This is a genomic window from Sphingobium phenoxybenzoativorans, from assembly GCF_001757355.1.
Taxonomy (GTDB): Bacteria; Pseudomonadota; Alphaproteobacteria; order Sphingomonadales; family Sphingomonadaceae; genus Sphingobium; species Sphingobium phenoxybenzoativorans.
On sequence record NZ_MINO01000010.1, the window covers coordinates 57672 to 115342 of the forward strand.

Annotated in this window: 50 protein-coding genes, 2 tRNA genes and 1 other annotated feature (2 of these 53 cut by a window edge); of the genes, 29 read left to right on the forward strand and 23 right to left on the reverse strand. The window is 61.1% G+C overall.

Annotation, left to right across the window (positions count from 1 at the left end):
* Positions 1-1555, reverse strand: partial view of an AMP-binding protein gene (locus BHQ40_RS07740; protein ID WP_070154544.1) — the 5' portion only. The gene continues 101 nt to the left of window position 1, outside the view; only the first 1555 of its 1656 coding nucleotides appear in the window; its start codon is at positions 1553-1555; its stop codon lies off the left edge, out of view.
* 286 nt (positions 1556-1841) lie between these two features.
* On the opposite strand from BHQ40_RS07740, the gene BHQ40_RS07745 reads away from it, so the two are divergent.
* The 9 genes from BHQ40_RS07745 (at position 1842) to BHQ40_RS07780 (ending at position 11796) form a co-directional block, all read left to right on the forward strand.
* The gene (locus BHQ40_RS07745; protein WP_070154546.1) at positions 1842-2996 is read left to right on the forward strand and encodes a thiolase family protein; all 1155 of its coding nucleotides are present in this window, start codon (positions 1842-1844) and stop codon (positions 2994-2996) included.
* 2 nt (positions 2997-2998) lie between these two features.
* Entirely contained in the window at positions 2999-3379 is a 381-nt protein-coding gene (locus BHQ40_RS07750; RefSeq protein ID WP_070154548.1) for a Zn-ribbon domain-containing OB-fold protein, read from the forward strand.
* Between the two features lie 363 nt (positions 3380-3742).
* Complete coding sequence (locus tag BHQ40_RS07755; RefSeq protein ID WP_171905796.1) at positions 3743-6514, forward strand: ATP-binding protein; 2772 nt, start codon at positions 3743-3745, stop codon at positions 6512-6514.
* A gap of 160 nt (positions 6515-6674) precedes the next feature.
* Positions 6675-6911, forward strand: a complete 237-nt coding sequence (locus BHQ40_RS25620) for a hypothetical protein (protein WP_139139223.1) — start codon at positions 6675-6677, stop codon at positions 6909-6911.
* Positions 6908-7738: an SDR family NAD(P)-dependent oxidoreductase gene (locus BHQ40_RS07760; protein ID WP_070154552.1), complete on the forward strand. Its 831-nt coding sequence runs from the start codon at positions 6908-6910 to the stop codon at positions 7736-7738. Before BHQ40_RS25620 ends, BHQ40_RS07760 begins: the two co-directional genes overlap by 4 nt.
* A gap of 89 nt (positions 7739-7827) precedes the next feature.
* On the forward strand, positions 7828-10089 hold the full coding sequence (locus BHQ40_RS07765; protein ID WP_171905797.1) for a TonB-dependent receptor: 2262 nt from the start codon (positions 7828-7830) through the stop codon (positions 10087-10089).
* Between the two features lie 59 nt (positions 10090-10148).
* The gene (locus BHQ40_RS07770) at positions 10149-10586 is read left to right on the forward strand and encodes a nuclear transport factor 2 family protein (protein WP_070154560.1); all 438 of its coding nucleotides are present in this window, start codon (positions 10149-10151) and stop codon (positions 10584-10586) included.
* Positions 10587-10615: 29 nt separating this feature from the next.
* Positions 10616-10960, forward strand: coding sequence for a hypothetical protein (locus BHQ40_RS07775; RefSeq protein WP_139139224.1), 345 nt, complete (start codon positions 10616-10618; stop codon positions 10958-10960).
* A gap of 134 nt (positions 10961-11094) precedes the next feature.
* On the forward strand, positions 11095-11796 hold the full coding sequence (locus BHQ40_RS07780; protein WP_070154564.1) for a glutathione binding-like protein: 702 nt from the start codon (positions 11095-11097) through the stop codon (positions 11794-11796).
* A gap of 89 nt (positions 11797-11885) precedes the next feature.
* Here the strand turns inward: BHQ40_RS07780 and BHQ40_RS07785 are convergent, their stop codons facing one another.
* Positions 11886-13232, reverse strand: a complete 1347-nt coding sequence (locus tag BHQ40_RS07785; RefSeq protein ID WP_070154566.1) for an MFS transporter — start codon at positions 13230-13232, stop codon at positions 11886-11888.
* A gap of 435 nt (positions 13233-13667) precedes the next feature.
* On the opposite strand from BHQ40_RS07785, the gene BHQ40_RS07790 reads away from it, so the two are divergent.
* The gene (locus BHQ40_RS07790; protein ID WP_070154568.1) at positions 13668-14354 is read left to right on the forward strand and encodes a TetR/AcrR family transcriptional regulator; all 687 of its coding nucleotides are present in this window, start codon (positions 13668-13670) and stop codon (positions 14352-14354) included.
* Positions 14355-14875: 521 nt separating this feature from the next.
* Positions 14876-17308: a TonB-dependent receptor gene (locus BHQ40_RS07795; RefSeq protein WP_070154570.1), complete on the forward strand. Its 2433-nt coding sequence runs from the start codon at positions 14876-14878 to the stop codon at positions 17306-17308.
* Between the two features lie 133 nt (positions 17309-17441).
* Here BHQ40_RS07795 and BHQ40_RS07800 read toward each other — a convergent pair whose 3' ends face one another.
* Positions 17442-17819 (reverse strand): winged helix-turn-helix transcriptional regulator, encoded by a 378-nt coding sequence (locus BHQ40_RS07800; RefSeq protein ID WP_216094862.1) that lies wholly within the window; start codon positions 17817-17819, stop codon positions 17442-17444.
* Positions 17820-17914: 95 nt separating this feature from the next.
* Between BHQ40_RS07800 and BHQ40_RS07805 the strand changes: the two genes are divergently transcribed.
* Entirely contained in the window at positions 17915-18478 is a 564-nt protein-coding gene (locus BHQ40_RS07805; protein ID WP_070154574.1) for an FMN-dependent NADH-azoreductase, read from the forward strand.
* Positions 18479-18642: 164 nt separating this feature from the next.
* On the opposite strand, the gene BHQ40_RS07810 is transcribed toward BHQ40_RS07805, so the two are convergent.
* The 12 genes from BHQ40_RS07810 to BHQ40_RS07865 form a co-directional block, all read right to left on the reverse strand.
* Positions 18643-18719 (reverse strand) — tRNA-Pro (locus BHQ40_RS07810).
* Between the two features lie 330 nt (positions 18720-19049).
* Positions 19050-20006: a hemolysin family protein gene (locus BHQ40_RS07815; protein WP_070154643.1), complete on the reverse strand. Its 957-nt coding sequence runs from the start codon at positions 20004-20006 to the stop codon at positions 19050-19052.
* A 5-nt stretch (positions 20007-20011) separates the two neighbouring features.
* Positions 20012-20527, reverse strand: coding sequence for an rRNA maturation RNase YbeY (gene ybeY / locus BHQ40_RS07820; protein ID WP_070154576.1), 516 nt, complete (start codon positions 20525-20527; stop codon positions 20012-20014).
* Positions 20520-21515, reverse strand: coding sequence for a PhoH family protein (locus BHQ40_RS07825; protein ID WP_070154578.1), 996 nt, complete (start codon positions 21513-21515; stop codon positions 20520-20522). Before BHQ40_RS07825 ends, ybeY begins: the two co-directional genes overlap by 8 nt.
* Before the next feature lie 109 nt (positions 21516-21624).
* Entirely contained in the window at positions 21625-22974 is a 1350-nt protein-coding gene (gene miaB / locus BHQ40_RS07830; RefSeq protein ID WP_070154580.1) for a tRNA (N6-isopentenyl adenosine(37)-C2)-methylthiotransferase MiaB, read from the reverse strand.
* A gap of 8 nt (positions 22975-22982) precedes the next feature.
* Complete coding sequence (locus BHQ40_RS07835) at positions 22983-23615, reverse strand: lysophospholipid acyltransferase family protein (RefSeq protein ID WP_253183289.1); 633 nt, start codon at positions 23613-23615, stop codon at positions 22983-22985.
* Between the two features lie 118 nt (positions 23616-23733).
* Positions 23734-24156: a Fur family transcriptional regulator gene (locus tag BHQ40_RS07840; RefSeq protein WP_070154647.1), complete on the reverse strand. Its 423-nt coding sequence runs from the start codon at positions 24154-24156 to the stop codon at positions 23734-23736.
* 114 nt (positions 24157-24270) lie between these two features.
* Positions 24271-24693, reverse strand: coding sequence for a Ros/MucR family transcriptional regulator (locus tag BHQ40_RS07845; protein WP_070154582.1), 423 nt, complete (start codon positions 24691-24693; stop codon positions 24271-24273).
* A gap of 119 nt (positions 24694-24812) precedes the next feature.
* Complete coding sequence (gene rimI / locus BHQ40_RS07850; protein WP_070154584.1) at positions 24813-25283, reverse strand: ribosomal protein S18-alanine N-acetyltransferase; 471 nt, start codon at positions 25281-25283, stop codon at positions 24813-24815.
* Positions 25283-25912: a tRNA (adenosine(37)-N6)-threonylcarbamoyltransferase complex dimerization subunit type 1 TsaB gene (gene tsaB, locus BHQ40_RS07855; RefSeq protein WP_070154586.1), complete on the reverse strand. Its 630-nt coding sequence runs from the start codon at positions 25910-25912 to the stop codon at positions 25283-25285. The genes rimI and tsaB overlap by 1 nt, the downstream gene beginning before the upstream one ends.
* A 31-nt stretch (positions 25913-25943) precedes the next feature.
* Entirely contained in the window at positions 25944-26537 is a 594-nt protein-coding gene (locus tag BHQ40_RS07860; protein WP_070154588.1) for a malonic semialdehyde reductase, read from the reverse strand.
* A 70-nt stretch (positions 26538-26607) separates the two neighbouring features.
* On the reverse strand, positions 26608-27177 hold the full coding sequence (locus BHQ40_RS07865; protein ID WP_070154590.1) for a NifU family protein: 570 nt from the start codon (positions 27175-27177) through the stop codon (positions 26608-26610).
* Positions 27178-27317: 140 nt separating this feature from the next.
* Here BHQ40_RS07865 and BHQ40_RS07870 point away from each other — a divergent pair, with 140 nt between their 5' ends.
* From BHQ40_RS07870 to BHQ40_RS07880, 3 genes are all read left to right on the forward strand, one after another.
* Positions 27318-27788, forward strand: coding sequence for a pyridoxamine 5'-phosphate oxidase family protein (locus BHQ40_RS07870; RefSeq protein ID WP_070154592.1), 471 nt, complete (start codon positions 27318-27320; stop codon positions 27786-27788).
* Positions 27789-28317: 529 nt separating this feature from the next.
* Positions 28318-29652: a DEAD/DEAH box helicase gene (locus BHQ40_RS07875; protein WP_070154594.1), complete on the forward strand. Its 1335-nt coding sequence runs from the start codon at positions 28318-28320 to the stop codon at positions 29650-29652.
* Between the two features lie 129 nt (positions 29653-29781).
* Positions 29782-32676 carry a M16 family metallopeptidase gene (locus BHQ40_RS07880; protein ID WP_070154596.1) on the forward strand — a complete coding sequence of 965 codons (2895 nt, stop codon included), beginning with the start codon at positions 29782-29784 and terminating at the stop codon, positions 32674-32676.
* 294 nt (positions 32677-32970) lie between these two features.
* Here BHQ40_RS07880 and hslU read toward each other — a convergent pair whose 3' ends face one another.
* Together hslU and hslV are read right to left on the reverse strand one after the other, a co-directional pair.
* Positions 32971-34272, reverse strand: coding sequence for an ATP-dependent protease ATPase subunit HslU (gene hslU, locus BHQ40_RS07885; RefSeq protein ID WP_070154598.1), 1302 nt, complete (start codon positions 34270-34272; stop codon positions 32971-32973).
* Between the two features lie 94 nt (positions 34273-34366).
* Complete coding sequence (gene hslV, locus BHQ40_RS07890) at positions 34367-34909, reverse strand: ATP-dependent protease subunit HslV (protein WP_139139226.1); 543 nt, start codon at positions 34907-34909, stop codon at positions 34367-34369.
* 231 nt (positions 34910-35140) lie between these two features.
* Here hslV and BHQ40_RS07895 point away from each other — a divergent pair, with 231 nt between their 5' ends.
* Positions 35141-35335 carry a hypothetical protein gene (locus tag BHQ40_RS07895; protein ID WP_070154652.1) on the forward strand — a complete coding sequence of 65 codons (195 nt, stop codon included), beginning with the start codon at positions 35141-35143 and terminating at the stop codon, positions 35333-35335.
* A gap of 33 nt (positions 35336-35368) precedes the next feature.
* Here BHQ40_RS07895 and BHQ40_RS07900 read toward each other — a convergent pair whose 3' ends face one another.
* Positions 35369-35497 carry an entericidin A/B family lipoprotein gene (locus BHQ40_RS07900; protein ID WP_070154600.1) on the reverse strand — a complete coding sequence of 43 codons (129 nt, stop codon included), beginning with the start codon at positions 35495-35497 and terminating at the stop codon, positions 35369-35371.
* Between the two features lie 147 nt (positions 35498-35644).
* Here BHQ40_RS07900 and BHQ40_RS07905 point away from each other — a divergent pair.
* Positions 35645-35719, forward strand: a tRNA-Val gene (locus tag BHQ40_RS07905).
* Positions 35720-35900: 181 nt separating this feature from the next.
* Positions 35901-36926: an aspartate-semialdehyde dehydrogenase gene (locus BHQ40_RS07910; RefSeq protein WP_070154602.1), complete on the forward strand. Its 1026-nt coding sequence runs from the start codon at positions 35901-35903 to the stop codon at positions 36924-36926.
* Between the two features lie 65 nt (positions 36927-36991).
* Here BHQ40_RS07910 and BHQ40_RS07915 read toward each other — a convergent pair whose 3' ends face one another.
* Genes BHQ40_RS07915 through BHQ40_RS07925 form a run of 3 tightly spaced genes read right to left on the reverse strand, consistent with a single transcriptional unit; the run spans position 36992 to position 40057 of the window.
* On the reverse strand, positions 36992-38533 hold the full coding sequence (locus BHQ40_RS07915; protein ID WP_070154604.1) for an MDR family MFS transporter: 1542 nt from the start codon (positions 38531-38533) through the stop codon (positions 36992-36994).
* 2 nt (positions 38534-38535) lie between these two features.
* Positions 38536-39612 (reverse strand): HlyD family secretion protein, encoded by a 1077-nt coding sequence (locus BHQ40_RS07920; protein ID WP_070154606.1) that lies wholly within the window; start codon positions 39610-39612, stop codon positions 38536-38538.
* Entirely contained in the window at positions 39605-40057 is a 453-nt protein-coding gene (locus tag BHQ40_RS07925) for a MarR family winged helix-turn-helix transcriptional regulator (protein ID WP_070154654.1), read from the reverse strand. Before BHQ40_RS07925 ends, BHQ40_RS07920 begins: the two co-directional genes overlap by 8 nt.
* Before the next feature lie 177 nt (positions 40058-40234).
* Between BHQ40_RS07925 and BHQ40_RS07930 the strand changes: the two genes are divergently transcribed.
* The 3 genes from BHQ40_RS07930 to BHQ40_RS07940 all read left to right on the forward strand — a co-directional run bounded on the left by BHQ40_RS07930 (position 40235) and on the right by BHQ40_RS07940 (position 44081).
* Positions 40235-41005 (forward strand): alpha/beta fold hydrolase, encoded by a 771-nt coding sequence (locus BHQ40_RS07930; protein WP_354320977.1) that lies wholly within the window; start codon positions 40235-40237, stop codon positions 41003-41005.
* Between the two features lie 61 nt (positions 41006-41066).
* Positions 41067-42896, forward strand: a complete 1830-nt coding sequence (locus BHQ40_RS07935; protein WP_070154608.1) for a M2 family metallopeptidase — start codon at positions 41067-41069, stop codon at positions 42894-42896.
* Positions 42897-42923: 27 nt separating this feature from the next.
* On the forward strand, positions 42924-44081 hold the full coding sequence (locus BHQ40_RS07940) for a GGDEF domain-containing protein (RefSeq protein WP_070154610.1): 1158 nt from the start codon (positions 42924-42926) through the stop codon (positions 44079-44081).
* Positions 44082-44095: 14 nt separating this feature from the next.
* On the opposite strand, the gene BHQ40_RS07945 is transcribed toward BHQ40_RS07940, so the two are convergent.
* Positions 44096-45544, reverse strand: coding sequence for an AMP nucleosidase (locus BHQ40_RS07945; protein ID WP_070154612.1), 1449 nt, complete (start codon positions 45542-45544; stop codon positions 44096-44098).
* 186 nt (positions 45545-45730) lie between these two features.
* Positions 45731-45783: a sequence feature (sul1 is cis-regulatory element that is thought to sense ions involved in sulfur or methionine metabolism; They are found in Alphaproteobacteria), on the forward strand.
* A gap of 119 nt (positions 45784-45902) precedes the next feature.
* On the opposite strand from BHQ40_RS07945, the gene BHQ40_RS07950 reads away from it, so the two are divergent.
* Positions 45903-47429: an oligosaccharide flippase family protein gene (locus BHQ40_RS07950; RefSeq protein ID WP_139139227.1), complete on the forward strand. Its 1527-nt coding sequence runs from the start codon at positions 45903-45905 to the stop codon at positions 47427-47429.
* An 87-nt stretch (positions 47430-47516) separates the two neighbouring features.
* Here BHQ40_RS07950 and BHQ40_RS07955 read toward each other — a convergent pair whose 3' ends face one another.
* Positions 47517-47996, reverse strand: coding sequence for a peroxiredoxin (locus BHQ40_RS07955; RefSeq protein ID WP_070154616.1), 480 nt, complete (start codon positions 47994-47996; stop codon positions 47517-47519).
* 164 nt (positions 47997-48160) lie between these two features.
* Here BHQ40_RS07955 and BHQ40_RS07960 point away from each other — a divergent pair, with 164 nt between their 5' ends.
* The 7 genes from BHQ40_RS07960 to addB all read left to right on the forward strand — a co-directional run.
* Entirely contained in the window at positions 48161-48721 is a 561-nt protein-coding gene (locus tag BHQ40_RS07960; RefSeq protein ID WP_070154618.1) for a YqgE/AlgH family protein, read from the forward strand.
* A gap of 147 nt (positions 48722-48868) precedes the next feature.
* Positions 48869-50293: an adenosylhomocysteinase gene (gene ahcY / locus BHQ40_RS07965; protein ID WP_070154625.1), complete on the forward strand. Its 1425-nt coding sequence runs from the start codon at positions 48869-48871 to the stop codon at positions 50291-50293.
* A 131-nt stretch (positions 50294-50424) separates the two neighbouring features.
* On the forward strand, positions 50425-52773 hold the full coding sequence (locus tag BHQ40_RS07970) for a PAS domain-containing sensor histidine kinase (protein ID WP_070154627.1): 2349 nt from the start codon (positions 50425-50427) through the stop codon (positions 52771-52773).
* A complete protein-coding gene (tsaE, locus tag BHQ40_RS07975) occupies positions 52766-53221 on the forward strand; it encodes a tRNA (adenosine(37)-N6)-threonylcarbamoyltransferase complex ATPase subunit type 1 TsaE (RefSeq protein WP_083276769.1) in 456 nt (151 codons plus the stop codon). The genes BHQ40_RS07970 and tsaE overlap by 8 nt, the downstream gene beginning before the upstream one ends.
* Complete coding sequence (locus tag BHQ40_RS07980) at positions 53218-54207, forward strand: aminoglycoside phosphotransferase family protein (protein WP_070154661.1); 990 nt, start codon at positions 53218-53220, stop codon at positions 54205-54207. The genes tsaE and BHQ40_RS07980 overlap by 4 nt, the downstream gene beginning before the upstream one ends.
* Positions 54204-54923 (forward strand): nucleotidyltransferase family protein, encoded by a 720-nt coding sequence (locus BHQ40_RS07985; protein ID WP_070154629.1) that lies wholly within the window; start codon positions 54204-54206, stop codon positions 54921-54923. The genes BHQ40_RS07980 and BHQ40_RS07985 overlap by 4 nt, the downstream gene beginning before the upstream one ends.
* Positions 54924-54940: 17 nt before the next feature.
* A protein-coding gene (gene addB / locus BHQ40_RS07990) for a double-strand break repair protein AddB (RefSeq protein WP_070154631.1) crosses the window boundary here: on the forward strand, positions 54941-57671 show its 5' portion. It continues 245 nt past the right edge of the window; 2731 of the gene's 2976 nt are visible here — the first part of the coding sequence; its start codon is at positions 54941-54943; its stop codon lies off the right edge, out of view.

The window sequence follows — 57671 nt, forward strand, 5'->3', positions numbered from 1 at the left end:
AGATCTGCCCCTTCTGAACCTTCTGCGTGCCGGTCACCGGCACTTTGTCGATAAAGGCGATCCACGCAGGCAATTTATAATAAGCCAGTTTGGCGCGCGCGCGGTCCTGAATTTCCATCGCCTTGTCCGCGGATGCCTCTACCCCCTTGGCGAGAACGACGCACGCTATGACTTCCTCATTATGGAGTTCATCGGGCACGGACATGACGGCCACGCTGGCGACTTCCGGGTTGTCGATCAGGGCATCCTCTATCTCGGCGGAAGCGATATTTTCTCCGCTCCGCCGGATGATATTCTTCCGTCTTTCAACGAAAAACAGCATCCCGTCGTCGCGTTGGGTAACGATATCGCCGGTGTGGAACCATCCATTTCTCCACGCTTTTTCTGTCTCCTCCGGCTGTTTCAGATAGCCTGAGAAAAAGCCGTGGCGGGGATCTGGGCCTTGTGAGCGGATGAGCAGTTCGCCTGGTGTCGAGAAGGGGAGAGGCTGATCATTATCATCAGCGATCATCACCTCGAGAGGCGCCCTGGGCCGCCCGAAAGCGTGTGCGCCCGGTTCCACGGGCTCGCGGCTATTTTGTATTGCGCGAGATGTTTCCGTCATGCCCCAGGCTTCGATAAGCGGGAAGCCGAAGCGTTTCTCGAACGCCTTTTTGATCGATCCGTCGACCCCAGCGCCCTGCGCGAACTTTATCTTGTGATGCTTTTCGATGTCCGATTCCGGAGCTTTCATCAGCAATGCAGGAATGATGCCCATATAGTGGAAGCAGGTCGCGCCGGTTTCGACGATATCGGACCACCAGTTCGACAGGCGGAAACGGTCCTGAATCACAAGGCAGGAATGCATCCGCACCATGGTATTGAGGGTGTAGATCGACAAGTTCATATGGAAGGAGGGCAGGGGGATATAGAGCCGCTCTTTCCCTTTTTCCCATGCAAGCAGGCCGCCCGCCGTGGAATAATTTTCTCCAGACGCCAGGCATGAAATATTGGATATGATGCACCCCTTGGGCCGCCCGGTGGTGCCGGAGGTGTAGATGATCATCGCCTCCCGTTCGCCGATGGTGGGGGATGAAGCGGCGGCCGCTCGCGCTGGCTTGGGTAGCGTTTCCGGCAATCGCTCCGCATCGACAAGAGGCACTGGAGGGTTCAGCGCGGCTGTGACCTGTTGCAAGTCGTCGAGGCGCGGATTGGCGCCAATGACCAGCGAGCATTCCGCAAACTCTATCCCGAATGCGAATTCATGGTTCAGATAGTCGGGGTTGAGCGGAACAGCCGTGCAGCCAATCTTGTTCAGGGCCATCAGATGGAAAAAATGCTCCGGCCGGTTGCCGGCAACCAGCGCAACCCTGTGACCCGGACCATAGCCCGCCGCCTCATAGCGCTGAGCCAACGCATCGATTATGCGCAGCGCTTCGCCATAAAATATCTCTCCACCCGCAGCCATATAACCGCGGCTGTCGGACATTGGATAACACAGGAAAGCATGATCAGGGGATTGTGTCGCGGTATCCCGAAACTGGTCGTAAACGGACGACGCCATCTGTCTCTCCATATATGTTGCGCAGCGTGCCGGCTGGTCTGATGGATCAATAGCGCAGGGATAATTTATTGTCCATTAGATCAATAAAAATCACCTCTGCCAGATATTTTATGACCCAAATCCCGAAAATTCGGCGATATGCCGACACTATTCCGCGTCTCTCACGGATGCCCTCCGGTCGTTTCTCATCTATTATTGACTAATACTGATATAATGATCAAGATTGAAAATGCCCGTTTTAACGGGCCTGTACCCGCAACCCAGTGACGCGCCTTGGTGCGCAGGAATCCCGGAACTCATGTCCCAAGCCTACATTGTCGGCGCCTTCGAACATCCGACCCGGTTGGCGGTCGAGCAATCGGTCGCTCAACTCCATGCCGAGGTCGCCATAGGAGCGCTTGAGGATGCCGGGCTTTCGCGACATGATGTCGACGGCTATTTATGCGCAGGCGATGCGCCCGGCATCGGCCCTCTCTCCATCGTGGAATATCTCGGACTGGATGTCCGCTACGCCGATTCCACCGACATCGGAGGATCTGCGCCGATTGCCCATGTTGCGCATGCTGCGCAGGCGATTGCTGCGGGTCGATGCAATGTCGCGCTGATAACCCTGGCCGGACGCCCGCGTGCTGCGATGGAGCGGGCAGGGCTGGTTACTGAATATACCGATTATCCCGAAAGCCTGTTTGAGCTGCCTTACCGGCCGATACTGGCGGCATCTTACGCCATGTGCGCAAAGCGGCACATGCATGAGTTTGGCACCACCAGCGAGCAGCTCGCGTGGGTGAAGGTGGCCGCATCCCAGCACGCGCAGCACAATCCGAACGCTTTGTTGCGTAAGGTCGTGACCGTCGATGACGTGCTTGGGTCGCCAATGATCGCCGATCCGTTGCATCGCCTGGATTGCTGCGTGACCACCGATGGCGGCGGGGCCATCATCGTCGCGCGGGAAGAAATCGCACGCAGCCTTTGCCGTCCTTTGGTTCGTTTGCGGGGGGCGGGCGAATCCATAAAATATCAGCTTGGGTCGGGCTTTGACCTGACCACGACCGCTGGCAAGAAATCCGGCGCGCAGGCGTTTGCGCAGGCGGGCGTATCACCTGCCGATATCAAATATCTGTCGACCTATGACAGCTTCACCATCACCGTCCTTTTGGCGCTGGAAGATTTGGGATTCTGCGCCAAGGGCGAGGGGGGACGGTTTGTCGAGGATGGACAATTAATCTCCGGTATCGGTCGCCTTCCCGTCAACACGGACGGTGGCGGCTTATGCAACAACCATCCCGCCCATCGCGGCGGCGTGACAAAGATTATTGAAGCTGTCCGCCAATTGCGGGGTGAAGCGCATCCTGCGGTGCAGGTGAAGAATTGCGATCTTGCCGTTGCGCATGGGACCGGCGGGATGCTGGACCGTAGGCATGGCTGCGCGACAGCCATTTTTGAAAGACTTTGACGATGATCACCGCAGCAACCGACACCTCGCCCGAAGCAGCCGCGTTTCAGCAGGCCGCCAATGAATCGCGCCTGCTGTTTGGACAGTGTTCAGTCTGCGACAAGCCTCATTATTATCCGCGCCGCATTTGCCCCTTCTGTTCGTCCGCTGAGGTGGAGTGGCTGCAGGCCAGTGGGCGCGGACATATCTATTCATACAGCGTGGTTCGCAAGGCCACGCCCCCTTATGCCACCGCCTATGTCACTCTAACGGAAGGGGTGACCATGCTGACCAATCTGCTGACGCCGGATTTTGACCGGTTGCAGATAGGCGATGAGGTCGAGCTGCTTTTCGTCAAAGGGGACGACGATCAGCAATCCGCGTTCTTTCGTCCGATCGCCTGACCGCCGATTGCCAGCCCGGTACGGTGTAACTAGGATGAATCCATAATGGAGAAAATTTGAAGGCGTGAAAGTCCGTCCAGTTACGGATCGCGTGATAGGCGGATAGGCAATTTGACAATCTGACGTAGGCGTCCGGAAGCGGGTGTCGGAAGAAGGACGAGAAAACTTAATCGCCGCCCGTTATTCGTGGTGCGAGGTGGCTGTGGATACAATCGGTGGGTCTGCCTGGCGGGCGGGCTTCGAGATGTATCTGCGAAACTATCCCTGAGGGCTGCTGCCCTTGGAGGAATCGCGAGGGTGAGGCTTGTGGATCAACTCACACGAAGTTCGGTTTCCTTTGGGCCGTTTTGCCTGCACGGCGACGTGCGGCTGCTGGAAAGGGACGGGCAGCCAATCAATATCGGAAGCCGTGCTCTGGAATTGTTGATTGCGCTCGTCGAACGCGGTGGCGAGGTCGTTTCAAAGCGCACGCTGATGGCGCGGGTATGGGACGGATTGACGGTCGATGAAGGCAGTCTGCGGTTCCAGATCGCCACCTTACGCAGGGCGCTGGGGGATGGCGTGGATGGCGCCAGATATATCAGCAATGTGCCAGGCCGCGGATATTGTTTTGTTGCGCCGCTCGCCATCGATGAACCTGCGAATATTCAACCTGTAGCGCCAAGGCTGCAACGGCAGCAATTTCTGCGATCCTCCGTAAATGTGATCGGGCGCGAGGAGATTGTCGACACGATTACTGAAAACCTCCTCGCCTACCGCTTTGTTACTATTCATGGCGCCGGTGGGATCGGCAAGACGACCGTCGCCACCAGCATCGCAAGCGCACAGGCGGAAGCTTTCGACAATAATGTCGTCTTCCTCGACCTTTCGCCGATCAAGGACCCGTCTCTGGTTGTCAGCGCGCTGGCTTCGGCGCTCGGCCTGCTGGTGGATTCGAGCGATCCGACACCAGCCGTCTTGGCGATGCTGAAGGATATGCGCGCATTGATCGTGCTCGACAGTTGCGAACATGTGGTCGAGCGGGCGGCGGCTCTCGGTGAAAGCATCTATAGGGAAGCGCCAGCGGTTGCGATTATCGCGACCAGCCGGGAACCCCTCCGCGCGATTGGTGAGCGGGTTATCCGGCTCGCGCCGCTGGATCTGCCGCCCAGAGACGAAACTGTGCCCGCATCGGCATTGATGCAATTTCCCGCAGCGCGGCTTTTTGTGGAGCGGGCCGCCGCCGCGGGGCTTGGCGCTGAACTGAACGATTGCGACGCCGCAGTCATCGCAGAGATGTGTCATGCTCTGGACGGCATGCCGCTGGCGATAGAGATTGCCGCCAGCCGCGCCGGCCAGCACGGCCTTGCCGAAACCGCCCAGCTTCTTGACGGACGTTTCCGGCTTCGGTGGCGTGGACGCCGGAGCGCCATGCCGCGCCATCAAACGCTGTATGAAACGCTGGACTGGAGTTTCGAACTTCTCTCCTCATGCGAAAAGGCGGCGCTCCAGCAGCTTTCGGTATTTCCGGGCTTCTTCACCCTGGAGGCCGTTCAATCAATGATGGCGGACAGCAAGCGTGAAGCGGATGTGATCGACGAGTTGCTTGAAAATATTGTCGCCAAATCAATGATCTCCGTTGATCTGGGGGATGAGACAGCGCGTTATCGTTTGCTCGACACAACGCGCGCCTATGCGCATGCAAAGTTGGCGGAAAGTGGCGGGGCGCGGGAGATTGCGCACCGCCACGCGCGATTTGTGGCGGATAAACTCTCCACAATCGATATTGCGAGCATCGCCCTGAAAGGCGTGACGCGGGAGGCGACCGACCTGCTCGGCGATCTTCGCGTCGCGTTGCCCTGGACCTTCTCGGAGCAGGGCGACCGCTCTCTGGGCCTGCGGCTTGCAGCGCAATGCGGACCATTTCTCATTCCCTTCTCGCTTTTCGACGAGGCCGGCCGCTGGATTGAGCATGCCATGTCCATGCTGGACGAGGCGGAGCGCGGCAGCGCGCTCGAAATGGATCTTGAGGCTGCTCACGGCGCGGTTCTCATCATGACGCAAACCAATGGCGAAAGGGCGCAAGCGGCTCTGGAGCGCGCTTTGGTTATTGCAGAGCGGCTTGGCGATTCCCGCGTCGAGTATCGGCTGATTTATTGCATGCAGTTGCTCCGGCTTAACGCGGGAGAATTCAACTATCTTCTGCCAATGGCGCGACGGCTGGAGATATTGGCCGATAAGATCGGAGAGCCGCATTGCGCGACCAGCGCATTGCAGATGGTTGCCTGTTCGCACGGCCTGATGGGCGATCAGCCCTTGGCGCAGCAGCTTTTCGAACAGGTGATCAAGGAACGCTTGGTCTCTGATCCTGTCAGCCCGGCGGATTATGCCTTCGTGGGCGATCCGTGGATCGGATTTTCGCTGACCCTGTGGATACGGGGTTATCCTGATCAGGCCGTTCGCGCCGCCAAGCTGATCAGCACGGATTCGCCGTCCGTTCTTTTCTCCTGCATGGGCCTGTCCTCCGCTGCCGTCGTATTTCGGGAGATCGGGGATAATGTCTCCGCAGATTTTCTTGGGGCGAAGCTGCGGGAAAAGGCGCGCCGCTATTCCATGGCGCCCTATCAGGCCGTTGCAATGGGATTTGCCGGTCAATCCCTTGTCGAGCAGGGCAAGTTCGCCGAAGCGATCGACCGGCTGCAGGAGGCCTTGCTGCTGCTGCGCGCGCGTGAATATGGCGTTTATGGCGCAATATTCGCACGCTCTCTTGTGAAGGCGCTTGGCGCGACCGGAAGGTCGAGTGAGGCGCGGTGCGCAGTGGATGCTCGCATAAAACAGATTAATTCAATCGGCGGCGCCTATGACCTGCCGGAATGGCTCCGCATCCGCGGCGTGCTGGAGGCGGTATCCGGCGAAACCAGGATGGCCGAGGACAGTCTGCACGCGTCGATCGATCTTGCCAGGCGGCAGGGGGCGCTTTCGTGGGAATTGCGATCGGAGATAAGCCTCGCCCGGCTCATGCTTGATCAGGGACGGGGCGAGTCGGTAAGGGCCAGGCTGGAGGCGGTGCTGAACCGCTTTGAAGAGGGCTTTGCGACTGGTGATCTGATTTCGGCCAGTAGTCTGCTTGAACAATTGGGGCACACGATTGGATAGAATCTCGCGCAGCAATATGGCGCGATGCCCGAAAAATCGTCGAAAATAGCTCCACCGCTAATGCGATCTAACAACCTCTAACAACCTTAAACTCGCGTTTCGCGCGAGTCTGTTGGCATCTTCCTCTCGTCGCTCAGCCCTATGGCCAGAGCGGCGCAGAATGGCCGCAAAGGTCATCTGCCAAGCAGGAGAGAAGATCCAGGCGATGCAAAACCTTGCGCTGATTACCGGCCTTGGATGCCCCACCATTCATTTGCACTGGCATGGCAGCGCTGAAACGGGCGGCTGTGCGCACGGGAATTTCGCTTCGGCAGCGAGCGAAGCCGTGACGCCGTCCTCGCGCCAGTCAGCAACTTCTGAACCGCATTCCACTTGCAAAAGGAACTTCATCATATGACTCGCACTTGGCTCATCACGGGCGCTGCCTCAGGACTTGGCCGGGAAATCGCGCGAGCGGCGCTTGCTGCCGGAGACAAGGCCATATTGGCTGATCGCAATCCGTCCGGAGCCGCTGAGGTCGTCGCCGCTTATCCTGATCGCGCTTCGGCGGTGCAGCTTGATGTTACAGATGCAGCCCAGATTCGTGGCGTCGTTGGCGACCTTCTCTCACAGCATGGCGCGATTGACGTGCTGGTGAATGCGGCTGGCCGCGGTCATATTGGTTCGGTCGAAGATACGCCGGAAAAGGATCTGCGCTCCCTCATGGAGCTGATTTTCTACGGCCCCGTGGCGCTGATCCAGGCTGTGCTGCCCAAAATGCGCGAGCGCGGCAGTGGCGCGATCGTCAACATCAGCAGTCAGGCTGGGCAGATGTCCGTGCCGGGCATGTCGGCCTACTCGGCTGGCAAATTCGCTTTGGAAGGGCTTTCGATTGCGCTGGCGGAGGAAGTGCGGCCGCTGGGCATCAAGGTGATGGTGCCGCAGCCTGGCGCCATGCGCACCAATTTTGCGGGGCCTGCAATCACCCAATCGCCGTTCGGTCCCGCTTACAACCCAACGGTCGGCGGGTTGATCGAGCATGTCGAGGAAGTCGCCGGGAACGAAAAGGGCGACCCGGCCAAGATAGCGCGGGCGATCGTAGCGGTGCTGGATGCGGACGACACCCCGTTCCGGTTGCCGTTCACGTCGGGCGCATTCGATGCGCTCGTGGCATCGGCGGAGCAGACTTTACAAGAACGCAAGCGGTGGGAAGCCGTGAGCCGTGGGGTTGAGTTCGACACATGAATGCAGGCGCGCACCCTGTCGGAGATGGTCCGTCCGGGTGCGCGCAGAGCAGGCAATCATATAAGAAAATGAAGGGATGGAGAGATATTATGTCGGTACAGTTTTTCCGGAAATCTTTGATTTCAGCGTCCGGCGTTATGGCGCTGGCTACGGCTTTTGGCGGCGTGGCTCAGGCGCAAACTTCAGAAACGCCGGCCGCAGCGGCAGATGATGCATCTGGCGGGGGTCAGATTCAGGATATTATCGTCACTGCGGAACGGCGTGAGGCGAGCGTGCAGCGTACGCCAATCGCCATTTCCGCTGTTGGTGGCGAAGCCCTCCGCTCCAAGCAGATTGTGGACATTGAAAGCCTTTCGACCCAGGTGCCCAACGTCACCTTCGGGCGTAACAACGGCACGACCAAAGTCTTTATTCGCGGCATTGGCCTCGATGCGATTTCGCAAGGTCAGGATTCCCGCGTCGCGATTTATACCGACGGCATTATCAGCGCCCGTTCGCAGGCGGCCCTGCTGGGTTTCTATGACGTGGAGCGGATTGAAGTGCTCGCGGGGCCGCAGGGCACGCTCTATGGGCGCAATGCAACGGCCGGCGCGATCAACATCATCACAACCGATCCCGGCGACCGCCTGGATGGCTATGGCACGCTTACGGTCGGCAATTATGGATTGATCAGGACGGAAGGCGCTGTCGGTGGCCCCCTGTCCGACACGGTTTCGGCCAGGCTGGCTTTCCAGACGAGCGACCGCAATGGCTATGGTGAGAATATCTCCACCGGACAGGATGTTGACGATGAGCGGACGCGCGGCGTTCGCGCCAAGGTCAAGATTGAGCCTTCGTCCTCGCTGAAGATCATCCTTGAAGCCGATTACTACAAGCTGGATGATCATAGCGGCAGCTTCCACTATCTTGCCCAGCAACCGGGTTTCACGCCTCCCAGCATCATCAGGGGCTTTGTAAAGCCCGATAATGTCCGGGATGTTGCGGGAACGGACCCGCGGCAAAAGATGGAAAGCTATGGCGGCTCGGCAACCGTCTCGCTTGATCTTGGCGGCACCCAGCTTACTTCGCTGACCGGTTATCGCCGCTTCAAGCAGTTCCTGGCGGCTCCGCTTGACGGCACCACTGGCGGTTATGTCTCGACCAACCAGAGGGAATGGGCCAAGCAGTTCACGCAGGAATTGCGTCTCGCCCGCAGCATCGGACCGGTCGATATCCTGCTCGGCGCTTATTATTTCCATGAAAAGAATTTCGGGGGCAGCGACGTACAACTGTCGCCGGCATTGTTCGGAGGGCCGGTGACCCCGATGCTCCAGGGCGCCTTGAACGCCGGCACGCAGGTAACCAATGCCTATGCGGCCTTCTCGCAGGTAACGGTGAATATCACTGACCGGCTCGGTATCGACCTCGGCCTTCGCTACAGCAAGGAGAAGCGGAGCCTGGCGGAATATTCGCAGTTTGACATTGCCAATGTCTTTAACCCGGCGATGTTGTTCATCCCGAACCCGGCCCTTGCGACCTTCCAGAGCCAGAAGGCATCGTGGAACTCCACCGATCCGAAGGCCACCATCCATTATCAGTTCGCGGATACCGTCTTTGGGTATGCGACCTACTCGCAGGGGTTCAAGAGCGGTGGTTTCAACTTCGGTTATCTGCAAACCGCATTCGCTCCCGAAAAGATCAAGGACTATGAAGTCGGTCTGAAGGCGGATCTGTTTGACCGGAAGCTGAGGGCGAATATCGCGGGCTTCTGGTATGACTACACCAATCTGCAGGTGACTGTCGTCGAAGGGATCAGGACTGTCACCCGGAATGCAGCCGGCGCCAGAATCTACGGCCTTGAGGGGCAATTCACCGCACTTCCGGTCGATGATCTGCAGCTCAAGCTCAATCTTTCCTGGCTACATTCGGAATATACCAAATATATCTCGCCAGATCCTTCGCTGCCGGGCCAGGGACCCATCACCCTGCCGGATGGCACGCAAGCATTCGACCTGCGTGGCAATCAGCTCGCTTACTCTCCCAAATATAAGATTGATGGAGAGATCGGCTATACCATTCACACTGGGGCAGGTGATTTCACTCCGCGGGCGAATGTCATCTGGGTTGACCGCATTTACTTCTCTCAGTTCAACCACCCATTCGTCAGCCAGCCTTCGCGCACCGAGGTAAACCTTTTCCTCGACTATAATTCGGGCGACAGCGGCTGGTCGGGCGGTCTCTTCGTTCGCAATCTGACGAACAAGACCTATGGGGTCGCAGCCACGGCAGCGTCGGATTTCATCGGCGGTCAGGTGGTTGGCCAGTTGGGCGCTCCGCGCACCTATGGCCTGTCCGTGACGAAGCGTTTTTAGGCCATCCATGATCAATACCGGATCGGGGGCCATCTCCCGATCCGGCACAGGAGCCAAGCATGGATCAACAAACTCTTTTTGACGACAGTGAAGCATGGCGGATCGAAGGGGAATGCGTGAAGCTGATTAATCGCTTTGCGCATTTCATCGATAATCGCCGCTATGATGAACTGCTGGGGTTGATGACCAGCGACTGCATTATTGAATGGCCCGGCAACAAAATGCGCGGCGCCGAATTGGTTGAAATGCTGAAAGAGTCACCCGAAGATGTGGTCTCGATGCATGTCATCACGGTGCCGCTTTTCGGTTCAGTCACCCGCGATGAGGCCGACTGCATATCCTATCTGACCTTTTATCAGGCGCCCATGTCGGAAGATGGCGTGGGAATTCTGGCGGGTGCGGCGGTGCTGGCCGAATATCATGATAAGTTCAGGCGTTCCGAGGCCGGTTGGCGGATATCGGGGCGCGTCGTGAAGCCCAAAATGGCGCGTGCGTAGAATTTTGAGTAAACTGTGGAGAAGTGAAAATGGCTAAATTTATGGTGCTGGCTTTCACGAACCCGATCGAGGGTAAAGAAGACGAATATAACGACTATTATGATAATGTCGCAATGCCGGTATATGAGGGCGTGCCCAACACGAAGGTATTGGGACGATACAAGGCGCTGGATATGAAATCCTATGAGTTCGCCATGGAAAACCAGTGGAAATACGTTTCCCTGTACGAGATTGAGGCGGACAATATCGACGACCATTTCAAGGAAGTCTGGGAATATATCGAAATGGCGAAGGCCGAGGGCCGTTACCAGTTTAACGAGTTCATCGACAAGTCGACGGTGTTCGAGCCGGTGTTCGTGAAGATGGTTGATTAACGCTCAACCTCGGTAAATTCGTGCAATGAACGGCCGGACCGTGCTCCGGCCATTCGCCCTGTCTCGCATAGCGGGATGGAGCGCCGCAGCCAGGCGGATGCGAAACAGGCCCGCAGATCGAAGGAATAGATAGCATGATCAAGCTTTATGGGATGAGCAGTCCGAATGTCGTGAAGGTTATCATCATGCTTGAGGAAATCTCAGCGGATTGGTCGATGAACCGCGTCCGCCTGCTCGATGGGGAACAGTTCACGGATGAGTTTCTTGCGCTCAACCTGAATTCGAAGGTTCCGGTGATTGTCGATGATGAAGTGCCAGGGGACCCTCTGGCCGTCATGGAATCCGGGGCCATTCTTATCCACCTTGCGGAAACCCGGAAGGCTTTCCTGCCAATCGATCCGACGGCCCGCTCTTTGGTCATCCAGTGGCTGATGCTGCAGATGAGCACGATTGGGCCGATGTTTGGCCAATATATCCATTTCCTGCGATTTGCGCCTGCGGGAAGCGACTATGGGCTGGCGCGCTACCGGGCGGAAATGCGGCGGCTGTGCAAGGTCGTGGATCAGCGGTTGAATCAGGCCGAATATCTTGGCGGCAAGGAATATTCGATTGCCGATATGGCGACTTATCCGTGGATAAAGCTGATCTACGGCGATCTTGTTGAACGGGAGATTGCGCCAGCCGTTGAGGGCTGGCTGAAGCGCATCGGTGAACGGCCCGCCGTAATGCGTGCGGAGGCGTTCAGCGCGGAAATCAAGAAGCAGGATGTCAAGGCTACAGAGGCGGCGACGCCGGCGCAGTTCGACCGGATATTCAACCGTCAAAGCGCTGCTTGACCCGCCACAGCCCTGGGGTCGCACCCTTAGGCTTGAGAAGGGGCGCTGGTTACGGCCAGCGCCCCTTTTTTTGGGTTTTTAGTCCGCTATCATGTCGCGGTTTGATACTCCGCCTTCTTGTCCCTGGAAGTCAGCGACCATAGGCCGAAAATCGCAAAGAGGGCGATCAGCGCTGGCGCGGATAAGCCAACAAATATCAGCGACACCTTCAGGTTGGATGCCAGCAAAACGCCGCCGAGAAGCGAGATGGCCATCCCTCCCAATCGACCGATAGCGGTCGCCGCGCCTATGCCGGTCGAACGGATCTCGGCCGAATAATAGCGGCCCGTTATGACGACCAGGCTGAATTGCCCGCCAAATATTCCCCAGCCGACGAAAAACATGGCGATCAGCAGGAGCGGTCCATCCTTAAGGGCGATCTGGCCAAGAAAGAGCAGCCCCAGCGCCGCAATGACATAGCATGAACTTAATGCCGCCGCCGGGCTGAACCGGGTTTGGGCTTTGGAGGTTATCAGGCTGCCGGCCAAACCTCCGATCGTGAAAACCGAAAGCGCGCGCGTGGCGGCCGAAATATCCATTCCTTCCTTGGACAATGCGGTCGGAAGCCAGCCGGAGAAGAAATAGTTCATGCACATCGTCAGGAAGGTGATCACCCAGATCAGGAGCGTCGTTGTGCGATGTTTCTCGGACACCAGGCTCGTGAATTTCTCGATGATGCCCTCTTTCCTGATATCCGCGGCTGGTTGCGTTGACGCAGCGTCCAAAAGTTGCTGATCGGCGTCTGGAAACGCTTTCCCCATAATCTCATGGGCCTTGGCTCTGTGCCGTTCAAAGCGGATCAGATATTGTGGAGATTCAGGTAGCAATGCCAGGCAGCCAATCGCAACGATGGCGCTGATGAATGCGCTGAAATAGAATATGCTCGGCCAGCCATAGGTGGCCCCAAGAGAACCCGAAATGAATCCGCTTATGCTTAGCCCCACGGGCATGGAGCATGCGATTATGACCGCGCCCAACGCCTTGTGCCGTGTCGGCAGATATTCCAGTCCCAAGGCGATCAGGTTGGGATATAGGCCGCCCACGCCGATGCCGCAGACAAGGCGGGTAAGCGCCAGCATCTCGATACTGGTGGCAAGGCCGCCGGCACAGGTGGCCAATGCGGTGAGCAGGAGATTGAAGATTATCGCAGGCCGGCGGCCCCATCGATCGCCAAGAGGGGCGAGGAAGATATTGCCCAATATGGCGCCCAGACCGGCCGCCGTGAAAATGATGCCGATAAGGGCATTTGATACATCCCACGCGCGGCCTATGAACGGAGCAGCGAAAGCCGCTGCAGCGTAATCAAAGCCCTCGACAATCCCGGCCAGGCAGCAAATCGCAACAACCATAAGGGAATAGCGGCTGAGTTGGCCGCCGGTTTGCGAAGTCGGATTCATTATTCTCTCCCCGGATTATCTTTACTGAAGCCGCTCCCCGATCTTGTGCCGGCCAGATAGCTCCATGGCGTCTGCAATATTATCAAGGAAAAACGGCGGCTATTCCCTCGCGCTTTGTCTTATCCCCGCCGAACTCAGCGTAGCGCAATTGTTCACTAGATCAATATCAATCAGCGGTCGGAAGCGCAGGTCGTTCAATGATTCACGGCCGAATTAGATAGAGGGGTGCCGTGAAAAGAGGCAGGTTGCCAGAAATCGGTTCAGTTGACTGAATGATCTATAAATCCTAACGGATTTGCTTCTGGTTCGTTTGAAATTAGGCGCGCCGTCCCGATTACACCGCTTCAACGATAAGCAGATTGCATGACATATTAATGGTTTCGGCCAAAATAAATGGCTAATGCGGATATTGAGCGACTGACACGCGGAAGACAAATGAACGGCGAAACTTCACCTGCACCGGCAAAAAAGCCCCGGAGTCCCAAAAAAACCGACGCATCAGCGGGGCCGCGGACCAAACGCCGGCGGCGGCCGGAAGAAGTCAAGGAGCGTATATTAAGCGCGGCCCTTACGGCATTCGCCACCTATGGCTTCGAGGGCGCTTCTGTCAGGAGCATTGCCAAGGACGCCCACGCATCGCTCCCGCTGGTGCTCTACCATTTCCGCTCGAAGGAAGATTTGTGGCGGACGGTAATGGAGGGCGTGTATGAGGAAATCGATACAGGGCAAAAGCGCCACCCCAATTATGATAGCTTGTCCGCCAGCGAACGGCTCCGTTTGCTGATCGAGGATATTGTCCGTTTCTTTGCGAATTCACCGTCGTTGCACCGTCTGATGACCCTGGAAGGGCATCAGATCACTGACCGGCTGCTGTGGATGTGTGAGCGCCATACGCGGAAAAGCTTCCGCGATATGACGACGTTGATTGTCGAAGCGCAGAGGGAGGGCAAGGTCCGTATGGTTGACCCGGCCCGTTTGCGGTTTGCAATTAACGCAATGTCCGCGGTGCCGTTTGCCGTTTCGGCGGAATATCAAATCCTCACCAATAAAAGCCCGTTCAGCGCCGAGGAGATTGAGGGCACGATTTCCCTGATAAATCAGTTCGTGTTTCTCGACGACTGAAGCTGGCCGTTTTCCCTTTGGCATGATCGCGTTGCGGCGCATCTGCTAGCGGGACGGAAAGCTCTCGTTTTGCCTCACGCGTCATTTGGGGCGTAAGCGCCGCGTTGCCATTCGACAGCCGCCATTGGCGTCAAATGGCTTATCAAATGATCAGAATTTTTGCGCTCCCCGCGCAAAATATTTTTGCGTCGCCTGAATCTCATGACGATTTTGGCTTGCTACGGGAAGGTGATTCCGTATATGCAACGAATTGCTGATCAAATGATCAGTTTTCTGACCGTCGAAATAGGCGGCAGTCGAAAGAGGAGATGATCTGAAAAAGGCCCGGGCACGCCGTCCGGTTCATGGCTGAATCTCGCCATTTTTATCCTTACAGCCGAACATGCTCCAGCCAATTGCGCTGTAGCCCTATTTCGTCACGGCAAGAGGCGCCATGCAGCTTCATTCGGTGCGTGTTTGGGTGATGAGATCGATCCTCGAAAATAATAATTCACTGAAACAATTGGTGAGGGAGGGGTGAAATGAAAAATCTCGGTAAAGTTCGCATCTCGATGTTCGCGATGGCCGTTGCAACTGCTCCGATGATGGTCGCGCCGAGTGCAGTAATAGCGCAAACGGCTGAATCTGCGTCCGAATCTCCGCCGGCCGACGATGCGGGCATGATTGTTGTCACAGCGCGCCGCCGCAATGAAAATATTCAGGATGTTCCGGTCGCCGTCACGGCCGTTGCGGGCGAGGCGCTTGAACAAAGGGCGATTACGAACCCGTCAGACCTCATGCGCGCCGCGCCGGGTCTGGTCGCTGGTCCTTCTAGTGTTCGCGGCTACAACCAGTTGATTTTTGCCATTCGCGGGCAGCGCAACGGCGACGGAACGTCAGGGGCGGATCCCTCCGTGGGCGTCTATTTTGCGGAAGCGCCGCAAAATTCGCCGCAAGGGTTAAACAGCGCCTTTATCGATCTTGAATCCGTTGCGGTGTTGAGAGGCCCGCAAGGGACATTGTTCGGGCGCAATGCCACAGCCGGCGCGGTGCTTATCACGCCCAAAGGTCCGGGCCGCGATTTTGGCGGCTATATACGGGCTTCGGCGGGTAATTATGGCCTCCGCGATATTGAGGGCGTCGCCAATATACCGCTGAGCGATACGTTGGCGGTCCGCGCGGTTGGCAAATCGACCTCGCGTAATGGCTATATGCGTCAGGTCATCTCCAACATCGACTATGACAGCATCGATGCGCAATCGGCCCGTCTGTCGATCAAGTGGACGCCCAGCGAGGGCATCGAGTCCACGACTATCGGGACCTATAGCCGCGCACGCTCGACCGGCAATTCGGCCAAGCTGATTGCGGTTACCGGCGCGCCCGTGACCAATCCGACGCTCATTGGGTCTTTCCTGGCCTATCAGAACCTTGGAAAATATGAGTTCGTGGACAGCTACGAGCCTGGCGCGCCCTTCTCCGATCCCAGCAATGAAAATCGGACTTATAGCGTTCAAAACACCACCTCGTTCGATCTTGGCGGGCCGGTGCTCAAGAACATTATCAGCTACCGGAATATTTATGACCAGGCCGCGCCGGATGGTGACGGCACTCGCGCGCAGTTCATTCAGACACCCCTGGTCGACCGGATCAAGGAATATAGCGAGGAACTGCAATTGTCCGGGACGGCCGGGATCGTCACCTATGTCGGCGGGCTTTTCCTGTTCCGCGCGGATGGTTCGGAAGTTACCGATTTCGCCAGCCTGATTACATCGCCGTCGCCGATCGGTACGCCGACACCGGCATCGACGTTGTCGCCGATGACCATATTGAGTTCGCAGACCCGCAATACGAGCTATTCGGCCTATGCGGACGCGACGGTCGACCTTTCGGGCGTCGTATCCGGGCTGGGCATTTCGGGAGGCCTGCGGATCAGCCGCGATGAGCGGGAATTTCGCGCCCATCATATCAGGCAACTCGCGACGGGTTCCACAGATTACCGGTGCCTCCTGACTGGCCAGATCGTGAGCGGAACCAGTCAGTGCAATTCGACATACAAGACGGATTTTACCCGGCTGACGGGCGAATTCACCGTGAACTATCAGGCTTCACCGGATAATTTGCTCTATGCATCCTATCGCCGGGGATACCGCACTGGCGGATATTCGATTACCGCCACAAACCCGGCAATCGCAGGCTTGCCCTATCAGCCGGAAACGGTCGACGCATTTGAAATGGGGTCGAAAAACCAATTCGATATCGGCGGACGTCCCGCCACGCTGAACCTCGCCGGATATTATAGCGAATATAACGACATCCAGCGGCAAACGACGATCTTCACTCCGGGCGTGCCGCTGTTCAACAGGGTGGTCAATGCGGCGAAGGCCCATATCTATGGCGGAGAGGTCGAGCTGGACATAAGGCCGTTTGACGCGCTGCAATTGCTGGCGGGATATGCCTATACGAAACCGGTATATGACAGCTTCAGCGACACGCTGGTCGTCAGTGGAACGCCCTATATTATCGATCAGAGGGGCAGCCACTTCGTCAATATTTCCAAGCATCAGCTCAACCTGGCGGGCACTTTAATGCTGCCGGTGCCGGAAGATATTGGGGAAATATCGGCGTCGTTGAACTACAGCTATCGTTCAAAGGCATGGCAGTTCAATGAACTCAACTCCCCGAACTGTACGGGCAACGGCACATTGCCGGCGGGCGTGGTATATGTCCCTTGCTACAACCATAATGGCATTTTGCCCGGTTATGGCATCGCGAATTTCCGCCTGGACTGGAAGAATATCTATAATAAGGGGATCGATATCGGCCTGTTCGTGAATAACATCACGAACAACTATTATTATTCCTACGGCGTAAACACGTTGGGCGGCAACGGCCAGGGAACCTATTATGTCGGCGTCGGCGCACCGCGGATGTTCGGCATAGAAATCCGGGCATCGTTTGGAAGCGAGCGTGATTAAATTGCGCCTGTTTGACGAATTTGGCCTGTTTTCTTTTGAGAGCAGGCCAAATCGTTGGCCAGTACGGCAGCCGCCCGTGCGATCATCCTACAGCGAAGCTAGCGCCGATTTGACGGCTCGTTGCGAAGGTTCATCAAATATCGTCGGTGCGGGCGTCATATATGCTGCGCGCCGCATCGACAGTGGTGCGGTTCGCGATCGCCCAGTCGCCCAGGGCCTTTACCGGTTCAAGCAGGGATTTTCCCACGTCGGTCAACGCATAATCGACACGGGGAGGGATGCTTGGCGTTACCTTGCGGGTGATAAGCCCATCGCGTTCCAGTCCGCGCAGCGTAAGGGTCAACATGCGTTGCGAAACGCCGTCTATGCCGCGTTTCAGTTCACTGAAGCGCCGTGGACCTTCTCCCAGCGTGGCGATGACCTGGATGCTCCATTTGTCACCAACACGGGCGAGCACTTCACTTACGCGTACACATTCCGAAGTGTGATGAACGGTCGAGGAATTAGTCACTTTGATGTGCCTTTGTTACCAAAATGTGCCGTCTTGTCCGTGCGACCTGTCTAGACCATTTCTGCGCCGGTCACAAAATGAAAGTGAGTAACAAAATGAAACTTCTTCATATCGATAGCGCCATTACAGGAGACGGTTCGGTCAGCCGCCAGGTCACTGCGGACATCGTAAAGCGTCTTGTCGAGTCCAATGGTTCCATTGAAGTGACCCATCGCGATCTCGCTGCCAACCCGCTTGGTCATTTCACGCTGGCCGATCTTCCGGGGCCTGCAGGCACGACGCCCGTCCTGGATGAGTTTCTCGCTTCCGATGTGATCGTTATCGGCGCGCCGATGTATAATTTCACCGTTCCAAGCCAGCTCAAATCGTGGATCGATCGCATCCTCGTTGCGGGCAAGACGTTCAGCTATAGCGAAACCGGCCCTGTTGGTCTGGTGGGCGACAAGCGGGTTATCATCGCGATCGCACGGGGTGGTTTTTACGGCGCGGATACGCCTTCCGCGGCAAATGAGCATCTCCAGACCTACCTCACCGGCGTTTTCGGCTTCATCGGCATCAAGCCCGAATTCATCGTCGCAGAGGGTGTCATGGTTGGGCCGGAGCATCGCGAAGCTGCTTTGGCTGGCGCGGGCCAGACGATTCTCGCACTCGCTGCATAACCCATTTGGGGGCGGAATGGCGCGGCACATGTTGCCGCGCCATTTTGCATGGGCATTCGAGCAATAATGCCGGATTATGCCGCTACTAGACAGCCGGATCAGGGGACCAACATCCTCATTTCCTGACACCGGAGTTCAGAAAGCCAATTGGTCTGAGGGATTAGTGGTCGGGGAGAGAGGATTCGAACCTCCGGCCCTCTGCTCCCAAAGCAGATGCGCTACCAGGCTGCGCTACTCCCCGACGCATGCGCATTAGGAGCGAAAGAGACTCAAGGCAAGGCACCTTTATTCGACAAACTGCCGCCTTTTTTCAGCGGAATATCAGCCAGCCGATCAGTATGAGCGGAATGGGCACGCCCAGCAGCCATAATAAAATTCCCTTGCCCATAACGGCATCCTTCCATTTTCTCGTGATACCGAAATAACGAGTAAGGATGCCGGACGTTCCGGGGCGTAGGCAGCTAAGACCGCCGGACGATCTTCAGAAACTTGCTTCCAACGTCACGCCCATAATGCGAGGTTCGCCACAGAGCGCCTAGTCGCGCACGCCTGACGCCGCATGAGCGAAAAGTCAGGCGTCCTCGGCAAGTTCCACATGGGCGGGGGGATGGAGCCTCAGCCGGGACACACGGCGGCTGTCGCTGTCCAGTATCTCCAGCTTCCACCCACTTTCGTCATGCAGCAGGATTTCACCGATTTCGGGAACGCGCCCCGCAATGACGAAGGCAAGGCCGCCGAGCGTATCGACATCCTCCTCGACCTCCGACAATTTGGGGTCGACTTCCTCCGCCACATCATCCAGTTCGGCCCTGGCGTCGGCATCCCACATCCCGCCGTCCAGGGGAACCAGCATCGCCTGCGGTGCGTCGTCATGTTCGTCCTCGACCTCGCCGACGATTTCCTCGACCAGATCCTCGAAGGTCAAAAGCCCTTCGGTCCCGGAATATTCGTCGAGCACGATGGCGAGGTGCGTCCGCTTCGCCCGCATTTCGGCCAGCAGATCCAGCACGCCCATGCTTTCGGGCACATAGAGAGGCTGACGGATCAACGGCTCCAATGTGTCCGGCGGCGGCATTGTTCCCGCCAATATGGCGAATGCGTCGCGGATGTGGATCATGCCGATGATCGTGTCGAGCGTACCGCGATACACGGGGATGCGGCTGTGACCGGCCTCCGCGAACAGGGCGGCAAGTTCGGCGAAACTGGCCTTTTCCTCGATCGCGATGATGTCCGCGCGGGGAACGGCGACATCGTCCACCGTATGCTCGCTGAAATGGAGAAGGTTGCGAAGCATCTGCCGCTCGATCGCGGACAGGTCGCCCTTTTTCGCTGTGGAGGAAGCGCTGCCGCCCTCCTGTTCCTCGCCATCATATTCGTCGATGGCTTCTTCAATCTCCTTGCGGAGGCTCTGCTCGCTCTCGTCGCCGAAGATCAGGGACTTCAGCCCCTGCCATATACTGCCGCCTTCACTGCTGTTGGCGCTGCTACTGTCCGCCTCTTTCGGGGTGGATGGGCTGTCGTCAGCCATGATGTTCAATGATCCCCTGTTATATCCAGATATGGATTGCGAAGGCCAATGCTGGCGAGCGCCTGTACCTCAAGCGCCTCCATCTCCTCAGCCTCCACGTCGATCATATGGTCATAACCGAGCAAATGAAAAGTCCCGTGAATGATAAGATGCGCGGCATGGTCGGGAACGGCTATGCCTTTTTCAGCCGCCTCGGCCGTGCAGACGCCCGCTGCAAGCACGATATCGCCCAGCAAAACCTCGCCGTCATCGGTATTGGCCATGGCTTCCAGAAGGTCGCGCTGAACCATGGGAAAGGAGAGGACATTTGTCGGTTTGTCCTTCCCCCGATAACTGCGGTTCAGCGACTGGACCTCGTCATCATCGGTCAGTTTGACCGCGATTTCATAGGTCGCCGCCTGCGTGGCGTAATCCGCATTGGGGCTGTGGCGCAGGGCCGCGGTCACCGCCTTCAGAGCCAGGGCATCCCAGTCCAGCTCAGGCCATTCAACGCTTTCCCGGAGCACCGCGACATCAAGCATCCGGGCCCTCATAAGCCTGGACGATGCGGCCGACGATCGGATGCCGCACAACGTCGGCGATATTGAACGGCACGACGGCGACACCTTCCACGCCCTCAAGCCGCGCGACGGCGTCGGCGAGGCCGGATACGCCGGGCTGGGGAAGATCGACCTGCTTGGGATCGCCGCAAATGACCATCCGGCTGTTCTCGCCAAAGCGGGTGAGGAACATCTTCATCTGGGCAATGGTCGTGTTCTGCGCCTCGTCCAGTACGATGAAGGCGTTGGCCAAAGTGCGGCCGCGCATGAAGGCGAGGGGAGCGATCTCAATCTCGCCGCTCGCGATCCGCCGCTCGACCTGTTCGGCCGGCAGGGTGTCGTACAGGGCGTCATAGATCGGACGGAGATAGGGATCGACCTTCTCCTTCATGTCGCCAGGCAGGAAGCCCAGCCGCTCCCCAGCCTCTACCGCCGGGCGGGACAGGATCAGGCGATCCACGCTGCCGGAGATAAGCTGGCTCACCGCCTGCGCGACGGCCAGATAGGTCTTGCCGGTGCCTGCCGGACCAAGCGCGAAGATCACGTCCTGCCGCGCCAGTTCCTCCATATAGGTAACCTGCGTCGCGGACCGGGGAACGATCGTCTTTTTCCGGGTGCGGATCATCACCTTGGGCGGCTCGGCCACATCATGGCGGATAATGCCGTCCAATGTCGGTTCGGACGACATGGCGATCACGGCTTCGACGGCGCCCGAGTCGATCTCCTGGCCCGCGACGATACGGTTGTAGAGGCCGGACAGCACGTCGCGCGCGCGGCCTGCCGCTTCGGCCTCGCCCTCAATCTGCAGCTTGTTGCCGCGCGCGGCGATATAGACGCCCAGCCGATTCTCGATCGCCACCAGATTCTGGTCATATTGGCCGAACAGCGTGCCCAGCAGATGCGGCTTTTCAAAGGTGACTTCCAACCGGGCGCGTTCGCCCGCTTCGGCCCGGATATGTCGCTTGGCCATCAGGCTTTTCTCCCTCCCGTTGGATCCGCTGGAGCGGAAAGCCATCTTCCCTTGTCCGGTCCATGGCATGATGCTGGCGGACGGGTGGATATGGCGATGGGATTTGGGTTCAAGCGGCTTTCCTCCTCACAAGTTCCCCGGCAAGGCTGTTCGGCCCGGCCGAGACGATATCGACATCTATCATGTCCCCGATGACGGCGCTTTCCGCCAGAACATGCACGGACTGCATCCAGGGGGTCTTTCCGACGATCTGGCCGGGATGGCGGCCGGGACGCTCCAGCAGGATGCTGGTGGTCCGACCCACCATTGCCTGGTTGAACTCCACCTGATGACGATTGATCACCGCCTGCAGCCGGGCAAGCCGCTCGTCCATTACTTCCGGCGCGATCTGCCGGTCCATGTCGGCGGCCGGCGTGCCGGGCCTGGGACTATATTTGAAAGAATAGCATTGGGCGTACCGGACCTGCTCGACCAGGGCGAGCGTCGCTTCGAAATCCGCATCGGTTTCTCCGGGGAAACCGACGATGAAGTCGCCGGACAAGGCGATATCCGGCCGGGCCGCGCGCACTCTGTCCAATATCGCCAGATAGCTCTCCGCCGTATGGCTGCGGTTCATCGCCTTCAAAATCGGATTGGAGCCGGACTGTACGGGCAGATGCAGGAAGGGCATGAGCTTGTCGACCTCGGCATGCGCCGTGATCAGGCCATCGGTCATGTCGTTGGGATGACTGGTGGTGTAGCGGATGCGATCAATGCCGGACAGGTCGGCAAGCGCGCGAATCAGCCCGTCGAAACCGATTGCGGCGCCCCGGTCATTATCTTCGCTCCAGGCATTCACATTCTGCCCAAGCAGGGTGATCTCCCGCACCCCGCCATCTATCAGCGCCTTCGCCTCGTCCATGATGGCGGCAAAGGGGCGGCTGATCTCTGCGCCCCGCGTATAGGGCACGACGCAATAGGTGCAGAATTTGTCGCATCCTTCCTGGATCGTCAGGAAGGCGGTCGGACGGCTTTGCTTGCCGCGGCTTGGCAGTGCGCCGAACTTCGACGCGGCGGGCATGTCGGTGTCCAGCGCTTCCTCGCCGCGCGCCGCTTTGCCGATCAGGTCGGGTAGGCGGTGGTAGGCCTGCGGACCGACGACAATATCAACGGTCGGCGCCCGCCGGGCGATCTCCGCCCCCTCCGCCTGGGCCACGCAGCCCGCGACAGCGATCATCGGGCGGCTGCCATCCTCACGGCGCAGGCGGCCTATGTCGGAATAGACCTTATCCACCGCTTTTTCGCGAATATGGCAGGTGTTCAGGACAACAATGTCGGCTTCCGACCCTTCCGCAGCCTGGGTCATGCCCTGCGCGCCAAGCATCTCGGCCATGCGCTCGCCATCATAGACGTTCATCTGGCAGCCAAAGGATTTGACGTGGAATGTAGCCGGGGACTTCGGAGGGCGTGCTTGATTCATTGGTCCCTCTATACAGCCGGGAACGAGACCAAGGAAGGCTGGAGACGCGCCTCGATCCTTTTCCTCGCTTCGGCTGCTATCGCCTTTCGATCCGGCATATCTTCCGGATCGAAGGGATCGAGGAAGTGAAGGGTGAGCTGCACTTTTCCTTTCCTGCCCAAAATCCGCGAGGCGTTCGCACCGGCGCTTTCTTCGCCATGCCATGCGATTTCCGCCGCTGCGCTTCCATAGTCCAGATAGACGGGCTGCACGTCCAGATCGCGGGGCGGGGGCATCATGACGGCGAACAAGGCGGGCTTGAAGGGGAGGAGCGTAAGGCCGTCGCCGGTCGTTCCTTCGGGGAATAAGGTGACGGGCTGATGTTCGCGCAGCGCCGAACGCAGGACATCCACCTGCTCGGTCACGCCTCTGCGGCGCTCCCGCGCGACGAAGATCGTATTATTCTGCGCCGCCAGCCAGCCAATCACCGGCCATTTTTCTATGCCGTCGTGGGCGATGAACGCCGTCCCCGTCGCTCCGCCCAGAGCAAGAATGTCCATCCAGCTCACATGATTGCAGGCGAAGAACACATCGTTTCTCAGGGGGATGCCGGATATGCGCAAGTCAACGCCAACAGCGCGCGCCGCCAGACCCAGGAACATGCGCGGCCAGGGAGAGCGCCTCCCCGACAGCTTCCACAGGAGGTGCGGGGGAAGGCAGACCAGCAACGCACCCAGCAATGCTGCGATGCGCCGCCATCGGCGCAGCCGGGTGCGCAGGTCAGTTCTTCCGGTCGAGAGAAACGCCGTAAAGCTCCATGCGATGATCGACGAGGCGGAACCCCAGCTTTTCGGCGATCTGGCGCTGCAACTGCTCCAGTTCCGGGTCGACAAATTCAATCACATTGCCGGTTTCGACGTCGATCAGATGATCGTGATGGGATTCGGGCGCGGCTTCATAGCGAGCGCGTCCATCGCCGAAATCATGCCGTTCCAGAATGCCGGCTTCTTCAAAAAGCCGCACAGTCCGATAGACGGTGGCGATGGAAATGCCAGGATCGACCGCCGAAGCGCGCGCATGAAGCTTCTCAACGTCGGGATGGTCCTCCGCTTCCGACAAAACCTGCGCAATGACCCGGCGCTGTTCGGTAATGCGAAGGCCTTTTTCGGCACAAAGTGCTTCGACATCGATCTTGCGGTTCATCGGTTCCGTTTCCATCCTAACGATAACATGTGGCAGCCTAGCGGCTTTTTTGCGTACGCGAAAGGGAGGGAAACCGTGGCCGGTTCCCTCCCTTTTCCCAAAGCCTCGAAAGCCTTATTTCGCGCCGCGGCGGCGGCGCTTCGTGCCCAGGCCGATCTTCTTCGCCAGGGTGCGGCGCTGCTCTGCATAATTGGGGGCGACCATCGGATAGTCCAGCGGCAGGTTCCACTTGGCCCGGTAATCCTCCGGCGTCATCTGATAATGGGTCATCAGGTGGCGCTTGAGCATCTTCAACTTCTTTCCGTCCTCAAGGCAGACAATATAGTCAGGCTTGATTGACGACCGTACAGATACGGCAGGCTCAAGTTTTACTTCGGGCGCGGCAGGGCTGGCCGAAAGACCGGAAAGCGCGGAATACACATTCTGTATCAGCACCGGCAGATCAGAAACCGCGACGGTATTGTTGGTGACATGTGCGGCGACAATATCTGACGTCAGAGTGATCAGCATTTCATCTTTTGCCGATTCTTGCTCCATTGCCCGATGCTCCTTTTGGTTTTGTGTGACGACCCGACCCTGAATCATTTGGATTCTCAGGCTTGGACGCGCCGTCAGTAGGCCCATTTCTGCATCAATTCAAGGCGTAGGCATGAAAATCATATCTCAAGACGGAAGCTTAATGCATCATATAGTTTACCGTCGTCGCCGCGATAATAATCAGGTCGCGTATTTACATGCTGGAAACCAGTTTTTCTATACAACGCGACTGCCGGATTATCCGCGCGGACTTCCAGAAACATGGATTTTATGTTGCGCGATCGCGCCGCAGCGACGCTGTGATCCAGCAAAGCCGATCCTATCGCATGCCGTCTCCAGGCGGGGTCCACGGCCAGAAGCAGTAGTTCCGATTCATCGAATATCGAACGGACGAGCGCAAATCCAAGCGTCGCCCCGTCCATTTGCGCCAATGTGAGCCAGCATCCACCCAGGCTTGTCAGGCCCGCAAGCTGCGGCGCCGTCCATGCCTCGCCGAAGGCCGGATCAAAGGCGCGCTCCATGACCGACATCGCCGCCGCCTGCGCGCGCCTGCCGGGGCGTTCATGCAGTATCAGCGTGAGACCGTACATCAACCCGCACCTGCCGGTGTCGCCATCGGCTTCGCATCCGCGCCCCGGCCATAAAGGGGGTGGGGCGGAACCAAGCCATGTTCGGGAATGTCCGGGAACAAGCGGCTGTCGGGATGAAGCGGAACCGCAAGACCAGTTCCCCGCGCCGCGCACAGAGCCTCCGCGCCTGAGCCATATATGACTTCCGCCGACACGCGCGCCGCCAGCGCAGCGATCGGGACGGATTCCAGATCGCCACCGGGGGAAAGTTCCCTGTCGAACATCTGCCAGAACAGTTCGCCATGCCCGCCAGTGATGGCGACCGCCACCGGCCATTGCTTTGCGCCGTCCTGCCGGGCCGCTGCCGCGACCAGCGTCATCGCGCTGAAGCCGGTCAGCTCCGCCTGCCAGGCGAAGGCGAGTGCGCGGGCGGCGGCGATGCCGATGCGAACGCCGGTGAAGCTGCCTGGGCCGACATCGACAGCCACCCGATTCGCGCGCCCGCCATCGGGCAGCGCCGCGATGGCGGGCATCAGCTTTTCGGCATGTCCGCGGCCGGCGATTTCATGATAGTGGGCGATCAGATCGCCATTGTCGAACAGGGCGATCGACAACGCCTGTGTCGCCGTATCGATCACCAATGTCCGCAATGTTCACCCCTGAACGCATGAAGCTACGCGGTTAGTCGATCCGGTTGAATTTGCCAAATGCCGGGCGGGGCAGGCGATCGAAAATCGTCGCGCGATCCCCATAGCCAAGCGTCGAGATGAAATTCGACTTTATATTCGGCGTGTCCCCGAAGAAAGCGGCGTCCACCCCGGCATTGTCGAAGCCCGACATGGGGCCAGTGTCCAGCCCAAGCGCGCGCGCCGCCATGATGAAATAGGCACCCTGCAGCGAACTGTTGCGCAGCGCCATCACCTCACGCACCGCGGGATCGGGAAACCAGTCCTTGATGTTGGGAACATGGGGAAACAGTTCCGGCGCCTGTTCATGGAAATCAATGTCCATGCCGATGATCACGGAGACCGGCGCTTTTCGGATCTTGTCGCCATTGGTGTTGAGCGCGAGCGCGGCGAGCTTCTCCTTGGCTTCCGGGCTGACGCACCAGACCAGACGGGCGGGTAGAAGGTTGGCCGATGTCGGCCCCATCTTCATCAGATCCCAAAGGGCATGGATCTGATCTTCTGAAACCGGGGTGTCGAGATAGCCGTTGAAGCTCCGGGCGGTCAGGAAGATTTGGTCGAGGGATTCCTGCGGCAACGGCTTGGTCATTGGGCGTTTTCCTTGGGTGGGAGCGTTATAGTGGCGGCCGCGATAGTCCCGGAGCGTCCAAACGGTGCGCTCAGACGGCGCGTACTTCGGTCACTTCCGGAACATAATGCTTCAAAAGGGACTCGATGCCCTGTTTGAGCGTCGCGGTAGATGAGGGGCATCCTGCGCACGCGCCCTGCATCTTCAGATAGACCTTGCCGCTGTCGAAGCCGCGATAGATGATATCGCCGCCATCATTAGCCACGGCGGGACGGACGCGGGTTTCGATCAATTCCTTGATCTGCGCGACGATCTCCGCATCCTCCGGGTTGTCGGCCGGCGCATCGTCCGGGACGGAGATGTCAGCGGCGCTGCCAGCGCGGAATAACGGCATGCCAGCGGAAAAATGGTCGAGCAATATGCTGATCACATCCGGCTTCACATCGGTCCAGGCCGCGCCGGGACCTACAGTGACGGACACGAAATCCTGCCCGAAAAACACGCCCGTAACATCGCCGAGGGTGAACAGCGCTTCCGCCAGCGGAGACGCTTCCGCCTCTTGCGCATCCGCAAAGTCCCGCGTGCCGCCTGACATCACCGCCTGTCCAGGCAGAAACTTCAGGGTCGAAGGGTTTGGCGTTGTTTCGGTCTCGATCAGCATGGCCGCTATGTGGGGCGGTTGGCGCGCCAGATCAAGCGAAGTTCTCTCGACTTTCTGCGCGTCGGTGTGACCGGCCCAATTAGGCTGGAACCCTATGGCCGGTGAGGGATTGGTTTCATACTGAACCGATGGAGAGAAAGATGAGCAGCCAAGCCGAAATCAAGCAGCGTTTCTGGAAGGAACTGGCCGAAAGTCCTTATCTGATGGTGGCTCTGGATGGCGGCCATCAGCACAGTGTGCCCATGACCGCACAACTGGACAAGAATGCGGATCATGCCTTCTGGTTCTACACCTCCAGGGACAACCGGCTCGCCGGCGGCGGCCCTGCCATGGCCCAATTTGCGGATCAGGGACATCATCTGTTCGCCTGCATCGCCGGAACGCTGGTCGAGGAGACCGATCCGGCCGTGATAGATCGCTATTGGTCCAACGAAGTCGCAGCCTGGTATCCCGGTGGGCGGGACGATCCCAACTTGCTGATGCTGCGTTTCGAACTGGGCGACGCAGAGATTTGGCTGGCCGATATGTCCCTGAAGGGCATTTTCCGCATGATGATCGGCAAATCCGTCGCCGCAGAGGAGAAGGGCAAGCATGCGGAGGTGGCCCTGTAGATTCCTCGGACGATGTCCTACGAAGTTGCGGAAGTTGCGGGTATCGGACGTATGTCGTCCCGCAACTTTCGCACCGGGCTTCCATATCTTGGGAAGTTCCCGATAAGAATATGAAAGAGAAAGATTTTTCCTTATAATCCGGCATAGTCTGGTGGCCCTGTAGTAGAGCCCGAGGATGGCTTGATAGGGCGATTGTAGGACAGGCCAATATGCGAATTGGACTGTCCGGCGATCGCCTATCCATAGCCTGTTCTTCTCCTGCAGGCTCTCAAAGGTTGCGTTTCGCTATTGAAACCGCTTGCATTTTTGCCGCGCCGCCGCCATATGCGCCGCAGCGCAGCAACCGGGCCATTTCGGCCCCGTAGCGATTGGCAGCGTGATCGTCCCAGCTCCCGAAGGGCAAAGGACCGGCCAATGACCTGCGCTTTGCCTGAGGCTTCCCTTTTCACGCGGGTCGTTTCGTAACCCGCCTTGCGCCCGGCGTGCGTCTGCGTGCCGTGAGCGCATCGCTCACATGTGAGTATCTAACTTGACCGAATTTAAGGACCTTGGCCTCGCCGAGCCGATTTTGAAGGCGCTCGCCGCCAAGAATTATTCCGTTCCAACACCCATCCAGACGCAGGCCATTCCCGCGCTGCTTGACGGCCGCGACCTGTGCGGCATCGCCCAGACCGGCACTGGCAAGACGGCGGCCTTCGCGCTGCCATCGCTGGATTATTTCCATCATCATCCCAAGCATACGCCGCAAAAGGCGTGCCGGATGCTGGTGCTCTCGCCCACCCGCGAACTTGCCGCGCAGATCGCCGACAGCTTCCGTGACTATGCCCGCTTCATGAAGCTGACGGTCGCGACGGTGTTCGGCGGCGTGCCGATCAACCGGCAGATCAATCAGCTTCGTGGCGGCGTTGATATCCTGGTCGCCACGCCGGGCCGTCTGCTGGATTTGATCGATCAGCGGGCCCTGACGATCGGCCATGTGGAAATCTTCGTGCTCGACGAGGCCGACCAGATGATGGACCTGGGCTTCATCCAGCCCCTGAAGCGCATCGACCGCATGCTGCCCAAGGACCGGCAGAGCCTGTTCTTCTCCGCCACCATGCCGAAGGCGATTGCCGATCTAGGCGCGCAGTTCCTGAACGATCCGGTGCGCGTCTCGGTCGCGCCGCAATCGACCACCGCCGAGCGCGTCCGCCAATATGGCAGCTTCGTCAACCAAGGCGAGAAGCAGGCGCTGCTGACCCTGACCATCAAGGGTGAGCCGATCGACCGCGCGCTTATCTTCACTCGCACCAAGCATGGCGCCGATAAGGTTGTGCGCGGCCTGGAAGGCGCTGGCATCCGGGCGATGGCGATCCACGGCAACAAGAGCCAGGCGCAGCGCACCACGGCGCTGCAGGCGTTTCGTTCCGGCGAGATCAAGCTGCTGGTTGCGACCGACATCGCCGCGCGCGGCATTGACGTGTCGGGCGTCAGCCATGTCATCAACTTCGAACTGCCGAACGTGCCGGAACAATATGTGCATCGCATCGGCCGGACGGCGCGCGCGGGGGCGGAAGGCATCGCCATCAGCTTTATCGCTGACGATGAGCGGCCCTACCTCAAGTCCATCGAGCGTGCGACGCGCGTGAAGCTGGAAATCGTGCCCCTGCCGGAGAATTTCTCCGAGGCGGTGCGCAACCTGCCCAAGCCTGCGCCTCGCGCCGTCACCACTGGCGAGCGCGGCCGTTCGCACAATGGCGGCCGGGGAAGCGCCGAGCGGGCGCACCGTCCTGAGGGCGATCGTCCGCGCAAGCCATTCCGTGGCCGGCGCAACGGCGTTGGCGCGCACAAGGGCGCTGTGCAACGCACGGGCGGCTCGCGATAGGCTGATCCGCCGGTCCCCGCCCGGAACAGGCGCGGGGGCCGGACTGGACCATGAACGGACCATAACCGGACATTGCCCGACCGCTTTGTCAGTGGTTATTCAGAAAAATGGCGCTAGGTTCCTGCGCCTATGACATCTTCCTTCCGGCGCACAGCCGCCTCCGCATCCATCCTCGCTATCCTGCTTGCCGGCTCCGCGCCGCCTGCCTTGGCCAATGCGTCGCCCATTGCCTCCACGAAGCAGGGCATCGCCACCGCGCAGAAGCGCCCCTGGCTCTATGAAAATAGCGACGTGCCGATCGACCCGGAATGGCTGTTCGGCGAACTGCCCAACGGCCTGCGCTACGCCATCCGCCGCAATGGCGTGCCTCCGGGGCAGGTATCCATCCGCCTGCGGATTGACGCGGGCGCGCTCATGGAAAGGCCGGAGGAGCGCGGCTTCGCCCATTATATGGAGCATCTGACCTTCCGTGGGTCGAAGCATGTGCCGGACGGCGAGTCCAAGCGCATCTGGCAGAGGCTGGGCGTGACCTTCGGCAGCGACAGCAATGCGCAGACCACCGCCACCGGCACCACTTATGCGCTCGACCTGCCGCAAGCCAGCCCGGAGGGCCTGGACGAAAGCATGAAGATCCTGTCCGGCATGATGACGGAACCCAATATCGTCGACAGCGCCGTCAATGCGGAACGCGCCGTGGTACTCGCCGAAATGCGCGAGTCCACCGGTCCCCAGTCACGCATAGCCGACGCCAGCCGGAAATTCTTCTTCGCCGGGCAGCCAATGGCGGAACGCTCCCCCATCGGCACCGCCGCCACTCTGAACGCAGCGACCGCGGCGGCGATGGAGGCGTTTCATCAGCGCTGGTATCGCCCGGAAAATGCAGTGATCTCCATTGCGGGCGATGCCGATCCGGCGGCCATGGAAGCGCTGGTGAAGAAGCATTTCTCCGCTTGGACCGTGCCCGGAAAGGCGGAAGCGATCCCCGATTTCGGCGATCCGAGTCCCAAATATCCGGCCGCCGCCGTGGTTGTGGAGCCGGGCATCCCCACCGGCATCAATCTGGCGTGGGAGCGCCCATGGCGCCCGCGCGCAGACACCATCGTCTATAATCAGGGCAAGCTGACCGACATGCTGGCGCTGCAGATGATCAACCGCCGGCTGGAACAGGCGGCAAGGGCAGGGGGCAGCTTCCTGCAGGCCAGCGTCGACCAGCAGGATGTCGCCCGGTCCGTGGACGGGACCTTCGTCACCATTCTGCCGTCCGGGGCGGATTGGGAAAAGGCGCTGAACGATGTGCGCGCGATCATTGAGGATGCGAAGGCGACCCCGCCGACGCAGACGGAGATAGACCGCGAATATGCGCAGTTCGACACCGCTCTCGCCATTCAGGTGGAAAATCAGGATACGGAGGCCGGGTCCAAACAGGCGTCGGACATGGTCAGCGCCGTCGATATCCGGGAAACCACCGTCAGCTCGCAGGCGGCCCTCGACATTTTCCGCTCCGGCAAGCCCGGCATGACGCCGCAGGCGATGCTGGAATCCACCCGCAGGCTCTTTTCCGCCGATGTGGTGCGCGCATTGCTGATGACGCCCACGGCCATTCCGGGTGCGCAGGAGAAGTTGACGGCGGCTCTCGCGGCCCAGGTGGAGGCGGCCAAGAACGCCCGCCTCGCCGACGGCACTGTGACGATGGACGACCTGCCCAAATTCGGCCCGCCCGCCACGGTCGTCTCGCGCGTTCCGGCTGGCGGCCTCAACGGCATGGAGATCATCACTTTCTCCAATGGCGTGAAGCTGACCCTCTTCGCCAATGATGCGGAGACGGAGAAGGTGCGCATCAATGTGCGCTTCGGTCATGGGCAGCAGGATTTCTCGCCCACCAATCCCGTGCCGTCATGGGCGGCGGGCTATGCCCTGGTGGCGAGCGGCATCGGCAAGCTGGGGCAGCGTGAACTGGATGACCTGACCAATGGCCGCCGCCTCGACTTCGGTTTTTCCATCGATGACGATGCGTTCGAATTCGCCGCCGTCACCCGGCCGGCGGACTATGCCGACCAGCTTCGCCTGTTTGCGGCGAAACTGGCGGAGCCGCGCTGGGACCCTGCGCCGATCGCGCGGCTGAAGGCGGGGATCACCGCCGCCTATGACACTATGTCCTCCTCGCCCGACGGCGTGCTGAGCCGGGACCTCAACTGGCTGCTCCGCGACAAGGACGTGCGCTACCGCACGCCCGACAAGGCGGAGATTGCCGCGCTGACCCCGGAGCAATTCCGCAAGACATGGGAACCGATCCTCGCCTCCGGTCCGATCGAGATCCAGATTTTCGGGCAGGTGAAGGCGGATGATGCAATAGCAAAGGTCGCCGCCACCTTCGGCGCTCTCCCGCAGCGCAAGGAGCAGCCAGTGCCCGCCGCCAACCGGCGGATGCGCTTCCCCGCGCATAATGACAAGCCGCTGGTCCTGCGCCACAGTGGCGACAAGGATCAGGCTTCGGCTGTCATGGCCTGGCCAACGTCAGGCGGGTTCGCCGCCTCCAGGGAGAGCCGGCAGCTCGAAATCCTGACCCAGATATTCAATGACCGGCTTTTCGAAGGGCTGCGGGCGACCGACGGCGCGGCCTATTCGCCAAGCGTCCAGAATAACTGGCCTTTCTCCTATGACAGCGGCGGCTACATCCTGGTGAACAGCCAGATCAAGCCGGAGAAGATCGGCTATTTCTTCAAGCTTATTAAGGATACGGCCGCCAATCTGGCCTCCAAGCCGGTTGACGATGACGAACTTCAGCGCGCCGTCGCGCCGATGCGGCAATTGCTGTCGCGCGCCAGCACCGGCAACGCCTTCTGGATGTCGCAGATGGAAGGGGCGACCCGCGATCCGCGCTATATCGACGTCATGAAAAGCATGGGTCCCGATATGCTGGACGTGACCCCCGCCGACATCCAGGCGCTGGCGAAGAAGTATCTCGTGCCCGGCAAGAGCTGGTCCGCGATGGTTCTGCCGGACGGCGTAGAGGCGGGGAAGTAAGCGGGAACGCGCCGCCGTTTCACTTGGGCAAAAAACATCCGTTCGCTTCGAGCGAAGTCGAGAAGCTAGCGCGAAACCGGGGAACAAGCGTGCTCCTGCGGAAGCAAGAGCACGTTCACTTTGCCGTCCGTTCGCCCTGAGCCTGTCGAAGCTTCGAACGAGTCATGCGCCTCGTTCGAACCTGAGCGCCTGCCTTGGCAGGCAGTCGAAGGGGGCTGCCCTTCTGGTCGAGGGAAAGTGTGCGGCTTCGACAGGTTCAGCCCGAACGGCTTTATCTGAAGCCCTCCGCAAGCTTCAAAGCACGTACCGGCTCAAATCCGTGTTCTTCGCCACACCCTCAAGCTGCTTGCGCACATAGTCGCTATCGACGACCAGCGTCTCGCCAACCCGGTCCTCGGCGTCGAAGCTGACATCCTCCAGCAGCTTCTCCATCACCGTCTGCAGCCGGCGCGCGCCGATATTCTCGACCTGCTCATTCACATCAGCGGCGATCTTCGCCACAGCGCGGATGCCGTCCTCGCGCAGGTCTATGGTCACGCCCTCGGTCGCCAGCAGCGCCTTATATTGTTCGGCCAGCGATGCCTTGGTGTCGGAGAGGATCGCGACGAAATCCTCCTCGGTCAGCGCCTTCAGCTCCACCCGGATCGGCAGGCGGCCCTGCAGTTCGGGCAGCAGGTCGCTGGGCTTGGCGACATGGAAAGCGCCGGACGCGATGAACAGGATATGGTCGGTCTTGAGCGGGCCATATTTGGTGGCGACGGTCGTTCCTTCGATCAGCGGCAGCAGATCGCGCTGCACGCCCTCGCGGCTGACTGATCCGCCGCGCACGTCGCTGACAGCGATCTTGTCGACCTCATCGAGAAAGACGATGCCATTCTGTTCTGCGCTGGCGATGGCGACGCGGGCGACATCATCCTGGTCCAGCCGCTTGTCCTGCTCCTCCTCGACCAGCTTGTCCCAGGCGTCGGCGACGCGCAGGCGGCGGCGCTTCTTCTGTTGCTGGCCGAACGCCTTGCTCATCATGTCGGACAGGTTGATCATGCCGACCTGGCCGCCCATGCCCGGTATCTCCATCGGCATGTTCGGCGCGTCGGCGACTTCCACTTCGACCTCGACGTCGTTCATCTGGTTCGCTTCGATCTTCTGGCGGAAGGACAGGCGCGTCGCCTCGCTTGCTTCCTTGCCGGTCAGGGCGTCGAGCAGGCGGTTCATTGCTGCTTCGGACGCTGCCTCACGAACGGACTCGCGGCGGCGGTCCCGCTCCAGCCGGATCGCCTCTTCCACCAGGTCGCGCACGATCTGCTCCACGTCGCGCCCGACATAGCCGACCTCAGTGAATTTCGTGGCTTCCACCTTCACGAAGGGGGCGTCGGCCAGCTTGGCGAGGCGGCGGCTGATCTCCGTCTTGCCGCAGCCGGTGGGGCCGATCATCAGGATATTCTTGGGCGTCACCTCGTCGCGCAGCGCCGCGTCGAGCTTCTGCCGCCGCCAGCGGTTGCGTAGCGCCACGGCCACGGCGCGCTTGGCGTCCTTCTGGCCGATAATATGGGCGTCAAGGGCGGCAACAATGGCTTTGGGGGTCAGATTGTCGTTCATAATTCCAGGAAATCCGTTCGCCCTGAGCTTGTCGAAGGGCTGTATTGTTTTCAAGGGATGGGCAGGGCTTCGACAGGCTCAGCCCGAACGGAGATTAGGTCGCGCTATCCAGGCTTTCGACCGTCAACTGATCGTTGGTGTAGACGCAAAGGTCGCCCGCGATCGCCATTGCCTTGCGCGCGATCGTTTCCGGGTCCTTCTCATAATCGACCAGGGCGCGGGCGGCGGCGAGGGCGTAGTTGCCGCCGGATCCGATCGCGGCGACACCGCCGACCGGCTCCAGCACATCGCCATTGCCGGTCAGGATCAGCGTCACTTCCTTGTCGGCGACGATCATCATCGCCTCCAGGTTGCGCAGATATTTGTCCGTCCGCCAATCCTTGGCGAGCTCGACGGCCGCCCGCATCAACTGGCCATTATGCCGCTCCAGCTTCGCCTCCAGCCGTTCGAACAGAGTGAAGGCGTCGGCCGTCGCGCCAGCGAAACCGCCAATGACCGATCCGTCATGCAGCCGGCGCACCTTCTTCGCATTGGGTTTCATGATCGTCTGGCCCATGCTGACCTGGCCGTCGCCCGCGACGATGACCTTGCCTTCCTTCCGAACCGACATGATGGTTGTGCCGTGCCAGGTGGGCATGGCGCTATGCTGTGTTCCGCTCATGGCCAGCATATGGGTGGTGTTTTGAACGGACGCAAGCGGGCGCTGGCGGCGGCGGCTTGTCGCAGGGGAAACGCCATCTGGCGCAACCTGTCCCAAATTGACGCACCTGCATCACCCTTCATCGAAAACCGTCTTGATCCAAGACGATGGCCATTGTGCAATGCAGCAACGGCTATCCGGGCCGACTCGTTGATGGAGGTTTCGCGCATGTCGTTGAAGGCCAGAGCACAGGAAAAGATCGAGCGGGCGGGGATCGCCAACTATTCCTTCGATCATGATGTTCTGGTGATGTGCGGCGTTCGTTATGAAATTCACGCCTGCGCCTGCGGAGAGGCGGATTGTGACGGGGTGCAGCTCCACCGCGCGCCCTATGCGGGCCATGGCGGCGGCACGCTGCAATAAGGCCGCATGCCGCCCGCCTGACCATCTACTGCGTCAGTTGATGACTTCCTTGCCCTTGCGTCCGACCGACTCGATGTCCCGTCCGGCGCCCTGAACGGTGTTGCAGGCGGCCAGGGCAACCAGCCCCAATGTCACGAGGGTCAGGGCAATCTTCCGTTTCATCGTCGCTTGTCTCCGTAGTTCTGCAACCGTAATCTTTGCATAGCCAAAGGGACCGGCGGGGAAAAGGGTTACTGAGCAGAGGGATGCCCCGCGCTTCCCTTGACTCCCGTCCCGCCCGGTGCCAATGGCGGCTCCCTCCGGAAACGGGGGCGCGTAGCTCAGTGGTAGAGCACACCCTTCACACGGGTGGGGTCGTAGGTTCAATCCCTACCGCGCCCACCATTAGGCGATATACCCTCGCTTTCCCCGTCGCCTTTGTTGGACAGTATTGGGTCGTCCCGCGGGAGTGACGTCGATAGGGCAGCCTTGTCTGTCCCAAGGATAATCACGCTTCCCCCAGCCTCCCGGTTCCGCTATCGCGCGCCCCGCGCGCATGGACGCGCGCCGTTTCAGGAGTTGAACAGTGGGTTACAAGGTCGTTGTCGTCGGTGCCACGGGTAATGTGGGCCGTGAAATGCTGACCATCCTTGCCGAGCGGGAGTTCCCGATTGACGAGATCGCGGCGGTTGCTTCGTCGCGCTCGACCGGTACGGAGATTGATTTCGGAGACACCGGCAAAACCCTGAAATGCAAGAATATTGAACATTTCGATTTCACGGGATGGGATATTGCTCTGTTCGCCGCCGGGTCCGGCCCGGCTCAGGAATATGCGCCCAAGGCGGCCGCCGCCGGTTGCGTGGTGATCGACAATTCGTCGCTTTACCGCATGGACCCGGACGTGCCCCTGATCGTGCCTGAGGTGAACCCGGAGGCGATCGACGGCTATACCAAGAAGAACATCATCGCCAATCCGAACTGCTCGACCGCGCAGATGGTGGTGGCGCTGAAGCCGCTGCACGACGCCGCGACGATCAAGCGGGTCGTTGTCGCCACCTATCAGTCGGTCTCCGGCGCGGGCAAGGAAGGCATGGACGAGCTGTTCGAGCAGTCGCGCAACATCTTCGTCGGCGATCCGGCGGAGGCGAAGAAGTTCACCAAGCAGATCGCTTTCAACGTCATCCCGCACATCGACGTCTTCCTGGACGATGGCTACACCAAGGAAGAATGGAAGATGGTCGTCGAGACCAAGAAGATCCTCGATCCCAAGATCAAGGTCACGGCGACCTGCGTGCGCGTTCCCGTGTTCGTCGGCCATTCGGAAGCGATCAACCTGGAGTTTGAGGATGAGATCAGCGCGGCGAAGGCGCAGTCCATCCTGCGCGAAGCGCCGGGCGTCATGCTCGTCGACAAGCGGGAGAATGGCGGATACGTCACGCCCGTCGAATGCGTGGGCGATTATGCGACCTTCGTCAGCCGCGTCCGTGAGGATGCGACCGTGGAAAATGGTCTGGCCCTGTGGTGCGTCAGCGACAATCTGCGCAAGGGCGCGGCATTGAATGCTGTTCAGATTGCGGAGCTTCTGGGCCGCCGGCATCTGAAGAAGGGCTGACGGCAACAGCCCGGCAGATATCCGACAAAAAGCTATGGCGGCGATCCCCGGATCGCCGCCATATCCTATTCCGCCATGACGGGCAGCTCGTCGCCCGGTTTGCGCGGCGTCGGCCGCTTGAGCAGCAAAATCAGCGGCAGCACGAGCAGGGTGGCGATCGTCATCAGCTTGAAGTCGTCAAGATAGGCGATCATCGCCGCCTGCCGCGTCACTTCTCCGTTCAGCATGGCCATGGCGCTGTCCCCCGTGGCGCCCAATATGCCCGACATGGCTGGATCGAGCGGCAGGCTCTCGAATGTCGCATGCTGGGCAAGGTCGGCATGGCTTATCTGCGTGTTGCGCGTGAGCAGCGCCGCCATCAGCGCAATGCCGATGGAAGACCCGATATTGCGGGACAGGTTCAGCAGGCTGGCCCCGTCCGTGCGATATGCCGGATGCAATGTGGCGAAGCTCAATATGTTGAGCGGCACGAAGATCAGGCCCAGGCCCAGACCCTGGACAAAGCCGCTCTCCACCACCGGCACCCAGTCCATTTCCAGCGACCAGCCGGTCATCATCCAGAGCGACCCGGCGCAGATGACGAAGCCGACGAACACCATCAGGCGCAGATCGACGAAGTGGCTGATCCGGCCGACCAGGAACATGGTGATCAGCACCCCCATGCCACGGGATGCCAGCAGCGTGCCCGTCTCCAGCACCGGATAACCGAACAAAGACTGGAGCATGGGCGGCAGCAGCGCCATGGCCGACATGGTGAGAACGCCCAGCACGAACATGAAGATCGCGCCGCTCACCATATTCCTGTCGCGCCAAAGGTCTTTGGGGAATAGCGGCGATTTCGCAGTGAAGGCATGCACGCCGAACATCCAGAAAGCGGCCGCCGCTATCCCCGTTTCAATCCATATCTCATTCGCGTTGAACCAGTCGACATGTTCGCCCCTGTCCAGCACCAGTTGCAGGGCGGCCAGGCCCAGTCCCAGCAACGCAAAGCCGGTGGCGTCGAAATGCCGTTTCACCGTCGCCTTGGAGGGCAGCAGCCACAGCAGAAGGGCAATGCACAATATGCCGACCGGCACATTGACGTAGAACACCCAGCGCCAGTTGAAATTCTCGGTCAGCCAGCCGCCAAGTATCGGCCCGGCGATCGGGCCGATCATGATGCCCATGCCATAAATCGACATGGCCTTCGCGTGATCGGACTTGCGGTTGATATCCAGCAGCAGGCTCTGCGCCAGCGGCGCGATAAAGGCCCCTGAAATGCCCTGGATCAGGCGAAACAGCACCATTTCGATCAGGCTGGTGGCGATGCCGCACAGCATGGACGCTACAACGAAAGTGCACACCGACACGATAAACAGCCGCCGGCTGCCGATCCGATCGGCCAGCCAGCCAGTGATCGGAATCGCTATGGCGGATGCGACGATATAGCTGGTGAGCACCCAGCTAATGCTGTCCTGGGTCGCGCCCAGCGACGCCTGCATATGGGGCAGGGCGACGTTGGCGATGGTGGTGTCAAGAACCTGCAGCAGCGTCGCCGCCATGATGGCGATGGTCAAAAGCCCCTTCTGCCGAACTTTCAGCAGCGGCTGATCGGGGTTTTCGGCCATGATTACCGCTGCCGCACATCCACGGTGACGGCTGCGCTCAACCCGGCGATGAGGGGGCGGGGGGACTTGTCATCTATGGCGATGCGCACGGGCACCCGCTGGGTCACCTTGACCCAGTTGCCATTGGCATTCTGGGCGGGAAGCACGGAAAATTCCGATCCCGTCCCAGCGCCAAGGCTTTCGACATGGCCCTTCAGCTTCAGGTTGGGATAAGCGTCGAAGGTGATGGTGGCGCGCTGGCCCGGATACATTTTCTCCAGTTGGCCTTCCTTGAAATTGGCCTCGATCCAGCTCCGGTCGCTGGCGACCACGCTGACGGCGGGCAGGCCCATGATCATCATCTGACCCACCTGAAGCCGGCCGGACTGGCTGACCCTGCCGGCAACCGGCGCGACTGTCCGCGTTCTGGACAGGTCAAGCGCGGCCTTGTCGCGCTGCGCCAGCGCCGTGGCGACGGCGGGATTGACGCCCGGCACCTGTGCGCCGTTCGCCAGCGCGGCGCGGGCCTTGGCGGCATCGACCTGCGCTTCCCGCACACGCCATTGGGCATTCTGATACGCGTTCTGCGCCGCCTGCAGCTTCGCCTTCGTGGTGAAGCCGCTGCGCATCAACTCCTGCTGGCGCTCATATTCGGCCTTGGCGAATGTGACATCGCTTTGCGCGCCTTCAATATCGACCGCGCTGGTGCTCAGATCGGTTTGCAGGCCAGTGACCTTCGCCTGGGCGGTGGCAATCGCGGCATTGGCGGATTCCAGGGCGACACGATACGGTTCCGGGTCCACCGTGAACAGCGTATCGCCGGCCTTCACCATCTGGTTCTCGCGCACGCGAACGCTGACGATCCTTCCGTTCACATCGCTGGAAATCGAAACCACATCCTGTTTGACATAGGCGTTGTCCGTGCTGACGGTCCGGCCGCCGGTCAGGTAGAACCACGCCCCGACCAGAGCGATGAGCAGAGGAACCGAGACCATAAGCGCCAGGCGGCGGCGGTTGCCGGTCTTGCCGTTCGCCTCATTCTCGATCTCAAGCGTGACGGGCGTGCCGGGTTCGGCGATCGGGCGGTCGGCTTCAGCCATGCTTCTGGGCCTTCAAAAACGGCGCCGGGTCCTCAAGCAGATTATCGCGCAGGCGGGCGAGCATCTGCGTCAGCGTATCGACTTCCTCCGGTGTGAACCCAGCCACCGCCTCGGCCAGTTTCAGATGCGCGATTTCACGCAACTCCTCGATCAGCGGCAGGGCGGCATCGGTAATGAAAATCTGCCAGGCCCTCCGGTCGGCCGGATCGCGCCGGCGCTCGACCAGCCCGGCCTGCTCCAGTCTGTCCACCATGCGGCAGGTGGTGATGGGTTCGACTTCCAGCCGGTCGGCCAACTGGCCCTGATTGATTCCCGGCTGGCGATGCAGCGTGAAAAGCAGCCGCCATTGCGGGCCGGTGACGCCGATATCCCTGGTGGCGGCGTCGAAATGCTTTCGCATCAGCCGGCCGATGTCGCTGACATAGAATCCAAAATGTTCGCTCATGACTGCGCATATAATAAGCATAGTTATATAAAGGAAGCTTCCTCTCGAAATTTTCTGTAACGCTGCAGACATATGGCCATGGCTCGACATGGGTTCGGCATCGGCATATCGGGCGGAGCAGGCGGTGGCGTGGCTATGCCCCCGAAGCGGACAAATCCTTAGCGAACAGGTGTTTCAGTGGCGGAAAATTTCTCGACCGATGCGACCGTGACGATGATGCCGGGCCACCGGGGCGCTCCATTGGCAGTGCATCAGCTTGGTTCGGGACGTCCTGTGATCCTGTTGCACGGCCTGTTTTCGAACGCCTATGTGAACTGGATCAAATATGGCACGGCGGCGGCGATCGCGGAGCGGGGTTTCCGGGTCATCATGCCGGACTTCCGCGTGCATGGGCAAAGCAGCGCCTCGCATGATCCCGATGATTATCCGGCGGACGTGCTGGCGCTGGACGTAGAGGCGCTGATTTCCGGCCTTGGCCTTTCGGATTATGATCTCGGCGGTTTCTCGCTTGGCGCGCGGACGACGGCTCTGTTGCTCAGCCGGGGTCTTGCGCCGCGACGGGCGATATTGGCGGGCATGGGACTGCAGGGGCTGTCGGGCTGGGCGAAACGGCGGGACTTCTTCCTGTCGGTGATTGCTGATCGCGATGCGATAAAACATGGCGATCCGCGCTGGCTTTCGGCGCAGTTCATGAAGACCATGAAGGTGGATGGTGAGGCCGCCGCGCTGCTGCTTCGCACATTCGGGGACATTGATCCCGCTAGTCTTCCCGGCATCGCCACGCCCATTCTGGTTGTGAGCGGGGCCGAGGACAGGGACAATGGTTCGCCGCAGGACCTAGCCGATATATTGCCCAACGCCCGCTTCGAGGAAATTCCAGGTACCCATATGAGCAGCGTGACCAAGCCCGAACTGGGAAGGGTGATAGGGGACTTTCTGGCCGCTTGACCGGTCATCCGGCATCCGTCACTTACAGTCGTATAATATCTCCAGATCGGGAGACTTGCCTGTGAAAATCCTCCTCTCCGTCGCTGCTCTGGCAGTGGCGCTCGCTGCGCAGCCGCTGGCCGCGCAATCCACGGCGCAAACGTCCGCGTCTACTCCAAGCGCGGCGGATGCCGAAGCGTTCCTTGCCCGCGCGGAAGCGGCGATGGCGGCGCATGACCTTACGCAGAACCGGGTCGACTGGATCAATTCGACCTATATCACGGATGACAGTGACGCGCTGGCGGCGGAGGTCGGGGCCAAGCGTACGGCGATGAATGTCGATTTCGCGCTGGAAGCGGCCAAATATGCCAATGCGCCGGGCCTTTCCGCTGAAACCCAGCGCCGGTTGAACCTCGTCCGCACTAAGCTTGTGCTCCCCGCGCCGACTGCGCCGGGGGCTGCGCAACAACTCAACGACATCTCCACCCGCCTGCAATCCGCCTATGGCAAGGGCAAGGGGACCCTGCGCGGCCAACCCATCAACGGCAGCGATATCGAAGCCGAGATGGGCACGGACCGCAATCCTGATGAACTCAAGGAAATGTGGGTGAGCTGGCACGACAATGTGGGTGCGCCCATGCGCGCCGACTATGCCAGGATGGTGGGCATCGCCAATGCCGGCGCGAAAGAGCTGGGCTATGCCGATACGGGCGCGATGTGGCGCTCCAAATATGACATGCCTGCGGACGATTTCGCCAAGCTGACGGACAAGCTCTGGAGCGAGGTGAAGCCGCTTTACGACGATCTCCATTGCTACACGCGCAGCAAGCTCAACGAGAAATATGGCGATGCGGTTCAATCCAAGACCGGCCCGATCCGCGCCGACCTGCTCGGCAATATGTGGGCGCAGGAATGGGGCAATATCTACGACATCGTTGCGCCAAAGGGTGCGGGCGATTTGGGATATGACACCACCGAACTGCTGACGGCCAAGGGCTATGACCCGGTGAAGATGGTGAAGGCGGGGGAGGGCTTCTATTCCTCGCTCGGCTTCACGCCGCTGCCCCAGACATTCTGGGATCGTTCGCAGATCGTCAAGCCGCGCGATCGCGAAGTCGTTTGCCACGCATCCGCCTGGGATCTCGACAACAAGGACGATATCCGCATCAAAATGTGTACGAAGGTGAATGGCGACGACTTCGTCACCATCCATCATGAGCTAGGCCATAATTATTATCAGCGCGCCTACAACAAACAGGCGTTCCTGTATCTCGACGGCGCCAATGACGGTTTCCATGAGGCCATTGGCGATTTCGTCGCGCTTTCGATTACGCCCGACTATCTGGTGAAGATCGGTCTGCTCGATCCTGCGAAGGTGCCCAGCGCGGACAAGGATATCGGCCTCCTCTTGCGGCAGGCGATGGACAAGGTGGCGTTCCTGCCTTTTGGCCTGCTGATCGACAAGTGGCGCTGGGGTGTGTTCGACGGGTCCATCCCGGAGAGCGGCTATCAAAAGGCGTGGACCGACCTTCGCCGCGAATATCAGGGCATCGTTCCGCCTGTTGAACGGGACGAGACCCGTTTCGATCCGGGCGGCAAATATCATATTCCGGGCAACACGCCCTATACCCGCTATTTCCTTGCCCGGTTGCTGCAGTTCCAATTCTATCAGGCCGCGTGCAAACAGGCCGGATGGAAGGGACCGCTCCACCGCTGCTCCTTCTATGGCGACAAGAAAGTCGGCGAGAAGCTGAACGCGATGCTGGAAATGGGCGCATCGAAGCCCTGGCCAGACGCGCTGCAGGCATTTACCGGATCGCGCGAGATGTCGGGCAAGCCGATGCTCGCCTATTTCGCGCCCTTGCAGAAATGGCTGAAGACGCAGAACAAGGGGAAGCAATGCGGCTGGTAATCGCGGCGTGACTCTACCGGAAACCCGATGAACCCACACGTCGTCATCCTGTCGGTCCTGTTCTTCACGAGCAGCATCATGTGCGTCGCCATGACGCTCGCCTGGCTCAGTTTCGGGCGGGACCGGCATGTCCTGTATTGGGCGATGTCCTACGGCATCGCCGTACTGCAATGGCTGTTTAATGGGGCCGGGCTGCTGCTCGACAGCCATGTGCTGATGACGCTGGCGGGGCTGTGCATTCTGGCGAGCAGCTCCCTGGTTGCCATCGGCGCGCGGCAGAGGTCGGGCCTGCCGGTCGGATGGGGCCAGTTCATCATCGGTTGGGTGGTTGCAGGCGCGGGGGTTGCGGTTGCATTCAGCCCGATGGGGACCATGGCGATGCGGGGCAGCATCGCGTCCAGCTTTACCGGGGTCATGATGATCGCCGCCGCCGCCGCCATCTGGCCCCGCCGCAGAATCGCGACGCCGCCCGAACGCGCCTTCATCGTCATGCTGGTGATCTTCGGCGTTTTTCAGATCGCTTTAGTGTCCGCGGGGCTGATGATCGGGCAGGGCGGTTCGGATGCCGGTCTGACCCTCTATCGCGCGATACTCGGTTTGGGACTTCCGCCCATCTATGTCGCGACCGGCGTGGCGGCGGTGCTGGTGGTGGCGGGCGATCTGGCCAAGCAGCTCGGCTCCATGGTCAGCAATGACCAATTGACCGGCATCCTCAACCGGCGTGGCGTGGAACAGGCCGCTATCATGGCCATCGCCAACGCCAAGCGGCAGAAGCGCAAACTGGCGGCGGTCATTTGCGATATGGACAGCTTCAAGACCCTGAACGACGGTTATGGCCATATTGCGGGCGATGCGGCGTTGCGGACATTCGCCAAGGCCCTGTTACTGGCCGTGCGCAAGGGCGATGTCGTCGGCCGTCTGGGTGGCGACGAGTTCTGCGTCCTGCTGATCGATTCGTCCGGCGATGCGGCCGTGGAGGTCATGGAGCGCGTTCGCGGCAGCCTGTCCAACCTGTCCGTCGCCAAAATGCCGCCGGGCTGTGTGAAGGCAAGCTTCGGCGTGGCCGAATTCATGCCCGGCGACAATGCCCTGGAGGACCTCATCGCCCGCGCGGACGAGGCGCTGTATCAATCCAAGCAGCAGGGCCGCGACCGGGTAACCCTCTGGAGCAAGGCCGCAGCCTGATTTGACCGCCTGATCTAGCGGAAGGGCGGTTCGTTAAACGCCCGCAGCTTGCGGCTGTGCAGTTTCGCGCCCTGTTCGCGAAGCAATTCACAGGTCATCAGGCCAACCCGCAGATGCCCGGCAATGGCTTCCTCGTAGAAACGGTTGGCCTGCCCCGGCAACTTCAATTCGCCGTGGATCGGCTTGTCGGACACGCAAAGCAACGTGCCGTAGGGGACGCGGAACCGGTATCCCTGCGCTGCGATGGTGGCCGATTCCATGTCGATCCCCACGGCGCGCGACAGGCTGAAGCGCAGCGCCGACTTGGAATAGCGCAGTTCCCAGTTCCGGTCGTCGGTCGTCACGATCGTTCCGGTGCGCAGCCGCCGCTTGAAATCGTCCCCGCCGCCCAGCACGCCCTCGGCAGCCGACGCCATCGCCACTTGCACCTCGGCGATGGCGGGCACCGGGATTTCCGGCGGCAGCACATCGTCAAGCACATGGTCGTCGCGCAGATAGGCGTGGGCGAGCACATAGTCGCCGATCCGCTGGCTTGGCCGCAGCCCGCCGCAATGGCCGATCATCAGCCATGCCTCCGGGCGCACCACCGCCAGATGGTCGCAAATCGTCTTGGCGTTGGATGGTCCTACCCCGATATTGACCAGCGTGATGCCGCTGCGGTCGGGCGCGATCAGGTGATAGGCGGGCATCTGGTGCTTGCGCCACGCACTGTCAGCGATCATCCGCGCCGGATCGGCCGTTTCCGGCGTCACATATACGCCGCCCGCGCCGGACAGGGCGGAATAGCGGCTGCCCGGCTGCTTCAGTTCCGCGCAGGCCCAGGCGACGAACTCATCGACATAGCGGTGATAATTGGTGAACAGGATATAGCGCTGCACATGTTCGGCGGGCGTGCCGGTATAATGTTTGAGCCGCGCCAGCGAAAAATCGGTGCGCAGACCATCGAACAGGGCTAGCGGCCTGTCCCCGCCACGGTCGGGCAGGAACAGACCGTCGGCGATCTCGTCGCCAATCTCCGCCAGTTCGGTGGCCGGGAAATGCCGCGCCAGTTCCGTCGGTGGCACGCCGTCCAGCGCGCTGGCGTCAAGCCCGTCGAGCACATAGGGGAAAGGAATCTGCTGGTCGGACAGGCCGGTCTCTACGCTCACGCCATAGTCGGCGACCAGCAGGTCGATCTGTTCCGCCAGATAGTCGCCGAACATGCCGGGCCGGGTAAGGGTGGTCACATAGCGGCCCGGATGGGACAGGCGCGCGAAGGAGCGGCCGGGCGGGGGAGCCTGGTTCTCGCTGCCATAGGTGATCCGCAGTTCGGGATAGCAGAAGCGCCGCTCCGCCTGCGCCTCCGGTCCCGGCACGCTGCCGTCCCGCGCAAATTCCTGCATGGCGTGGCGCAGGGAATGGATGGAGCTTTGATACAGCGCCTCAAGCTGCGCGACCGTTATTTGTCCTATGCTTTCTGTCATCGCATCCTGTTACCCTCTCTATGTGCAATGGGAAAGACGGCGGCGTGAACCGGGTGAAAAAGCCTGCCGAGCGTGCGCCCTGCGTTTTGTCGCGTCTTTCAAGAAGATAAGATGGTGTGCCGTAACGGGCCGCCGCGACAAACAGTCTTGCCAATCATGCTGCAATGCGGGATGGAACGCATGTTCGACGGACCGGGCCTGCCCGGTGGCTTTTCCCGGCGCCTAACCCTGGGTCACGTTTGCGGTATATCCTATACGATAGTTTAATCTTGTTTTTGTATGGGAATGCCGACTGCCTGTCGTCCGGAATGCTGTTGACCATGATCGAATTTCTGTCCTTTCCCGCGGGACGCGCATTGTGAGCGCAGCGGTGCATGAACCGGCGGCGGCTTCGGAAAACCCGACCTTTGTCCGCAATTCCTTTTTCAGCGTGATTTCCGGCATCATGTCCTCCTTCGCGGGGTTCGCCAGCGGCATCATCGTCGCGCGAATCCTGGGGGTGAGCGGCACGGGCACCATCGCCATGGCGCTCTGGATGGTGTTCGCGGCCGTGACGCTCAGCGACTGGGGCCTGACCGGCGCGCTCGCCCGCTTCCTGCCGCCGGCCAGGGGCAATCCCGCCGAAACCCGTCAGGTGACGACCTATCTCGTCTGGGCATTCTGGGCGTCGGTGGCCAGCGGCTTGCTATTGCTGGCGGGCGCCATGGCGCTCTGGTGGCCCGAAGCCTTTACGATAGAGGCATGGCGCGGCGAGCATGGCACGCTGTCCTTCGGCCTTATCGCCTTCTGCTTTGTCATCCATATGGCGAACAGCTTCGGCTATCATTATCTGCGCGGCATTGAGCGGTTCGGCACGATCGCAACCTATTCCATTTCCGGCTCCGTGGCGCAGATCGGCATCGTCCTGGTGGGCAGCATGCTGTTCGGCCCAAGCGGCGCGATGATCGCCTATATCGTGGGCAGCCTGCCGCTTGCGATCATCACGTTCCGGCTCGCCCTGCGCGGCCGCCCTATCCGGGGTGACTATCGCCGCCGCGTGACCCGCTATTCAGCGACGCTGTGGATCGCGGGCCTGCTCTCGCCCCTGTTGTGGACCCGCGTCGACCTGATCCTGGTCGAGCGGCTGCAGGGATTGAACGCCGCCGGACTGTTCACGGCCGCCGCCGCCTTTTCCGCGCTGCTCATCCAGATATGCGTCATGCTGTGCGGCGCTGTCCTCCCGCATCTCTCCGCCGCAGGAGAGCAGGGCCGCCGCGCGACAAGCAGCGCGACGCTGAAAGCGGTGCTGTTCCTGCTGATGCCGATGGTGTTCGGAACCGCCGCCATCGCGCCGCGCCTCATCCCGCTGGTCTATGGCCCGGATTTCGCCAGCGCCGGGCTTCCCGCCGTTATTCTGGCGCTTGCCGCCGGGGGATCGGTGATCACGATCGCCCTGTCTAACGTCATGAACGCGCTCGATCAGAATGCGAAACTGGTCATCGGCGGCGCGACCGGCTGCGTCCTGACCATTGCGCTCGGCCTCGCCCTGATCCCGCATTACGGCATCATGGGGGCGGCCGCCGCCCGTTTCGGGGCGCAGGCCACCGTTGCCTGCATCACGCTCTATCAATTGAACAGGGTGCAGCCCGGAACCGTATCTTGGTCCTGGTTCCGCCCGATCGCGGTGGCCAGCATTTGGTGCGCTCTGACGGCTGCGGGCATTCTTCACCTCTGGCCTTCGGACTATGCGCTTATCCTGGCCGTTCCGGCGGGTGGTCTCGTCTACCTTGCCCTGTGCCGGATACTGCTGAAACTGGATGAGGCGGACATTCGTTTGCTGGGCCTGAAACCGTCGTCCAGCGCGGGCAGGGCGGCGTCGATGATGACGAAGTTCATGCGCGCCTGATCGCGCCTGACCCTGATCGCGCCTGACAAGGAAAACCCCGCCGCCGGACATGCCGGGGCGGGGTCATCGAGAAAATAGCGGCCGGGCTTAGAGCTGGTCGAGCATATATTCGGCGGACGAGACCTTGAAATCGCCCGGCGCCTCGACATTCAACTGCTCGACCACGCCGTCATTGACGACCATGGAGAAGCGCTGTCCGCGCGTGCCCAGACCGAACTTGCTGCCATCCATTTCCAGGCCGACCGCCTTGGCGAACGCGCCATTGCCGTCAGCCAGCATGGTGATGCCATCCGCGCTGGCGGATTTGCTCCACGCGCCCATCACGAAGGGATCGTTGACGGCGGTGCAGGCGATCTCGTCAATGCCCTTGGCCTTCAATTCTGCGGCCTTGTCGATGAAGCCGGGCAGGTGACGGGCGGAGCAGGTCGGCGTGAATGCGCCGGGAACCGAAAACAGCGCGACCTTCTTCCCGGCGAAATAGCTTTCGCTCTCAACCTGTTCGGGTCCGTTTTCGGTCATGGTGACAAATGTGGTGGCGGGCAGTTTGTCGCCCTTGGCGATCGTCATGGGAAGGCTCCTTTCCTGTAGGGGCAGCAATAGCGACCGTCAGGTCGGGCGTCCGGCGGCGGGTGTCAAGCCCCGCCTCATGAAAGAACCGGTCCGGCGTCGGGACCCATAGGCGGGTTCGGATCGTTCTTGCCCGGCTACTCTACCACCTTATATCGGACGTCATGGACCTTCCTCCTTTTTATGCCGGCCAAATTCTGTTGGCGATGCCGGGTATCGGCGATGATAATTTCGATCATTCCGTCATCGCCCTTTGCGCGCATGACGATAATGGTGCCCTGGGCATCGACATCGGCACCGAAATCCAGGGGCTGGGCCTTCGGGAATTGCTCGCATCCTTCGATATTGACGGGGCGCAGGTGCCGGACAAGCCCGTTCTGCGCGGCGGCCCGGTTGAGCCGCGCCGGGGCTTCGTCCTCCATTCGCTTGACTGGGGCGGTCAGGAAATGCTCCAGGTCGATGACCATTGGGGCCTGTCCGGTTCTCTCGACATATTGAAGGCGATTGCAGAGGGCAGGGGGCCGGACAGCTATATTGTCGCGCTCGGCTATGCCGGTTGGGGCGCCGGGCAACTGGAGCAGGAGATGACCGGTCATGGCTGGTTCCTCGCGCCGCCCGACAACCGCCTGATCTTCGAAACGCCGACCGAAAAGCGCTGGTCGGCGGCCTTTGCGGCAAGCGGCATCGACGCCGCCATGCTGGTAAGCGAGGGCGGTTCGGCCTGACCGCGGCCCAGCCCGAATGTCGCGCAAACGACATAAAGGAAACTTTATATTGGGTTGATTAACGGTGCGCCGGTTGGTAGAGGAGCGCCATCATCGCCAGCCATACCGGCTGGCTGGACCAATTTTTCCAGCAAATGGAGTATCAGCGTGGCCACTGCCCCCGCCCTCGACACGAACGACTATGTCGTCAAGGATCTGAGCCTCGCCGCTTTCGGCCGCAAGGAAATGGACATTGCCGAAACCGAGATGCCTGGCCTGATGGCCCTGCGCGCCGAGTTCGGTCCGTCGCAGCCGTTGAAGGGCGCGCGCATCACTGGATCGCTGCACATGACGATCCAGACCGCCGTGCTCATCGAGACGCTGACGGCGCTGGGCGCGAAGGTGCGCTGGGCGACCTGCAACATCTTCTCGACGCAGGATCACGCCGCCGCCGCCATCGCCGCTTCGGGCGTGCCGGTCTTTGCGGTGAAGGGCGAAACGCTCCAGGAATATTGGGATTATGTCGAGCGCATCTTCGACTGGACCGGTGACGAGTCTGGAGAAGATGTCTGCAACATGATCCTGGACGATGGCGGCGACGCCACCATGTTCGCGCTGTGGGGCGCGCGGGTCGAGGCGGGCGAGACGCTGTTCACCCCGACAAATGAGGAGGAGGAAATCTTCTGCGCGGTCCTGAAGCGCGTCCTCGCTGAGCGTCCCGGCTTCCTGACTCGCACCGTCGCCGCCATCAAGGGCGTGTCGGAGGAAACCACCACCGGCGTCCACCGCCTGTACGAGCTGGCCAAGAACGGCAAGCTTCCTTTCCCGGCGATCAACGTCAATGACAGCGTCACCAAGTCGAAGTTCGACAATCTCTACGGCTGCAAGGAATCGCTGGTCGACGCGATCCGCCGTGGCACCGACGTGATGCTGGCCGGCAAGACCGCTTGCGTCGCCGGTTTCGGCGATGTCGGCAAGGGCAGCGCCCAGTCGCTCCGCAACGGCGGCGCGCGCGTGATGGTGACTGAGGTCGATCCGATCTGCGCGCTTCAGGCGGCCATGGAGGGCTTCGAGGTTGTGACGATGGAGGAAGCGGCGACCCGCGCCGACATCTTCGTCACCGCCACGGGCAATGCCGACGTCATCACCGTCGATCACATGCGCGCGATGAAGAATATGGCGATCGTCTGCAACATCGGCCACTTCGATTCGGAAATCCAGATCGGCGGCCTGTCCAACATGAAGTGGACCGAGATCAAGCCGCAGGTCGATGAGGTCGAGTTCCCCGATGGCAAGAAGATCATCGTCCTGTCTAAGGGCCGCCTGGTGAATCTGGGCAACGCCACCGGCCACCCCAGCTTCGTGATGTCGGCCAGCTTCACCAATCAGACGATCGCCCAGATCGAGCTGTGGACGAACACCGCCGCCTACAAGAATGAAGTCTATGTCCTGCCCAAGCATCTGGACGAAAAGGTGGCCGCGCTTCACCTGGAAAAGCTGGGTGTGAAGCTTACCAAGCTGACCGACAAGCAGGCCGCTTATATCGGCGTTACGCCGGAAGGCCCGTTCAAGCCGGACCATTATCGCTACTGAGCCGGTAGCGGATTACAAATTGGAAAGGGGCTGGCGAAAGCTGGCCCCTTTGCTTTTCTTTGCCTTCACCCGCCCGCGACTTTGGGCTACGTCCGCCCGATGGCATGGGGCGAGCATCAGATGGGACAGGCATGGTAGCCCTCTCGTCCTCAGCGGTAGCATTGATCGGCGCGATCCTGGCGCTCTGGCTCGCCGTCGCGGTGTGGGCGGTGCATACGGGCCTGGGCATGCGCAGGCATGGCGCTCAGGCGCGTGCGCAGATGGAGCGCATCGCCAACCTCCTGCATTCCGCTCCCGCGATTCCCGTCCTCGTCCGCGCAGATGGCCGCGTGGAGGCGCCTGACCGGCTGGGCCGTTGGCTGGGGCTTGATCGCGCGCCTGCCTATCTGTCCGAATTGACCGCGCCTGATGGCGGGCTGACCCCGGAGGATGCCGACCTTCTGGCGAAGGATGTCGTCGCCGCGCAGAAAGCCGGGAAAAGCTTCGTGCGGCCAGTCCGCGCCCAGGGTTCAGAGCGGTCCCTGCTGGTGAAGGGCGGGCCGGGAGGACCGGGCACCGCCGCGCCGGACGGCGTGATCCTGTGGGTGTTCGACGCGACCGAGAGCCAGTCGGAGATCGGCGCGCTGCAGGAGGAGCGCGACCATCTGCGCGCCGCGCTCGAATCGCTCTCCGGCTTGATCGAGGCCGCGCCGATGCCGACCTGGCACCGCAATGGCGATTTCCGGCTGACCCTCGTCAACAGCGCCTATGTAGAGGCGGTCGATGCGCGCTCCGCCAGTCAGGTGATCGGCGACGGGATTGAACTGGTCGAGGCGCTGGATGGCCAGTCGCCCAAGGACGCTGCCGCGCTCGCGCTCGCTTCCGGCAAGCCGCTTGCCCGCATGGTGCCCGCCACCATCAACGGCGAACGGCGGATGATGCGCGTCATCGACATTCCGCTTGGCAATGCCGGCGTCGCGGGTTTCGCCATCGACGTGCATGAGCTGGATCAGGCCCGCGCGGAAACCCGCAGGCTGGCGGAGGCCCAGCGCGACTTGCTGGATCGCCTGTCCGCCGGCGTCGCCCAGTTTGGCGCGGATCGCTCGCTGCGCTTCTGGAATCAGCCTTTCACCAGCCTCTTTGCCCTGCAGCCCGAACATCTTGCCGAAGCGCCGGAGTTTGAGCGCGTGCTTGACCGCATGCGGGAGGCCGGGCGCGTGCCGGAACATCGCGACTTCCCGGCATGGCGCGCGGAACGCCGCGACTGGTTCCTCTCGCCGGAAGCGCGAGAGGAGAATTGGCTGCTCGCCGATGGCACGCATTTGCGCGTCTTTGCCCAGCCTCTGCCCGATGGCGGCCTGCTCACGATCTTTGAGGATCGCACCGAGCATGTGCAGCTTTCCAGCGCCCGCGACACGCTTCTGCGAGTCCGTACCGCGACATTCGACAATCTGTTCGAGGCGATTGGCGTATTCTCCTCCGATGGCCGCCTCCATATGTGGAACAACCGGTTCCGGCGCATCTGGGACATGGAGGAGGCGATGCTGGCGGGGCACCCCCGCATCGACGTGCTGATGCAGAAGGTAGCCAGCCGCCTTATCAAGCCGCATCAGGCCAGCCTGGTCCGTGAGCTTGTCCGCGCCGCCACTGTTGAGCGCAAGCAGCGCGGCGGACGGGTCGCCTTCGCCGACGGCCGCATATTTGATTTCGCCGCCATTCCTCTGCCGGACGGCAATGCGCTTTTCACCATGCTGGATGTGACGGACAGCCGCAGGGTCGAGCAGATATTGCGTGACCGGAATGAGGCGCTGGAGGAGGCCGACAAGCTCAAGACCGCATTCCTCTCGACGATGAGCTATGAACTGCGCACGCCGCTGACGTCGATCACTGGCTTTGCGGAGATGATGCAGGCGGGATATGCGGGCGAGCTTCCGCCCGCCGCCCGCGACTATACCGACGCCATCATGCAGAGCACCGGGCGGCTGCAAGTGTTGATCGACAATCTGCTCGACCTCACGCAAGGGGAGGCGGGCAATCTCCCGCTCGACAAGAAACCGATAGATCTCGCTACGCTTGCGGCCGAGGCGATGGCGCGAGTCCGCCCCGATGCGGAGGCGAAGGCGATTGACCTTGCGGTGGAATTGAAACCTTCGCTCGGTCAGGTGACCGGAGACGCCCGCCGCATCGGTCAGGCACTGGACCGCCTTCTGGAAAATGCCGTCCGCTATTCGCCGGAGGGCGGCCGGGTGCTTCTGCATGGCGACGGGCGGGAAAAGACTGCGCGCCTCGTCGTGTCGGACAACGGCCCCGGCATGGACGCCAAGGCGCAGGCCCGCGCCTTTGACCGGTTCAGCCGCGCCAATCGCGCGCGCAAGGGCGAGGCGCTTGGTCTTGGCCTGCCGCTCGCCAAGCAGATGGTGGAGGCGCATGGCGGCACGCTCACCCTCCTGTCCGAAGTGGGGCAGGGTACGGTCGTGACCATGGAACTGCCGCGTGGCTGACACGTTGTTCGCGCCGGACGAAAGCGCGATGCACGCCATCGGCGCTGCCTTGGCCGCGCGCATCCGGCCCGGCGATGTGATCGGCCTGTCCGGCGGCCTTGGCGCGGGAAAGACGACCCTGACGCGCGGGCTGCTGTCCGCGCTTGGCCTTGCCGGAGAAGCGCCAAGCCCCAGCTTCGCCATTGTTCAGCCCTATGATCCGCCGCTGGTGCGCATGCCGGTCGCCCATGTCGATCTCTACCGCATCGATGAGCCTGAGGATGTTGAGGAACTGGGGCTTGACGAATATCTGGAGGATGGCGCGCTGGTCATCGAATGGCCCGGCCGTATGGGAAACCGGATATGGCCGGACGCCTTGTTGCTCGACATCGCTGTGGAGCCGGATGGCGCGCGGCGCTTGACAGCTACGGTGCCGTTCGCTTGGAGGGACAGATGGCCCCCCTTATGACTCCGCCCGCTGCCGCGCCCGCCTTTCTCGCCAGCGCCGGTTGGGGCAATGCGCATATCCTGCCGCTTGCCGGCGACGCCTCCTTCCGCCGCTATTTCCGCATTGTGGAGGAAGGGCGGCAGGCGGTTCTGATGGATGCGCCGCCCCCGCATGAGGACCCGCGGCCATTCCTTGCCATCGCCGATCACCTGATCGGTCAGGGATTCGCCGCACCGCAGATTTTGGCGCGCGATCTGGACCAGGGCCTCGTGCTGCTGGAGGATTTCGGCGACATCCGCGTGCGCGAATATCTGGATGCCTCTCCGCATGAGGAACTGGCGGTCTATGAGCGCGCCGTGACCTTGCTTGCGGACCTGCACCGCCTGCCGCCTGCGGACCTTCCGCCCTATGATCGTGCTGTCTATCAGCGAGAAACGGCGCTGCTCACGGAATGGTATTGCCCGGCGGCCGGGCTGACCGTGGATGAGCCGGGCTATACAGCGGCGTGGGACGCGGTTCTGCCGGTCGTTGAGGAGGATGACGCGCCGAAGGTGACGGTGCTGCGCGATTATCATGCCGAGAATATCATGCTCATCCCAGGGCACGAACAGTCGCGCGGCCTTGGCCTTCTCGATTTCCAGGATGCGCTGATCGGACATCCTGCCTACGACCTTGTGTCGCTGCTTCAGGACGCCCGCCGCGATGTGCCGATTGAGGTGGAGGCGGAGATGCTGTCCTATTACAAGCGGATCGCCGGACCGAAGGGCGATTTCGACGCCGCCTATGCCGTGCTCGGCGCGCAGCGGAACGCGAAGATCATCGGCATTTTCACCCGCCTGTGGCAGCGCGACGGAAAGCCGCGCTATCTCTCCTTCCTGCCGCGCATGTGGTCGTTGCTGGAACGCGATCTCGCCCATCCCGCGCTGGCGCCCGTCGCGCAATGGTTTGCGGCGAATATCCCGGCGGACAAGCGCCATGACGCTCTCGCCGGACATGCGCCTGCATGAGCACCCGGATCAGGACGGCGATGCTGATGGCCGCCGGCCTTGGCAAGCGCATGCGGCCATTGACCGCTACCCGGCCCAAGCCGCTGGTGAAGGTGGCGGGCAAGGCGCTGATCGATCATGCGCTGGACCGTCTTGAGGCGGGCGGCATCGAGCGGGTCGTGGTCAACGTCCATTATCTGGCCGACACGGTGGAGGCGCATCTCAGGACCCGCAAAGGGGCGATGACCATCCTTGTCTCGGACGAGCGCAAGGAATTGCTCGAAACCGGCGGCGGCTTGATGAAGGCGAAGGAATTGCTGGGCGACGACCCCTTTCTCTGCGCCAATAGCGACAATCTGTGGATAGACGGTCCGCGCGACAGCATCGCCACGCTTGCGGCCCATTGGAACGATGCGCGCATGGACGCGCTGCTGCTTGTCGTGCCGCACGCGCGCGCCAACTGCCATTCCGGGCCGGGCGATTTCCACATGGACGCCACAGGCCGCCTTTCGCGCAGAAAGCCGGGGCATATTGCGCCTTTCGTGTTCACGGGCGTCCAGATCCTTTCGCCCCGGCTGCTGAAAGATCCGCCGTCGGCCGCCTTCTCCACCAATATCTTCTGGAACCGCGCCATTGCCGAGGGGCGCGCCTATGGCGTCTCGCATCAGGGTCTCTGGTTCGACGTCGGCACGCCGCAGGCGATCCCTGTGGTCGAAGACGTGCTGGCCCATGCCTGAAAAGGCCGTGGAAAGCCGTGGCTGACCGGGCGCGCCCCGCAGTCTATACGATCCCGGCGCACCGGTCCTTTGCCGATGCCCTTGCCGCCGGTCTTATCGCCCAGTTTGGCGGCAGCGTTGAGGGCTTGGCGAGGGGCATCATTCTCCTGCCCAATAACCGCGCCGTCCGGTCGATCAGCGACGCATTCGTCCGGCGCTCTGAAAAGGGCCTGCTGCTTCCCCGTCTGGTGCCGGTTGGAGACCCGGAGCTGGGCGAGCGTCTGGGCAGCGCCCTCGACCCCATAGGCGCGGGCGCGGATATTCCGCCCGCCTGTCCGCCAATGCTTCGCCAGATGATCCTCGCCCGGCTGGTGCAACGGGCGCGCGTGCAGGCGGGGCAGCCGGTGGAGGCCGGGGAAGCCATGCGTTTGGGTCAGGCGCTTGGCGCGGCGCTCGATCAACTGCTGGTCGAGGATATTCCCCTCACGCGCCTCTATGACCTCCAAGTCGCGGGAGACCTGTCTACCCATTGGCAGAAGTCGCTCGATCTGTTCTCGCTGCTCATGGAGCAATGGCCCCGTGAACTCGCCCGGCTGGGCTTCATCGACATGGCCGACCGGCGCAACCGGCTTCTGGCGCATATCGCGGCAAGGTGGAAAGATGCGCCGCCGCCGGCTTTTGTTGTCGCGGCGGGAATCTCCGCCACGGCCCCCGCCATCGCATCGCTGCTCCGCACCGTCTCCCGCATGGAACGGGGGCAGGTCGTTCTCGCCGAACTCGACCAGCATATGACGGCGGAGGAATGGGACGCCATCGGCCCCTTCGATCCCGATCCCGTCACGGGGCGCCGCCGCCGCGCGCATGAAACCCATCCGCAATTCGCGCTGAAGCTGTTGCTCGATCGTATGGGGATAGCGCGGGAGGAAGTCGCCCTGTGGCGCTGGGGCGGGGGGCATGACGCCCGCGCGGTGCGCAGCCGGAATATCTCCAACGCCATGCTCGTGCCCCGGCTCACGACCAAGTGGCGCGACCTTCAGACCGCCGACCGCTCGCTTGGCGGGGTCGAAGCGCTGGAGGTCGCCACGCCGGCGGAGGAGGCGCAGGCTATCGCCATAGCCTTGCGGCAGGCGCTGGAGACTCCCGGCCGCACCGCAGCGCTTGTCACGCCCGACCGCGCGCTCGCTACCCGTGTCGTCGCGCACCTCGACCGTTGGGGCATTCAGGCGGACGACAGCGCCGGACAGCCGCTTTCTCAAGTACCCGCCGGAACTCTGCTCCTCGCGCTGGCGGAGGCGGCGGCCGAGCGTTTCGCTCCGGTCGCGCTTCTCACCCTGCTCAAACATCCGCTGGTCATGTGGGGGGAGGGGCGTCTGGCGTGGCTGGAGCATGTCCGCCGTCTCGACCTGTTGCTGCGCGGCCCGCGCCCGCCCGTTGGTCTTGCCGGCCTCGATGCCCTGATGGCTCCACGCGCGAATGACCGGCAACGCCGCCTGCGGGCGGAGGTCGCGGAATGGTGGCCAGCCGCGCGCGCCTTGCTCGCTTCTCTGGAACGCGCCTTCAATGCGTGCGATGGCCTTGCCGGACTGTTCGACGCCCTGCGCGAAACCGCGGGCGCTATCACCCAAGATCGCGTCTGGGCCGGGCATCAGGGTCACGCCGCCGCCGAACTGTTCGCGGAGATAGAGGCCGCCGCCATAGAGGGACCGCGCGATGCCGACGGCCGGTCCTTGCCCGCTTTGCTTGAGCGTTTGCTGGAGGGCGTTGCGATCCGCCCGCCGCAGGGCGGCCACCCCCGCATCGCCATCTTCGGCTTGATCGAGGCGCGGCTCCAGCAGGCTGACCTCATGATCCTTTCCGGCCTGAACGAAGGCACATGGCCCGCGCTTCCTGCACCCGATCCCTGGCTGGCCCCGCGCATCCGGCAGGAGCTTGGCCTTCCGGGTCTTGAAAGACGCATCGGCCTTTCGGCGCACGACTTCGCCAGCGGTCTCGGCGCGCCGCATGTGCTCATCACGCGCTCCCGCCGGGACGCCAGCGCACCGGCTGTCGCCTCGCGCTTCTGGCTGCGGCTGAAGGCGATGGCCGGTCCGCAATGGAAGGACGCGCAGCGGTTCGCTGATCTGGACGATCCGGGTGAGCACAAGCCAGCGTCCCAGCCCGCGCCGTCACCGCCCCAGGACTTGCGTCCCCGCGACATCGCCGTGACTGATCTGGACCGGTTGAAGGCTGATCCCTACGCCTTTTATGCGCGCAAGATTCTGGGCCTTTCCATGCTCGACCAGATCGATGCCGATCCCAGCGCCGCCTGGCGCGGCACGGCCGTTCACGCCATCCTGGAAAAATGGGCGGAGGAGGATGGGGGTGATCCGGCAAAGCTGGAACAGCGCGCTATCGCTCTGCTCCGCAGCGCCGACGCCCATCCGCTGATGCGCGCCCTGTGGCAACCGCAGTTGCTGGAGGCGGTGCGCTGGATCGCCGCCGAAATCGCGGCGGACAAGGCGGAAGGGCGCGAGATCAAGCTGGTCGAGGAACAGGGGAAAGCGGACATCGCCGGTATCCTGTTGAAGGGCACCGCCGACCGCATCGATATCCTGCCCGGCGGCGCCATCGCCATTGTCGATTACAAGACCGGCAAACCGCCAAGCGCCAAGATGGTGAAGGCGGGCTACGCCATGCAACTGGGTTTGCTCGGCCTCATCGCCGAACATGGCGGGTTCGAAGCGCTGGGGCAGGCGCGCGTCGCCGGCGAGTTTGAATATTGGTCGCTGG

Coding starts and splice junctions, on each gene's coding strand:
- BHQ40_RS07970 (WP_070154627.1), top strand. CDS start 50,425: ATGGTAGCCCTCTCGTCCTCAGCGGTAGCATTGATCGGCGCGATCCTG.
- BHQ40_RS07945 (WP_070154612.1), bottom strand. CDS start 45,544: ATGACAGAAAGCATAGGACAAATAACGGTCGCGCAGCTTGAGGCGCTG.
- BHQ40_RS07770 (WP_070154560.1), top strand. CDS start 10,149: ATGGATCAACAAACTCTTTTTGACGACAGTGAAGCATGGCGGATCGAA.
- BHQ40_RS07785 (WP_070154566.1), bottom strand. CDS start 13,232: ATGAATCCGACTTCGCAAACCGGCGGCCAACTCAGCCGCTATTCCCTT.
- BHQ40_RS07845 (WP_070154582.1), bottom strand. CDS start 24,693: ATGGAGCAAGAATCGGCAAAAGATGAAATGCTGATCACTCTGACGTCA.
- BHQ40_RS07780 (WP_070154564.1), top strand. CDS start 11,095: ATGATCAAGCTTTATGGGATGAGCAGTCCGAATGTCGTGAAGGTTATC.
- BHQ40_RS07750 (WP_070154548.1), top strand. CDS start 2,999: ATGATCACCGCAGCAACCGACACCTCGCCCGAAGCAGCCGCGTTTCAG.
- BHQ40_RS07765 (WP_171905797.1), top strand. CDS start 7,828: ATGTCGGTACAGTTTTTCCGGAAATCTTTGATTTCAGCGTCCGGCGTT.
- BHQ40_RS25620 (WP_139139223.1), top strand. CDS start 6,675: ATGGCCGCAAAGGTCATCTGCCAAGCAGGAGAGAAGATCCAGGCGATG.
- BHQ40_RS07745 (WP_070154546.1), top strand. CDS start 1,842: ATGTCCCAAGCCTACATTGTCGGCGCCTTCGAACATCCGACCCGGTTG.
- miaB (WP_070154580.1), bottom strand. CDS start 22,974: ATGAATCAAGCACGCCCTCCGAAGTCCCCGGCTACATTCCACGTCAAA.
- BHQ40_RS07915 (WP_070154604.1), bottom strand. CDS start 38,533: ATGGCCGAAAACCCCGATCAGCCGCTGCTGAAAGTTCGGCAGAAGGGG.
- hslV (WP_139139226.1), bottom strand. CDS start 34,909: ATGCCCACCTGGCACGGCACAACCATCATGTCGGTTCGGAAGGAAGGC.
- BHQ40_RS07900 (WP_070154600.1), bottom strand. CDS start 35,497: ATGAAACGGAAGATTGCCCTGACCCTCGTGACATTGGGGCTGGTTGCC.
- BHQ40_RS07895 (WP_070154652.1), top strand. CDS start 35,141: ATGTCGTTGAAGGCCAGAGCACAGGAAAAGATCGAGCGGGCGGGGATC.
- BHQ40_RS07870 (WP_070154592.1), top strand. CDS start 27,318: ATGAGCAGCCAAGCCGAAATCAAGCAGCGTTTCTGGAAGGAACTGGCC.
- BHQ40_RS07795 (WP_070154570.1), top strand. CDS start 14,876: ATGAAAAATCTCGGTAAAGTTCGCATCTCGATGTTCGCGATGGCCGTT.
- BHQ40_RS07840 (WP_070154647.1), bottom strand. CDS start 24,156: ATGAACCGCAAGATCGATGTCGAAGCACTTTGTGCCGAAAAAGGCCTT.
- BHQ40_RS07940 (WP_070154610.1), top strand. CDS start 42,924: ATGAACCCACACGTCGTCATCCTGTCGGTCCTGTTCTTCACGAGCAGC.
- BHQ40_RS07955 (WP_070154616.1), bottom strand. CDS start 47,996: ATGACGATCGCCAAGGGCGACAAACTGCCCGCCACCACATTTGTCACC.
- BHQ40_RS07960 (WP_070154618.1), top strand. CDS start 48,161: ATGGACCTTCCTCCTTTTTATGCCGGCCAAATTCTGTTGGCGATGCCG.
- BHQ40_RS07790 (WP_070154568.1), top strand. CDS start 13,668: ATGAACGGCGAAACTTCACCTGCACCGGCAAAAAAGCCCCGGAGTCCC.
- BHQ40_RS07865 (WP_070154590.1), bottom strand. CDS start 27,177: ATGCTGATCGAGACCGAAACAACGCCAAACCCTTCGACCCTGAAGTTT.
- ybeY (WP_070154576.1), bottom strand. CDS start 20,527: ATGCTTGATGTCGCGGTGCTCCGGGAAAGCGTTGAATGGCCTGAGCTG.
- BHQ40_RS07775 (WP_139139224.1), top strand. CDS start 10,616: ATGGCTAAATTTATGGTGCTGGCTTTCACGAACCCGATCGAGGGTAAA.
- BHQ40_RS07805 (WP_070154574.1), top strand. CDS start 17,915: ATGAAACTTCTTCATATCGATAGCGCCATTACAGGAGACGGTTCGGTC.
- BHQ40_RS07985 (WP_070154629.1), top strand. CDS start 54,204: ATGAGCACCCGGATCAGGACGGCGATGCTGATGGCCGCCGGCCTTGGC.
- BHQ40_RS07835 (WP_253183289.1), bottom strand. CDS start 23,615: ATGTTCCTGGGTCTGGCGGCGCGCGCTGTTGGCGTTGACTTGCGCATA.
- BHQ40_RS07760 (WP_070154552.1), top strand. CDS start 6,908: ATGACTCGCACTTGGCTCATCACGGGCGCTGCCTCAGGACTTGGCCGG.
- BHQ40_RS07980 (WP_070154661.1), top strand. CDS start 53,218: ATGACTCCGCCCGCTGCCGCGCCCGCCTTTCTCGCCAGCGCCGGTTGG.
- BHQ40_RS07825 (WP_070154578.1), bottom strand. CDS start 21,515: ATGGCCAAGCGACATATCCGGGCCGAAGCGGGCGAACGCGCCCGGTTG.
- hslU (WP_070154598.1), bottom strand. CDS start 34,272: ATGAACGACAATCTGACCCCCAAAGCCATTGTTGCCGCCCTTGACGCC.
- rimI (WP_070154584.1), bottom strand. CDS start 25,283: ATGTACGGTCTCACGCTGATACTGCATGAACGCCCCGGCAGGCGCGCG.
- BHQ40_RS07925 (WP_070154654.1), bottom strand. CDS start 40,057: ATGAGCGAACATTTTGGATTCTATGTCAGCGACATCGGCCGGCTGATG.
- BHQ40_RS07920 (WP_070154606.1), bottom strand. CDS start 39,612: ATGGCTGAAGCCGACCGCCCGATCGCCGAACCCGGCACGCCCGTCACG.
- BHQ40_RS07860 (WP_070154588.1), bottom strand. CDS start 26,537: ATGACCAAGCCGTTGCCGCAGGAATCCCTCGACCAAATCTTCCTGACC.
- BHQ40_RS07880 (WP_070154596.1), top strand. CDS start 29,782: ATGACATCTTCCTTCCGGCGCACAGCCGCCTCCGCATCCATCCTCGCT.
- BHQ40_RS07815 (WP_070154643.1), bottom strand. CDS start 20,006: ATGGCTGACGACAGCCCATCCACCCCGAAAGAGGCGGACAGTAGCAGC.